This window comes from Aureimonas sp. AU22 (assembly GCF_001463745.1).
Classification (GTDB): domain Bacteria; phylum Pseudomonadota; class Alphaproteobacteria; order Rhizobiales; family Rhizobiaceae; genus Aureimonas.
Map to the genome: position 1 here is coordinate 112,954 of NZ_BBWJ01000043.1, position 55,991 is coordinate 168,944.

Sequence of the window (55,991 nt, forward strand, 5' to 3'; positions counted from 1 at the left end):
CGTCTTTCATACCGCCGCCCGCCGTGGGCGAGGATGATGGCCTGTCCGGGGCGCCCATCCTTCTCGACGCCGTTCGCAAGTCGAAGAAGAGCGAGCGGTAACGTCTCCTTCAGAGACGTTGCAGCCCATCGAAACCGTCACCATCTCAGGAAGCGGGATCCTCGCCCGCTTCCCATGGGCTATGGTTGATGGACACCAACATGACGTCACAAGCTTTGATCCGTCCCGCCTGGACGCCGGCCACGATCGCGCTGATGGTTCTGGGCTTCATCACGTACTGGCCGCTCGGCCTTGCGATGATCGCCTATATCCTCTGGGGCGACCGCCTCGAGGTCTTCCGCCGGGATGTCGGCCGTGCCACCGACAGCGTGGCGGCCACCTTCCGCCGCTCGGGCGCGCGCATGCCGTTCGCCGCCGAGCGCACCGGTAACGTTGCCTTCGATGACTGGCGCGAGGCCGAGTTGAAGCGCCTCGACGAGGAACGCGCCCGCCTACAGCAGATGAGCTCCGAGTTCGAAACCTATGCGCGCGAACTGCGCCGGGCAAAGGACCAGGAGGACTTCGACCGCTTCATGGCGAACCGCAAGCGCCGCGGTGACGTCGTGGACGCTGAGTATGTCGACGTCCGCTAAGGCATCCGTGCGTTGAAGCTTCGGGCCGCCGGCATTACGCCGGCGGCCTTTTTCGTGGCCGCGTTGCGGCGATCTGCCTGCTCGGCCTAAGAAGCGGCGGACGGGACGGGACGGACGCGGATCACCATGGGGGCAGGATTTCTGGAGCGGCTGACGGGGCGGGCGGCAAGGCCCGTGCTGCCCGAGACGCTGGTCCTCGCCGGCCGCCCGGTGCGCCTCGACGTGCGGGAACATCCGACCGCGCGGCGAATCGTGATGCGGCTGGCCCCCGGCGGCGGCGCGCTGCGCATCACCGTTCCCCGCCGCACGCCGGTGCGCACCGTCCTTGCCTTTCTGGAACGCCATCGGGGCTGGGCGGAGGAGCGGCTCCAAGGGGCGCCGGGGCGCATCGCGATCGTGCCCGGCATCCACCTTCCGCTGCGCGGCGAAACCTGGCGCCTCGTCCACGACCCCGCCGTTCGCGGCGTCCGCTTCGAGCGGCACGCGGACGAGCCGATCCTGCGCGTCGGCGGCGAGGCGCCGCACCTTGCCAGACGCGTGCGCGATCTCCTGAAACGCGAGGCGCGTGCCGATCTCCAGGCCGCCGTCGACCGCCATGCCGCCGCCGTCGGCCTCCTGCCGCGCTCGCTGACCCTGAAGGACACCGTGAGCCGCTGGGGCTCGTGCACGGCGGACCGCCGGCTTGCCTTCTCCTGGCGCATCGTCATGGCGCCGCCCGGCGTCCTCGACTATCTCGCCGCCCACGAAGTGGCGCATTTCCGCGAGATGAATCATGCACCGGCCTTCTGGGCGCTATGTCGCAGCCTGTGTCCGGAAACGGAGACCGGTCGGCGATGGTTGAAGGAGAAGGGGCCGGGGCTGCACGCCTACGACTTCGGTCCATGAACCGACGTCTGCCAACGCTTTACCCGGAGAGCTATCGGCGCGATAAGTCGTCCATGTCCGATCTCCTCATCCCCGAAGAGTTTTTGCAAGCGTGATCCGCCCGCATATCAAGATCTGCGGCCTCAAGACCGAAGGCCATATCGACACGGTGCTCGCGCGCGGCGGCTCGGAGGTCGGCTTCGTGCATTTCGAGCGCAGCCCGCGCCATCTGTCGGTCGAGGACATGATCCGCCTGCGCGCCCATGTCGGCGGCCGGGCGCTGGTGACCGTCGTCACCGTGGATGCCGACGACGAGGTGCTGAAGCGCCTGACGACGCGGGTGAGACCGGACGTCATTCAACTGCACGGTTCGGAAACCGCCGCACGCGTCGCCGAGGTGTCCGCCTTGACCGGGACCACCGTGATGAAGGCCATCCCGATTGCCGGCGCCGCCGACCTATCCGAGATCGAGCGCTTCCGGCCCGTCGCCGATCGCATCCTCCTCGATGCGCGCGCGCCCAAGGGATCGAACATTCCGGGCGGCAACGGCGTTTCCTTCGACTGGGGCCTTCTCGACGCGGTGGAGAACCGCGACTTCACGCTGTCGGGCGGCATCAACCCGGAGACGATCACGCAGGCCGTACGGCGCGTGGCACCGCGCGGCCTCGATGTGTCGTCGGGCGTCGAGCGCGAGCCCGGCGTCAAGGACGACGGCCTGATCCACCGCCTCTTCGACGCCTTCGAGGCGGCGATCGAGGCGGGCCCCCTCAACCAAGAAGACCGGAAGCGCAGGTTCGCATGACCGAGATACCGACCCCCAATTCGTTCCGCCTCGGGCCCGACGAGGATGGTCTGTTCGGCCAGTTCGGCGGTCGCTTCGTGGCCGAGACGCTGATGCCGATCATCCTCGACCTCGAGGAGGCCTATCGCACCGCCAAGGACGATCCGGCTTTCCGCGCGCAGCTCGGCGATCTTCAGACCCACTATACCGGCCGCCCGAGCCCGCTCTACTTCGCCGAGCGGCTGACCGAGCATTTCGGCGGCGCGCGGGTCTATCTCAAGCGCGAGGAGCTGAACCACACCGGTTCGCACAAGATCAACAACTGCCTCGGCCAGATCCTGCTCGCGCGCCGCATGGGCAAGACGCGCATCATCGCGGAAACGGGCGCCGGCCAGCATGGCGTGGCGACCGCCACCGTCTGCGCCCGCTTCGGCATGCCCTGCGTCGTCTTCATGGGCGCGACCGACGTCGAGCGCCAGAAGCCCAACGTGTTCCGAATGAAGCTCTTGGGCGCCGAGGTGCGGGCGGTGACCGCGGGAGCGGGGACGCTGAAGGACGCGATGAACGAGGCGCTGCGCGACTGGGTCACCAACGTCGCCGACACCTATTACCTCATCGGCACGGCAGCGGGCCCGCATCCCTATCCCGCCATGGTGCGCGACTTCCAGCAGGTGATCGGCGACGAGACGCGCCAGCAGATGCTGGACGAGACCGGCGCGCTGCCCGACGCGGTCGTCGCCTGCGTCGGCGGCGGCTCCAACGCCATCGGCATGTTCCGCGCCTTCCTCGACGATCCCACCGTCGCGATCTACGGGGCGGAGGCGGGCGGCCACGGCATCCACATCGAGAACGGCCATGCCGCCTCGATGAGCGGCGGACGGCCGGGCGTCCTCCACGGCAACCGCACCTATCTCCTGCAGGACGCGGCCGGCCAGATCATGGAGGGCCATTCGATCTCGGCCGGCCTCGACTATCCCGGCGTCGGCCCGGAGCATTCCTGGCTGCGCGACACGGGCCGCGTCTCCTACGTTCCGGTGACCGACGAGGAGGCGGTGGACGCCTTCCACCTTTGCACGCGCCTCGAGGGCATCATCCCGGCGCTGGAATCCGCACACGGCCTCGCCCATGTCGCCAAGCTCGCCCCCACGATGACGCGCGAGCAGTCCATCGTGCTTTGCCTGTCCGGTCGCGGCGACAAGGACGTCCACACGATCGCGGGGCGGATGGGGCTGGAACTCTAGATGCCGGCCGGCGCTCTCGACGTCACCGTCGCCTGTCCGGACGAGGCGACGGCGCGCGAGATCGCCGACTCGCTCCTCGGACGTCGGCTCGTCGCCTGCGCCCAGCTTTCCGCCCCGATCGAGAGTCGGTACCGCTGGAACGGCACGCTGGAGAGCGCGCGGGAGGTCGTCCTGGTGCTGAAGACCCATGACGGTCTCTTCGACGTCGTGGCGTCGGCGATCCGTGAGCTCCATCCCTACGAGGTGCCGGCCGTCACGGCTCAAGCCGTCCTGGCCGACGCGCCGACCTTGAGATGGATCGCGGACGCCTGTATCGCAGTTTCATGACGAACGGCCGGGATCACACCATGACCACACGCATCGAGACACGCTTCGAGGCGCTGAAGGCGCAAGGGCGTCCGGCGCTCGTCACCTTCGTCATGGCGGGCGACCCGGATGCGGGGACGACGCTGGAAGTCCTGCGCGCGCTGCCGGGCGCCGGCGCCGACGTGATCGAGCTCGGCATGCCGTTCTCCGATCCGATGGCCGACGGTCCCGCCATTCAGCGGGCCGGCCTGCGCGCTCTTCAGGGCGGCGAGACGCTGGCCAGCACCCTGGACACCGTGCGCGCCTTCCGGCGCGAGGACGCGGCGACGCCGATCATCCTCATGGGCTACTACAACCCGGTCTTCATCTACGGCGTCGAGCGCTTCGTCGCCGACGCGAAAGCCGCCGGTGTCGATGGGCTGATCGTGGTCGACCTGCCGCCCGAGATGGACCGGGAACTCTGCCTGCCGGCGATCGAGGGGGGCTTGAGCTTCATCCGCCTCGCAACGCCGACGACGGACGAGAAGCGCCTTCCGGCGGTTCTCGCGAACACGTCCGGCTTCGTCTACTACGTGTCGGTCAACGGCATTACCGGCTCGGCAGCGCCCGATACGGGTGCGGTCGCCGCCGCCGTCGCGCGCATCAAGGCCAAGACGCCGCTTCCGGTCTGCGTCGGCTTCGGCGTGCGCACCGCCGAACAGGCCGCCGCGATCGGCCGGCATGCCGACGGCGTCGTCGTCGGCTCGGCGCTGGTCGCCGCGATGGAAGACGCGCGCGAGGCGGGAACGCCCGCCATGGTCGAGGCCGTGTCCTCGCTGGTGCGCGAGCTTGCCGGCGGTCTTGCCCAAGCCCGACTTGCGGCCGCCTGAATCGGCTGCCACTTAAGCTTCAAAGGCCGGCGCGGCCGCTCAGCGTAGCGCCCCCGGCCGCTTCCGTTTCCGAAGGACCCGGCCCTTGAACTGGATCACCAACTACGTCCGCCCGAAGATCTCGAGCCTTCTCGGCCAGCAGCCGCGCGAGGTGCCGGAGAACCTGTGGATCAAGTGCCCGGAGACGGGCGAGATGGTGTTCCACAAGGATCTGGAAGCCAACCAGTTCGTGATCCCGTCCTCCGGCTTCCACATGCGCATCGGCGCGCGGGATCGGCTGACAAGCTTCTTCGACGGTGGCCTCTTCGAGGAGATCGGGCTGGAGAAGGTGCCGCTGGACCCTTTGAAGTTTCGCGACGAGCGCCGCTACGTCGACCGTCTGAAGGACTCGCGCACCAAGACCGGCATGGAGGATTCCGTCCTCGTCGCCTGCGGCGAGATCGAGGCGCTGCCGATCGTGGCGGCCGTTCAGGACTTCGCCTTCATGGGCGGCTCGCTCGGCATGGCGGCGGGCGAGGCGATCGTGACCGCCGCCGAGGTCGCGGTGGAGCGCGCCCGGCCCCTGGTGCTCTTCGCCTCCTCGGGCGGCGCGCGCATGCAGGAAGGCATCCTCTCCTTGATGCAGCTGCCGCGCACCACGGTGGCGGTCGACATGGTGAAGGAGGCGGGGCTTCCCTACATGGTCGTCCTCACCAACCCGACCACGGGCGGCGTCACCGCGTCCTACGCGATGCTCGGCGACGTTCATATCGCCGAGCCCGGTGCGCTGATCGGCTTTGCCGGCCCGCGCGTCATCGAGCAGACGATCCGCGAGAAGCTGCCCGAGGGCTTCCAGCGCTCCGAATACCTGATGGAGCACGGGATGGTGGACATGGTGGTCCACCGGCACGAGCTGAAGGGGACCATCGCGCGGCTCCTCAAGGTCCTGACCAAGGCGCCGCTGCCGGCCCTGCCGGCGCCGGTGGAGGCCGCGCCGGAGCCGGTTCCGGTCCCGGTCGCCTAAGCGCCGCGATGAGCGAGACGAGCCTTGCCGCGGCCGAGATCGCACGGCTTCTGGAGCATCTGCCGAAGGGCATCGACCTCGGGCTGGACCGCATCCGCCGCCTCCTGACGACGCTCGGCGAGCCGCAACGCAAGCTCCCGCCGGTGATCCACGTCGCCGGCACGAACGGCAAGGGCTCCACCGTCGCCTTCTCGCGCGCCATCCTGGAAGCGTCCGGCCGGGCCGTTCATGTCCACACCTCGCCCCATCTCGTGGATTGGCGCGAGCGCTACCGGCTGGCCGGGACGGGGGGCGGACGGGGCGCGCTCGTGGCCGACGATCTCCTCGCCGAGACCGTGCGCCGGGCCGCCCTCGCCAACGGGGACGACGCGGTGACCGTGTTCGAGCTCCTCACCGCTGTCGCCTTCCTGCTCTTTTCCGAGCATCCCGCCGACGCGGTGCTTCTGGAGGTCGGCCTCGGCGGGCGGTTCGACGCGACCAACGTCGTGGAACAGCCGGCGGTGACGGCCGTCACCAGCGTGTCTCTCGACCACCAGGCCTATCTCGGCGACCGGGTGGAGCTGATCGCGGCGGAAAAGGCCGGCATCTTCAAGCGGGGATCGCCCGTCGTGATCGGTCCCCAGACCGAGCCGACGGCCCTGGAGGTCCTGCGCGACAAGGCCGCGCGCACCGGTGCGCCCGTTCTCGTCCACGGTCAGGACTTCCACGCCATCAACGAGCGCGGACGCCTCGTCTACCAGGACGACCACGGTCTCCTCGACCTGCCCCTGCCGCGCCTTCCCGGCCGGCACCAGATCGGCAATGCCGCAACGGCTATCGCGGCGCTGCGAGCGGGCGGCTTCGCGCCGACGCAAGGCGCGATCGAGCGCGGCATCGCGTCCGCCGAATGGCCGGGACGCCTGCAGCGCATCACCTCCGGCCCGCTGGTGGCGCTGGCGCCGGACGGCGCCGAAATCTGGCTGGACGGCGGTCACAATCCCGGCGCCGGCGTCGTCATCGCCGAGGCCATGGCCGACATGGAGGAGCGCGTGCCGCGCCCCCTGGTGCTGATCACCGGCATGCTGAACACGAAGGAGCCGGGCGGCTTCTTCGAGGCCTTCGCCGGCATGGCGCGCCATGTCTTCACCGTGCCGATCCGCTCGTCCGATGCGGGCATCGATCCGGTGACGCTGGCGGATGCCGCGCTCGAGGCCGGGCTCGACGCGGAACCGGCGGCGGGCGTCTCGGCCGCCATCCGGCGCGTCGCCTCCCATTGGCAGGGCGGGCCCGCGCCACGCTTCCTGATCTGCGGCTCGCTGTATCTGGCTGGCGACGTCCTCGCAGAAAGCGACCTCGCCCCACGCTGAGACCATGAAAAAGCCCGCGACCGACGGACGGTCGCGGGCTTTTTCAGGTTTCGAGACGGGAAACGCTTAAGCCGCGTTCGAGTTGATCCAGGCGAGGATCTGGCTCTTGGCGGCGGCACCCACCTTCACCACCGGCTCCTGGCCGGGGTTGAACAGCATCAGGGTGGGGATCGAGCGCACGCCGAACTGGGCGGCGAGATCCGGGTTCTCGTCGATATTGACCTTCACGATCGCGACCTTGTCGGTCTCTTCGGAAATCTCCTCGAGGCTCGGCGCGATCATCTTGCAGGGACCGCACCATTCGGCCCAGAAGTCCACGACGACCGGCTTGCCGGCCTGCAGCACATCGGTCTGGAACGAGGAATTGTCGGTCTTCTTGGTGGCCATGGAACGCTCCGGTGCCGCAAGGCTCCGTGCGGACACCTCGCGCGATGGTTCGAGAAAGAGCCGGCGAAGCTAGAATCGCTCCGTGCGGGCTCCGGGTGCACCATAGGTAGAAGGGAGGAGCGGCCGGTTCAAGCGCCGCCCCCGCCGGCCGTGCTGCGCGCCGCCCGCTCGGCGAGGGCCTCGGTCATGGCGTCCTGCGTCACCTCGATCAGCCGCGGCCCCTCGCTGTAGAGGAGCGCGGCCCGGATCTGCCGGCCCTTGAAGAGCGGGCGCACCATTTCGGCGTAGAGCGCCAGCTGAAGGACATGGGCGGCGGGAACGCCCGACAGCGTTTCGGGAAACGGTCTGTTCGTCTTGTAGTCGAGGATGTGGACGGTCTCCGCCGTCACCGCCAGACGGTCGATCGCGCCGCTGACAGCATAGCGTCGTCCGCCAAGCTCGATCTCGCCGGCCACCGCGACCTCGGCGCGGTTGCCCGGCGCGAAGTAGGGGGCATAGGCGGGATCGGACAGGATGCCGAGCGCCTGGGCGGCGATCCCCATGGCGTCCTCCTCGCCCAGCGCCCGTCCTTCGCGAAGCGCATAGGCGTGGGCGGCCGCCTCGCGCTCGGCGGGATCCAGATCGGGCAGAGCCTGCAGAAGACGGTGGAGAAGAAGGCCGCGCCGGACGCCCGCGCCCGGCCGGGCGGTGGCGCCGAGAACCGGCGAAGACGACAGGGGGCCTGCCTCGTCCATCGCCGCGAGTTCGATCCGGCTTCCGCCCGAGGCCGTCGAGGGCTGGAGCGGACGGGGAGGCAGTTCCTCGGGATCGAGCTTCGACAGGTCGAGCGCCCGGAACACCGGTGCCTCCGGCGGCGGTGCGGGCGCGAGGGCCTCGCCTTCCGGCTCCGCACCGAGCCGCCAGCCCAGCGTTTCCCCGGTTGCCGCGTCCCGGATCTCGCGCCCATGGGGCTTCAAGGCGACTTCCACCCGTTGCAGCCAGGACGCTTCGTCGGGGCCGCGCACGCCGGAGAGACCGCAGACCACCAGCCGGTCGGCCGCGCGCGTGAGGCCGACATAGAGGAGGCGGCGGTATTCATCCTCCGCGCGCGCCCGCTCGGCCTCACGCAGGGCGCTGACTGCGCTCTCTCGCGCCGATGTGTCGGGGCACCAGAGGAAGCCCGGCGGCATGCCGGGGGGCAGGCCCGGCATGTCCGTCCATTCCATCAGCTTGGCGCCGTGCGAATGGCTGAACGGGGCGGAGCCGGGGTCGACCAGGAAGACGACCGGCGCTTCCAGCCCCTTGGAGGCGTGCGTCGTCATGATGCGGACCTCGCCGCGACCGTGCTCCATCTCCCGCTTGATCTCGGGGGGCGAGGCGGCGAGATCGGCAAGGAACGCCTCCAGCCCGCCGCGCCCGGCCTGCTCCTCGGCCAGCGCCAGATCGAGGAACGCGTCCACCACGTCGCCGGCGTCGCGACCGAGCCGGGCGACGAGCCGGGCGCGGCCCTCCTCGGGGCCGAGGATGCGGGCGAAGAAGGTGAACACGGTCTCGAAGCCCGCGCGGCGGCGCAGTTCCTCCAGCCGGTCGAAGGCTTTCGCCGCCTTCTCGCGGAGTTTCTCGCGCGCGGGCCCTGGGACGAAGTCCGGGATGCGCTCGGCCCCGCCGGGGCGGGCGAGGCGCCGGAGCGCAAAATAAAGCGCTTCCGGTTGCTTGGCACCGCGACGCGACAGGGCGAGCGCCATCAGCTCGTCGTCGGTGAAGCCGAAGAGGGGGCTCTTGAGGCATGCCGCCAGCGAAAGCTCGTCCTCGGTGTTGGAAACGGTGCGGCCGAGGGCCGCGAGATCGGCCACCGCGATATGGTCGGTGATCACGAGCCGGTCGGCCCCGGCGACGCGGATGCCGGCCTTGCGCAGCGCGGCACCCATGGCCGCGACGAAGCCGGAGCGCTTGCGCACGAGAATGAGGACGTCGCCGGCATCGAGCGGGCGTACCGTGCCCTTCACCCGGATCGGGCGGCCAAGCCATTCGCCGATGCGAGCGGCGATGCGGGCGGCCAGGCGATGGGCGGGCGAAGATTCGGGCTGAAGATCGACCGGCGTCAGCCAGTCCTCGTGCTGCGGCACGGTAGCGGGCGCGACCACCGGCCAGACCTCGATCAGGCCGGGATCGGCCGATCGCGTGGAAACGTGGACGGGCGGGCCTTCCTCCGACTGGAGGCCGCGCCGGTCGGCGGGGTCGGCGAAGACTTGATCGACGGCGCGGAGGATGTCGGGCACCGAGCGAAAGGACTGGTGCAGCTCGACGCGCGCGAAGGGACGCTCTCCTCCTTCCGCGAGCGAACGCAGGTACTCGCGCTCACGCGCGAACATTTCCGGCGAGGCGCCCTGGAACGAGTAGATCGACTGCTTCTCGTCGCCGACGGCGAACACTGTGCGCGGCCGGACGCTAGCCGAGGCGCCGGCGAAGAACTCCTCCACAAGCTGGCGCACGACCTGCCACTGGCGGGGGCTCGTGTCCTGCGCCTCGTCGACCAGTACGTGGTCGATGCCCTGGTCGAGTTTGAAATGCACCCAGGCCGAGGCTTCCGCCCGCAGGAGAAGATCGGCGGTGCGCACGATCAGGTCCTCGAAGTCGAGCCGACCCCGCCGCCGCTTGAGGCTCGCATAGTCCGCCTCCAGCTTCTCGGCGATCGTGAGCGCCGCGCCGCTGGCGCGCGCAAGCCGCAAGGTCGCCAGTCGCTCGCGCCGCTCCTCGAGAAACTCCGCCAGCGTTTCCAGGCGTTCCTCGAAGTCGGCGAAGGCGCCGGCAACCGCTTTGGTGGCGACGCTTGACGCCTTGTAGCGCCCGCCATCGGCCTTGAAGACGACGGAGCACAGGGCGGCAAAACGCGCGTCCGGCGTCTCGGCCCCGTCCACATCGGCGATCTTCGCCGCGAGCTTCGCGTCGGTCGCCTTGCCGCTCCGGGTGGCGGCCTCGGCGAGCGCCTCGCGGAAGCTCTCCTCGAAGCCCGGCGGATCGATCGCGGCTGCGAGCGCGTCGGCCTCCGTCTCGCCCGGCCTGAGGCCGAGCGCCCGGCGAAGGCGCTCCTCCGCCGCCTCGCGCCCCCCCGTCGCCTCCAGATGCCGGCGTAGCCGGTCGCGGCGCCCGACGATTTCCGAGAGCAGCGCGTCGAGGCCCCACTCGCCCGACATGGACAGGGCATCGGCGAAGGCGCGGGCGATCGCGGCGTCCTCCGCGTCCTGGCCGCCGGGGTCGTCGGGGCGAGTGCTCGCTCCCGAGATCAGAATGCGCCGGGCCTCGGCAAGGAGAAGGGCGCTTTCCGTCTCGTCCATCACCTCGAAATGGCCGGGAATGTTGGCTTCCAGCGGGAACTGGTGGAGCACCGCCTCGCAGAAGGCGTGGATGGTCTGGATCTTGAGGCCGCCCGGCGCTTCCAGCGCGCGCGCGAAGAGGCGGCGCGCCTCGGCGAGGCGCTCGCGCGACGGGCGGCGCCGATCCAGCGCCTCGATGGCCTTCGAGAGTGTCTCCTCGTCCGTCACCGCCCAGTGCGACAGGCGCCCGAAGACGCGCGTCTGCATCTCGGCCGCCGCTGCCTTGGTGTAGGTGAGGCACAGGATCTTCGATGGCTCGGCACCGGCCAGGAGCAGGCGCACGACGCGCTCGGTCAGGACGTGCGTCTTGCCGGATCCGGCGTTGGCCGCCACGAACACCGAGCGCGCGGGGTCGGAGGCGATGCGCTGCGCCTCGATCGTGGCGGGAAGGACCTCGCTCATTCCGCCGCCTCGTCGTCGCCCGCACCAGCGGCCGTCCATTCCCGCGCGCGGGCGAGATGGTCGTAGGGGCCGGAGAAATCGCCTGCCTGGAAGGGCCGCGCGCGCGACAGGTATCCCCGGTTCGGGTCGCGATAGGCCGACGCCAGGCCGCGGAAGGCGGCAAGGGCGGCGTCGGAGAGATCGTCCCCCGATTGCGGCTCGCCGGTCCGGCCGCCGTTGTGGGCAAGGCGCTCCTCGTAGAACTCGCGCTCGCGCAGGCGAACGTAGAGGAGGTCGCGGACGGAGGCGGCGGGTCCGAGCTTGTCGAAACCGCCGAGCTTGGCCATCGCCCCTTCCAGCGGCAATTGCGGGCTGAGCAGCGTGCGCGCCTGTTTCACGGAGGGGTTGGTGCCGGTCTTGTAGTCGATGATTTCCACCGAGCCGTCGCGCATCCGGTCGATGCGGTCGGCATAGCCATGGAAGCCGACGCCGAGCGCCGGAAGGTCGTAGCGCCCCTGAACCTCCGTCAGCCGCTCTGCCACACCCGGCGCGCGCTCGCGCTCCCACGCGATCATGTTGGTGGCCAGCGTCTCCATGCGCGGCCACCAGATGGCCTCGATCTCGGGCGGCAGGGCGGCGCGGTCGAACTCTTCGCGCGCGATGGCGAGCAACGCGTCGCGCGCTTCGGCGGCCGCGGGATCGCTTCCTTCGGCGACGAAGCGATGGAGGATGGCGTGGTAGAGATCGCCGCGTTCCGGCGCGCCCGGCGCGCGGATCATCTCGGGCAGCGGGTCGAGGCGGAGCACGCGCCGGGCGAAGACCGCATAAGGGTCGCGCACCAGCGTCTCCACCTCCGTGAACGAGTGGCGCACGGGGCGCGCCTCCAGCGGGGGGCGGGGGGCCGGGCGGGGGGCGGGGGCTTCCGCGGGCCGCTCGTCGAGGCGACGGGCGTGATGGAGATAGGTCTCGCCTCGCTGTCGCAGAGCCTTCGCCCCGTCCGGGCCCGCCAGCGTGAGGATGCGCTGGAGCCAGCGCGAGGGGATGGCCGGCGCGCCGCCCGCCCGGTGCGAGCGCCCCAGAAGCACGCGCCGGCAGCCGAGCGCCATCCAGATGTCGTGCGCCGCCAGTCCGATGCGCCGCTCCGGCGGATCGAGGTCGATCTCCGAACGCATGATCCGCGACAGGAACGCGTCGGATCGCGCGGTGCCGGGCCACGTGCCTTCGTTGAGGCCGCCGAGGATCATCACGTCGACGCTCTGCAACCGCGCTTCCAGCGCGCCCCAGACGAAGACGCGCTGCGAAAGGCCGCCGCGCGGGCGCACGTTGATCGAACGCATCAGTGCCAGCGCCACGTCGGGCAGCTCGGGCGCACGGAAGGCGAAGCCGGTCTCGGGCGCGGCCACCCAGCCGCGCAGCATGTCGCGCAGCGCAACGCCTGCTTCCTCCGAATACAGCGGCGTCGGGGTGCCGTCCTCATCGCTCGCCAGCGCTTCCAGGACGCGGGTCAGGCAGATGGCGTAGTCGGCCAGTTCCTGCTCGCCGCCGTCGCGCAGACCCGATAGCGGTCGGAGCGCCGCCTCCAGCCGTTCGGCGAGGCTTTGCGCCGCGTCGCGATCCTCCTCCGGCACAAGCCGGACCGGACGCGGTGCCCGGCCATCGACGGCCTCCGCCGCCGTTCGACGCTCTGCGAAGAGGGCGGCGAGTTTGGCCCCGTCGGCCACGCCACAACCGCCCCGCAGCGCGATCAGCTCGATCGTGCGCGCCGCCTCGCGCGCCCGTCCCGGCGACAGCCCGAGCCGGAGGAGGGGGTGCTTGAGGAGGGACAGAAGCGTGATCGGATCGCCCGGCTCGAGCGCCACCGAGAGCGCCAGGAGGCAGAAGGTGCCGGGCGCCGTCGCATGGAGCGGACGGCCGGCGGAATCGTTGGCGGCGACGCCGAAGCGCTCCAGCTCGGCCGAGACGCGTCGGGCGAGGTTGCGGTCGGGCGTCGTCAACGCCACCGTGGCGGCGGGGTCCGCGAGGGCGTCGCGGATCGCGACCGCGATCGCCAGGGCCTCCTCCCGCTCGTCCGCGGCCTCGATCAGTTCGAGCCCGTCCAGGGCCTCGCCGCCATGGCGACGGCTCGCCTCGGCCCAGACGTCCGTGGTCTCGGCCGGGCGCAGCGCGTCCGACAGGAATTTTTCTCGCGCCAAAAGGGGGTGGCCCTTGTCGGGGCACAGGAGTTCGATGCCGGCCCGCTCCACCAGGAGCCCTTGCAGGATGCGCTTCAGCGCATGCTGCGGGTGGCCGGGCGCCGCAATGGAGCGAGAGCGGTCGATCGCGTCGAAGCTCGGCGCGTCGAGATGGCAGTCGACCCCCGGCAGGATCACCGCCCCGTTGGGCAGGCCCGCGACCGCACGCAGGAAGCGCAGCGTCGACGGTGCCGTTGCGGTCGAGCCCGCCACGATGATCGGCCCTCGCGAGCCGCTTGTCGTCAGGCGCTTGGCCTCGGCATCGAACCAGCGCTTGCGCAGGGTCGCCCGGTCCTCCACGCCGCGGTCCGCAAGGATCGCCGGCCACTGCTCCGACAGGATCGACAGGAAGGTCAGCGTCAGCTGCCACCATTCGGCGAGGCGGTCGGGCGCCAGACCCGTCAGCTTGTGGAGGCCCGCCTCCTCCGTCACCACCTCGTCGAGGAAGACGCAAAGGTCCTCGGCCGAATACAGGGCATCGGCGGCTGAGGCCGGAAGCACGATCTCCTCGTCCGTCAGCACGCGCAACGCATGCCGGTTCAGGCCGTCCTTCCAGAAGCGCACGAGCCGTGCGAGGAGGAGATGGCGCTCCAGCGGGTCCATGGCCGGTGCGAGTGTCTCTTCGAGCCCCACGAAGGCCGCGCCCTCGTCGGCTTCGGCGAGCGTGCGGATCGAGGGCAGGATTGCCGAACCGCCCCCCATCGCTCGGGCGAACTCGCCCGCCAGCGAGCGCGCCGCGCGCCGTGTCGGCACCAGGATCGTCAGCCCGGCCAGCGCCAGCGGATCTGCGGTGAAGTCCTCGCCCGGCAGGAAGCGCCCGTCGAGGACGCCGCGCGCCAGCGTCGGCAAAAAGGGCAGGGCGGGGGCGATGGAGAAAACACGCGACGGCATCGCAGGCACCCTAGCCGAAGGGGATGGCGGGGTTCCACCCCGCACCCCGCCAGGGGAAATGATTTCCCCTGGACCCCTCCACTGTTGGGGGAGGCGCCAGGCCCACTGATCTACGCGCGCTCCGCTCGTGTCGCGCTGGCGGCAAACGCGGCTTCGGCCTCGGCGATGGCGCGGGGCGTGCCGACGGTGATCCAGAGGCCGTCGAGGCGCACGCCGAAGAGGCGCTCATTCTCGATCGAGCGGTCGAAGACGCGGTTGAGGGAGAAGGTCTCTTCGGGGAGGTCGCGGAAGAGATCGGGCTTCAGGATCGCGGCGCCGGCATAGATGAAGGGGCTCATGTCGCGCTCGGCGACGCGGCGCAGGCGGCCCTCGCGGTCCATGGTGAAGTCGCCGCGCCCTTCGTAGCCGGTGGCCTGACGCATTTCGGCGATCAGAAGCGAGATGTCGGCCTCGTCCGGGTTCCAGAGATCGGCGAGGAGGTCGAGGTTGTCGCGGTAGCCGTCGATCCAGAACGTGTCGGAATTGATGAGGTAGAACGGATCGTCACCGAGAAGCGGCAGGGCGCGCACGATGCCGCCGCCCGATTCCAGGAGCTTGTCGGTCTCGTCGGACACGAGCACGTCCATGTCGCGGCGCTTGCGCAGGTGCGCGCGCATCAGGTCGGCCATGTAGTGGACGTTGACGACGACGCGCTCGACGCCGTTGCGGGCGAGCGCGTCGAGCCCGTAGTCGATCAGCGCCTTGCCGCGGATTTCGACGAGGGGCTTCGGGATCGTCGAGGTGATGGGGCGCATGCGCTTGCCGAGGCCCGCGGCGAGGATCATCGCGGTCTTGGGCTTCTGCGAGCGGGGCGGGCGGGCAGCGATGGGACGGGCGTTCACGTCGGTCTCGTATCGGATGAGGCGTCTTCGTCGACGAGAATCTGCCACGCTTGGTAAAGACGTGCCAGTTCGTCGAGCGCCGGATGGGAAAGCGTTTTCGTGAGGTACGCTTTAATCCGCGGAATGTGACGCAGGTATTGCGGCTTGCCGTCCCGCGCCAGCAGACGCACGAAGATGCCGAGGATCTTGGTCTGGCGCTGTGCCGCCATGATCGCATAGGCGGCCGCGAAGCCGGCCTTGTCGAAGCCGGGATCGACGGATTGCCGGGCGCTCACGTAGGCCGTCCGCAGCCGCAGCTCCAGTTCGGGCCCGATGGTGACGCGGGGGTCGTGCGCCAGCGCGGCGACGTCGTAGGCGGACGGGCCGACCATGGCGTCCTGGAAATCGAGGAAGCCGATCCTTCGGATGCCGCTCTCGCCCGCGCGCCAGAGGAGGTTCGGCGCCTGGACGTCGCGCTGGACGACATGGCGCTCGGCGCTATCGAGGCGGGTGAACAGGCGCTCCCACACGGCCTCGAAACCGGCGCGCTCGGCGTCCGTCGCCGGCCGCCCGAAGACGTGCGGCACGTACCAGTCGAGAAGAAGGCTCGCCTCGATCCCCATGGCGGCATGGTCGAAGGGCGGCACCTCGTAGGAGCGGCCGTCCGGCAAGCGCAGGTTCGGATCGAACGGCGTCGCATGGAGATGGGCGAGCGCCAGCATCGCCGCCTCGTAGCGCTCGGGGATCGGCCGCCCATCGGCGTCGAGCACGCCGTCGCGGCCGAGATCCTCCATCAGCACGAAACCGCGGCGGGTGTCGAAGGCTTCGATGCGCGGCGTCACGAGGCCGCGCGCGCGCAAGGCCTCGGCCATCGCGACGAAAGGCACGGTGTTGCGAGCCGAGCGGGCGATCTCGGCGTAGGCGCGACCGTCACGCACCGGGGGGCCAAGCACGAGATCGGGTGAATCCATGAGGATCAGCGCTCGCCCGTCCTGCGCGGTCACGACTTCGTAGCGCCGCGCCGAGGCATCGCCCGGAAAGGGCACGCGTTCGGCATGACCCTGGCCGGCGGCGTCGAGAAAGGCCAGAAGCGCCAAAGGGCGCTCGATGCGCACGGCTGCCTCCGGCAGGGCCGCGATCGCGACGTGCCGCCCGCCGCCCGGCTTGTCGGCAAGCGTGAGATGCAGGTTGGCGGCCTCGAGGACCTCGGGCGCCTGTTCCGGCCATTCGGCCAGCACCACGCCGGTTTCCGCCGCCTCGTCGAACCCGAGCTCGACGAGCTCGTCCGGATCGGAAAGGCGGTAGAGGTCGAAATGGGTGACCCGGGGGCGCGCCGGATAGATCTGGACGAGCGTATAGGTGGGCGAAGGGACTTCGAGCGCCGGGTCTCCCGCCACCGCGCGGATCAGCGCGCGGGCCAGCGTCGTCTTGCCCGCGCCGAGTGGCCCCGAAAGAGCGACGACGTCCCCAGTTCCGAGGAGAGGCGCGAGGACTGCGGCCAGCCGCGTCGTCGCGGCCTCGTCGGGAAGTTCGAGGAAGAAGGTCCGCGTCTCAGGCGAGGCGCCGGCCGGTTCGGTCGTCATTCGGCGGCGAGGTCCTGGTCGTCACGGGCCAACGGAAAACGGCACAGGACCGTCGTGCCGCCCTTCGGGCCGGACTGGATCTCGACCCGTCCGCCATGCAGCTCGACGAAGGATCGCACGATCGAAAGGCCGAGGCCGGCACCCGACTGCCGTCCGCCCGACGGATTGGTCTCGAACCGCTCGAACAGGCGCGCGACCTCGTTCGGCGCGATGCCCGGTCCCCCGTCGGCGACGCTGAAGATCATCTCGCCGTTGGCGCGCACCGCCTTGAGGTTCACCACGGAGCCGGCCGGCGCGAAGTTTGCGGCGTTGGACAGGAGGTTGAACAGGATCTGCGTGACACGGTGCCCGTCGGCGCGGAAGGCCGACCCCGCGCGCGTGATGTCGATGTTGAGGATGATGTCGTTCTCGCGGAACCGGTCGCGCACCGCGTCCGCCGCATGGCCCACCGTCCCGGAGACGTCGACGTCGGTGAGGTCGAGATCCATGATGCCGGCGTCGATGGTCGCAAGGTCCAGGATGTCGTTGACGATGGTCAGGAGCGACGAGGTCGAGGTGCCGATGTAGTCGAGATATTCCGATTGCCGGTCGTTGAGCGGGCCGGTCTCGGCCGAGCGCAGGAGCGCCGAGAAGCCGATGATGTTGGTGAGCGGCGAGCGCAGCTCGTAGTTGACGTGCTGGACGAAGTCGCTCTTGAGGCGCGCGGCGTTCTCCAGCGCCTCGTTGCGCTCGCGCAGCATGCGCTCGGCCTCGCGCGCATCGGAAATGTCGGTGAAGGTCAGCATGGTCTGCCCGTTGGGCAGGGGGACGACGCCGTAGGCCTGCACGCGGCCGTCGGACAGTTCGATCTCGCCGCTTTCGGCCTCGCGCGCGCCCTCGTCGAAGGCCGTGACGGCATGGGCGAACGTCGCCCAGCTCGGCCCCGCCTCGCCCTGCACGGCGCGGATGGAGACGTCGGCGGTGGCCGCGAAGGAGCGGATATGGGGCTTGGCTTGGAGGAACTCGGCCGACAGGCCCCAGAGATCGGCGAAGATCGGGTTGGACAGGCGTAGGCGCCCGTCCTGGCCGAACACGGCAACGCCCTCGCGCAGGTAATCCAGCGTCTCGCCCTGCAGGCGGACGAGGGAGTTGAGCCGCGATTCGAGCGCCAGCTTCTCGGTCAGGTCCTCGAACACCCAGCTCGCGCCGCCACGGGGCTCGGGGCTGGCGAAGACGCGCAGGGTGCGCCCGTCGGTGAGATGCCAGAGGGCTTCCGTCGGCTGGGTCGCGCGGTGCGCGGCCAGGATGTCGGCCTTGACGTCGCGCAAGGGGCGGTCGTCCGGCAGGATCCCGCGCGAGCGGAGCTGGTCGAGGATCCCGATGTGGTCGGGCGCGGTCTCGAGATAGGTCGTCGACAGGTCGAAGAGGCGCGCGAAGGCGGCGTTGTGGTAGAGAAGCCGCGTCTTGTCGTCGAAGCGGGCGATGGCGGTGGTGAGCTGGTCGAGTGTCTCCGAGTGGGAGCGCACGGTCTCGTCGAGCTCGCGGCGGATCGCCTCCGCGTCGGAGATGTCCACACCGAGCCCCGCCGAGCCGAAGGGGCCCGAGGCGTCCACCACATGGAAGTTGCGGCGGTCGGCCTCGACCACGGCGCTCAGGCGGTCGGAGAAATGGCCGGCTTGACGGCGACTGGCCGCGATGCGGGCGCGGTCATGCTCGTTGAGGAACTCGACCTGGCTCGTCACGGCGCCGGTCACCCCGGAGGCGTCGACGGCCTTGGCATAGGCGTCGTTGACCCAGATCAGCCGCTCGTCCTCGTCGCGCACCCACATCGGCACCGGGGCGGCATCGAACAGGGCCTGCATCGTCTCGATCATGCCGTTGGTGCGCGCGTGCTCCACCTTCAGCGCGGCCAGTTCCTCGCGCAGGCCCGAAAGGGGCGTGAAGCGGACGGTCGCGAGCGCCCCGACGGTGCGCCCGCTCGCCTCGATCAGGCGCCCGTCCGGCCGCTCGATCTCCAGGCGGAAGGGCTCGGCCCGGCTGCGCAACTGCGCGACCGCCGCATCCAGGCGGCGCGCCTCGTCGGCATCCATCCAGGTGGAGAAGGCGAGGAAGGCGGCGGGATCGGCGGGAACGCCGAGGTTCTTGGGAAGGGTGCCGACGATGTCCGGGGCGCCAGGGCCGGCATAGACGACGAGGCGCTGGTGGTCGTCGGCGAGCAGCCCCGCCCGGCGATCCGCTTCGGTCAGCGCGTCGGCGAGCTCGGCGCGCAGACGCGTGTTCTCCTCGGCCGTCGCGGCCTGCTGGCGGATCAGCCAGACGGCGGTGATCATCGCCGCGCCGATCGTGAGGGCGACGAGCGCGAGATAGAGAAGCGGCTCGGCGGCCACCGGACCATCGGTCCCCTGCGCCTGCGCCGGCCCTCCCCCGAGGGCCAGACCCAGAAGAACGAGGCCCGCCGCGCGGGTCGGCGCGATGCACCCTAGACCCGTTCCGCAAGCTTTCATCGAGCGGATCCCCCGACCCACTCTCTGCACCGATTCGCGCGTCCGCATCGCGTCCTTTCAGCCGCCCCTCCGTGGAGGCGAGTGTCCCCGTAGCGCCCACCGCTCCCCAACGGCAGGCCAGGTGGAGAATCTAAACGGTGGATAACCGTCCGCAAAGCGTCGATCGGACACGATATGGAAAAAAGAAACGGCGCCGGGGGGCTTGCCTCCGGCGCCGTTTTGCTTTGGGCGCCCCTCCAGGAGGGCGCGGCCGTCAGTAGCGGTAGTGCTCGGCCTTGAACGGACCCTGCGGCGTCACGCCGATATAGGCGGCCTGGCTCTCCGACAGGGTCGAGAGCCTGGCGCCCAGCTTGTCGAGGTGAAGGCGCGCCACCTTCTCGTCGAGGTGCTTCGGCAGCACGTAGACCTGGTTCTGGTATTGCTCGCCCTTGGTGAAGAGCTCGATCTGCGCCAGCGTCTGGTTGGTGAAGGATGCCGACATCACGAAGGACGGATGGCCGGTCGCGTTGCCGAGGTTGAGGAGGCGGCCTTCGGAAAGCAGCAGCATGCGCTTGCCGTCCGGAAAGGTGATCATGTCCACCTGCGGCTTGATGTTGGTCCAGGTGAGGTTCTTGAGCGCGGCGACCTGGATCTCGTTGTCGAAGTGGCCGATGTTGCCGACGATGCACATGTCCTTGACGGTGCGCATGGTGTCGATCGTCACGACATCCTTGTTGCCGGTCGTCGTGATGATGATGTCGGCGGTGGGAGCGGCGTCCTCGAGCGTGACGACCTCGAACCCGTCCATCGCGGCCTGGAGTGCGCAGATCGGGTCGACCTCCGTCACCTTGACGCGGGCGCCCGCGCCCTGGAGCGAGGCGGCCGAGCCCTTGCCGACGTCGCCATAGCCGCAGACCACGGCGACCTTGCCGGCCATCATCACGTCGGTGGCGCGGCGGATGCCGTCGACCAGCGACTCCTTGCAGCCGTACTTGTTGTCGAACTTCGACTTCGTGACGCTATCGTTGACGTTGATCGCCGGGAAGGGAAGAAGCCCCTTCTTCTGGAGCTGGTACAGGCGGTTGACGCCCGTCGTGGTCTCTTCCGTCACGCCCTTGATGGCGTCGCGCTGGCGGGCGAAGAAGCCCGGCGTTGCCGCGAGGCGCTTCCTGATCTGCGCGAAGAGGACTTCCTCCTCCTCCGAGCCCGGGTTCGACAGCACGTCCTCGCCGGCCTCGGCGCGCGCGCCGGTGAGGATGTACATCGTGGCGTCGCCGCCGTCGTCGAGGATCATGTTGGAGGGCTCGCCATCCGACCACTGGAAGATCCGGTCGGTGTAGTCCCAGTACTCCTCGAGGCTCTCGCCCTTGACGGCGAAGACCGGGGTGCCGGTGGCCGCGATCGCAGCGGCCGCGTGGTCCTGCGTCGAGAAGATGTTGCAGGAGGCCCAGCGGACCTTGGCGCCGAGCGCCTGCAGCGTCTCGATCAGGACGGCGGTCTGGATGGTCATGTGGAGCGAGCCGGTGATGCGCGCGCCCCGAAGCGGCTGGTCGGCGCCGAACTCGGCGCGGCAGGCCATGAGGCCCGGCATCTCGGTCTCGGCGATGTCGAGTTCCTTGCGGCCCCAGTCGGCCAGCGAGAGATCCTTGACGACGAAATCACCATGCGTGGCGGACATGAGGCGGGCTCCTAGGCCTTGGTGCCGAAAACAAAGGCCCGCGCCGCAGGGGCGGCGTGGCGGACCGATCCGGCACTCCCTTAGCAGTCCAGGAGATATAAGGAAATCCTTATATGGTTATCCCGCCGCCCGTTCGGTCGGGCTCCTGCCCGCGACGGGGCGAACGGGTCGGGCTCAGCACTCCTCGCCGAACCGGTCGGCGACGAGATCGGCGATCGCGTCGACCGCTTGGCCCGCGTCGTGTCCTTCGGCCCGCACGTCGATGGTCGTGCCCTGTCCGGCGGCGAGCATCATCAGCCCCATGATCGACTGGCCGCCGACCGAGAGGCCTTCGCGCGAGATCGTGATCTCGCATTCGAACCGCTCGGCGAGCTGCACGAACTTGGCCGAGGCGCGGGCATGAAGGCCCTTGCGGTTGACGATGGTGAGCGTTCGCTCGACCGCCTCGTCCGACAACGGGCTCGGCATGGACGTATCGGTCGGCGAGGAGGAGGGTCCGGTCTTGTCCATGGCTCGGCCGACGAAATTCCGTGGTGCGAGGAGGGCTACTTGCCGCTGAGGATGCGGCTGGCGACGGCGATGTACTTGCGGCCGGCGTCCTGGGCGGCGACCAGCGCGTCGGCCATGGGCTTCTCGCCCCGGACACTCGCGAGCTTGATCAGCATCGGCAGGTTGACGCCTGCGAGCACGTCGATGTTCCCCTCGTCCATCACCGAGATGGCAAGGTTGGACGGCGTGCCGCCGAACATGTCGGTGAGGATGATGACCCCCTTGCCGCGCTCCGCGTCGCGCACCGCCTGGAGGATATCCAGCCGTCGCTGTTCCATGTCGTCGTCGGGCCCGATGCAGATCGTCTCGAACGCCTCCTGGCGACCGACCACATGCTCGACGGCAAGCTTGAATTCACGCGCGAGCTGGCCATGCGTCACCAGCACCAGACCAATCATACGTCGACCACTCCGGGCTCCGCCGTTTGTTTGAGCAATCGATTGTGCGCTTGCGGCCAGATTGCTGCAAGACGCAGCAAGTCACACCAGCCGGAATCTTTCCAGATCACGGCGAAAGCCTTGCGATGCCGGACCTTAGGCGTTTTCACGAACCTGAGATGGATCTGCTGCAATGCGGTATCAGGCCCGCTTGTCCGGGTCCCAGAAGGGCGCGGCGGCAGCCAGGGTCAGGAGAACGTCGGCACCGAAGGCGGGGTCGCGCTCAGCGAGGCGCACGGCGCGCACGCTCATTCCCGCGATCTCGATCCACGCCGTCGCCGGTGGCATCCGCTCGACCTCGCCGCGCGGCACGAGGTCCACGACGAGCTCCACGAACGTCTCCGGCACATGCCGTTCGGGCAGGATGCCGATGCCGCGCAGCTCGATCAGACCGGCGAGCGCTGCGGGAGCGTGCGCGCGCAGCCGATCGCCGTCCCGGGTCAGGAACACCTGGTCGTCCGCGACCAGCGCGGCGTCGACGCCCGCCGCCTCGGCCCGGCGCAGGACGCTGAGGGCGAGCGACGACTTGCCGCTGCCCGACGGGCCGCGCAGGAGGATGCCGCGACCGCGCAGGCGCAGAGCCGTTCCATGGACGTTGAACGGCCCGCTCACGTGTCTGCCGGAAGTTCGACGGTGAAGCGCGCGCCGGCGACGCCGCCCGGGGCGGCCGGATCGAGGATGTTCTCGGCCCTGAGCCGACCGCCATGCGCCTCGACGATCTGGCGCGAGATGGACAGGCCGAGACCGGAGTTCTGCCCGAAGGATTCCGGCCCGGGACGATCGGTGTAGAAGCGCTCGAAGATGCGCTCGATCTTCTCGGCCTGGATGCCCGGCCCGTTGTCCTCGATGGTCACCGTCGTGGCGCGCGGACGGCGCTGGAGGCGGACCGTGATCCGTCCGCCGTCCTCGGGCACGAAGGAGCGGGCGTTGTCGATGAGGTTGGTGAAGACCTGGCTGAGGCGCAGGTCGTGGCCCGCGACCTTGTAGGTCTTCCCCTGCGGGGGCGGCGCTACCGTGAGGTCGATCGCGATGTGCTGCTCGGGCTTCAGATGGCCGCGCGCTCCGTCCACCACCGATCCGACGAGGCCGGCGAGATCCACCTCGCCCGCCACCTCGCGCGCCAGTTCGGCGTCGAGGCGCGAGGCGTCGGCGATGTCCGTGATGAGCCGATCGAGGCGTTTCACGTCGTGCTGGATCACGGCGAGCAGGCGCTCGCGCGAGCTTTCGTTGCGCGCCAGCGGCAGGGTCTCGACCGCCGAGCGGAGCGAGGTGAGGGGGTTCTTCAACTCGTGGCTGACGTCGGCGGCAAAGCTCTCGATCGCGTCCATGCGCGCGTAGAGGGCATTGGTCATGTCGCGAATGGCCGAGGCGAGGTGACCGACCTCGTCGGCCCGGTCGCCGAAGTCCGGGATCTCCTCGCGCGCGGTGACGCCACGGCGCACGCGGATCGCGGCCGCCGAAAGGCGGCGCAGCGGGGACGCGATGGTGGAGGCGAGGAGCGCCGACAGGATCACCGTGACCATCGCGGCGACCGCGAAGGTGCGCACGATCGCCATGCGCTCGGCCTGGACGATCTTGTCGATGTCACCGCCTTGCGTCGACAGGAGAAGGACGCCGAGAACCGCTCGGAACCGCTGGATGGGAACGGCGACGGAAACGATCAGCTCGCCGTTCTCCGTCGATCGCACGAGGGCGCGGGGCCCGCCGGTCAGCGCGCTCATCACCTCGGGATAGGTCGAGCCGGAGCCGCCCGGCGTTTCCTTGTAGACCGGCAGGTCGCCGTGCCCGAGGAGCCGCCCCGTTTCGCGGCTGATCCAGGCGAAGATGCCGGTCTCCTCCTCGCCCTCCACCGGGGGGAGGTCGTATCGCAGGATCTGGCCACGCGAATAAAGGTGCCGCGAATCGAGGATCAGGTTGGCGTCGCGGTCGTAGAGACGGGCGCGCGTGCGCGTCGGCGAGATCAGCCGTCGCAGGAGCGGGGCGACGCGCTCGGGATTGATCGGGAAATCGAGCGATTCGGACTGGTCGGGATTGGGCTGCAGCGTCGCGCCCGCCTGGAGCTCCAGGAGGCGTTCGGGATCGACCGTGATAGAATCGGTCTCGACGGTCGCCGAGGAGGCGATGGCGCTCGCGATGATCTCGCCCTGGGTCAGGAGGCTCTCGACGCGCGCGTCGATCAGGCCGGCGCGGAACTGGTTGAGATACAGGATGCCGGAGACGAGGACGATTAGCGCGACGAGATTGAGAAAGACGATGCGGCGCGTCAGCGACGAGAAGACGGAATGACCGAGAACGCGTCGCAGGCGGACCAGCAGGCGGCGCACGATCGGCTTGCGCCGCCAGCGCGTGACGCGCCTGCGCGCTGCCGCGGCGCGTCCCACTTCGCTGGTGTCGGTCGCCGACAAAGGCCCCGGCCCGTCAGACTTCGCGGAAGCGATAGCCCACGCCGTAAAGCGTCTCGATCATGTCGAAGTCGTCGTCGATCGCTTTGAACTTCTTGCGCAAGCGCTTGATGTGGCTGTCGATCGTGCGATCGTCGACATAGACCTGCTCGTCGTAGGCCGCGTCCATCAGAGCGTCGCGGCTCTTCACGACGCCGGGCCGCTGCGCCAGCGAATGGAGGATGAGGAACTCGGTGACGGTCAGCGTCACCGGCTGGCCCATCCAGGTGCAGGTATGACGCTCCTGGTCCATCACGAGCTGGCCGCGCTCCAGGGACGATTCGGGCAGGGTGCCCGGCTTGCCCGCGGTCACCTCGCGCGGTGCCCCACGGCGCAGGATCGCGCGCACGCGCTCCACGAGGAGACGTTGAGAGAAGGGTTTGCGGATATAGTCGTCCGCGCCCATCTTCAGACCGAAGAGCTCGTCGATCTCCTCGTCCTTGGAAGTCAGGAAGATCACCGGCAGGTCGCTCTTCTGGCGAAGGCGGCGCAGGAGTTCCATTCCGTCCATGCGCGGCATCTTGATGTCGAAGATCGCCAGGTGCGGAGGGCGCGCCGACAGGCCCTCCAGCGCCGACGCACCGTCGGTGTAGGTCTCGACCCGGTAGCCTTCGTTCTCGAGCGCGATCGATACGGACGTCAGGATGTTGCGGTCGTCATCCACCAGCGCGATCGTGGGCATTGCGTTTCAACTCCTGTCCGGCGGGCAACGCACGCCTTCAAACCCCAGCGTCAAGCCGGAACGCTTGATGCCCGCCCCGTCACCGGCGCGGGCTCGATTCCCTTCTGGAAGGGAAATGTGGCGTTCGTGACGCTTTTGCAACGCCTTTCGCGTTTCGCGGCGCCTTCGGAGCCGGCGCCGAAGGGGTCAGAGATCGACCTTGACGTTCTCCGTCGTGTCGGGACGCGGCTTGTCGCCGACATAGGCCTTGGCGAATTCCCAGGCCTGCGTGATCTTGTTGGCCGTCACGTCCCAGATCTCGGCCTGGTCCGGACGAATGACGAGAACGGCGGTGTTGGGCCCGTCCTTGCCGCCCGGCATCCAGGCCTCGGCCTGCGGATCCCAGGCCTCGTCGATCCGGGCGCGATCGGTGGACAGGCTCGCGGTGCCCGACACCGCGACATACTCTTCCTTCTGCACGAAGGAGCAGGCGACCTGATCGTCCGCCGAGATCTCCTCGACCTTGTGAGAGTCGCGGTCGGTCACGAAGAGGATCTCGCCCCGCTCGCGCGAGATCTTGGGCGCCATCGGACGCGAGCGCAGCTTGCCCCCGTCGCGCGTCGTGACCATGCAGGTCTGGAAGTCGCCGATCATGTCCCAGAACTTCTCGGTTGCCGACTCGGCCATGTCTCGTCCTTTCGTGAAACCATTGCGCCGGGACAACGCAGCACCGCGCGAAAGGTGCCCGCCGAGCGCACGGACCGATGCGAGGATCTCAACGGCGCGACCGCCAAATTTATTTTGCTTGGGTTAATACGATTGAACCGGTGCATTGAACCGATTTAACCGGACGTTCGAATGGTCTAAATCGGTTTGCATAGACGAAAGGATGTATTTCTCGGAGTTTTGGATAGTTGCTGCCATGAAGGAGAGGCGATATTTGCTTGGCCATTCGGGGTGTCCCCGCCGGTCAAGGGAACAGAGACATGGAAGAGTACGGGCTCCGCAATCTTGAGCGCGGTATCGAGACGACCGGGCTCGCCAACCTGTCGTCCCTGCGCTGGAACCTCACCGAAGGCGAACTCGTCGAGACGGCCATCCGTCGCGGCGAAGGCAAGCTGACGGCCCATGGCGCCTTGGTGGTCACCACCGGCCAGCACACCGGCCGCAGCCCCCGGGACAAGTTCGTCGTGCGCGACGAGACGACCGAGAACCGCATCTGGTGGGACAACAACAAGCCGATGGCGCCGGACGCCTTCGATCGTCTCTACGCCGACTTCAAGGCCCATGCCGAGGGGCGCGACCTCTTCGTGCAGGATCTCGTGGGCGGCGCGGATGCGGGCAACGCCGTTCATGCGCGCGTCGTCACCGAGTTCGCCTGGCACTCGCTGTTCATCCGCAACCTTTTGATCCGCCCCGAGCGCGCCGAGCTGGAAGGCTTCGTGCCGGAGCTGACGATCATCGACCTGCCGTCCTTCAAGGCGGACCCGGAGCGTCACGGCTGTCGCACGGAAACGGTGATCGCCTGCGACTTGACCCGCAACATCATCCTGATCGGCGGCACGACCTATGCCGGCGAGATGAAGAAGTCGGTCTTCACCGTCCTCAACTACCGTCTGCCCGAAACGGGCGTCATGCCCATGCATTGCTCGGCCAACGTCGGGGCATCCGGCGATGCCGCCGTGTTCTTCGGCCTGTCGGGCACCGGCAAGACGACGCTCTCGGCCGACCCGACCCGCACCCTGATCGGCGACGACGAGCACGGCTGGGGCGAGAACGGCATCTTCAACTTCGAGGGCGGCTGCTACGCCAAGACGATCCGCCTCTCCGCCGAGGCAGAGCCGGAAATCTTCGCCACTACGCAGATGTTCGGCACCGTCCTGGAGAACGTCATCCTCGACGAGAGCCGCGTGCCGGACTTCGACGACGGGCGGCTCACCGAGAACACGCGTGCGGCCTATCCGCTGCACTTCATCCCGAACGCCAGCGACACGGGCCTTGGGAGCCATCCGAAGAACATCATCATGCTGACGGCGGACGCCTTCGGCGTGATGCCCCCGATCGCCAAGCTGACCCCCGAACAGGCGATGTACCACTTCCTGTCGGGCTACACGGCCAAGGTCGCGGGCACCGAGAAGGGCGTGACGGAGCCGGAAGCGACGTTCTCGACCTGCTTCGGCGCGCCGTTCATGCCGCGCCATCCGGCCGAGTACGGCAACCTCCTGCGCGACCTCATCGCGCGCCACGGCGTCGACTGCTGGCTGGTCTCCACCGGCTGGACGGGCGGCGCCTACGGCACCGGCCGGCGCATGCCGATCAAGGCGACGCGCGCGCTCCTGGCCGCCGCACTCGACGGTTCGCTGAAGGAGGCCGAGTTCCGCACCGATCCGAACTTCGGGTTCCAGGTGCCGGTCGCGGTGCCCGGCGTCGACGCCGCGATCCTCGACCCGCGCTCGACCTGGAGCGACCCGGCGGCCTACGACGCGCAGGCCAACAAGCTCGTCGGCATGTTCCGGGCGAACTTCGAAAAGTTCGAGGATCATGTCGATGCCGGCGTGATCGAGGCGTCGCCCGCCGTCGCGCTGGCCGCCGAATAACGATCCTGACCTCTGGGAGGAGGCTGGGGCTCGCGACCTTCGGGTTGCGGGCCCCTTTGGTTTGCGGCAACCACGGGGCGAAGGGCCGCGTCGCGGCCGGAACCGTACGAGGAGCCCGCGCCGTGGCGGAGCCAGCACCGACCAAGGGCCTGCCCGTCACCGCCCGGATCACCATTCCCGACGACGAGCTGACGGAAAGCTTCATCCGCTCGGCCGGTCCCGGCGGCCAGAACGTCAACAAGGTCGCGACCGCCGTCCAGCTGCGCTTCGTGGCAGCGGACTCGAGCGTCCTGACCGACGAGGTGAAGGCCCGCCTGCTGCGCCTCGCCGGCCAGCGCGCCACCAAGGCCGGCGAGGTCCTCATCGAGGCCTCGCGCCATCGCACGCAGGAGCGCAACCGCGAGGACGCGCGCGAGCGGCTCGTCGCCCTGGTGCGCGAGGCCCTGGTTCCGCCGCCACCGCCTCGCAAGAAGACGCGCCCGACGCGCGGCTCCGTCGAGCGGCGGCTCGAAGCCAAGAAGGGTCGCTCGAACGTCAAGCGGATGCGCGGGCGCGTGAGCGACTGAGAAAAGTTCGATCGCGCGCTTTTTCCCCGCATCCGCGCGCGCCGTGGCTTCGTAGCTGCCCTTGTCCCCCGATCACGCGGGGTGAACCAACAGGGGAAACGAACCCATGATCTCCAAGCTGTTCCGCAGTGCCGTCGTCGCCTCGCTTCTGGTCGGCTCGGCCGGTGTCGCGCTGGCGCAGGGCAAGAGCGTCGAGGTCGGCGGCGCACCGATGTATGCGTCGAAGACGATCGCCGAGAATGCCCCGAACGCCAAGAATCTGACGACGCTGGTTGCGGCCGTGAAGGCGGCGGGCCTTGTCAAGACGCTGGACGGGGCGGGCCCCTTCACCGTGTTCGCGCCGGACGACAAGGCGTTCGCCAAGCTGCCGAAGGGCACGGTCGAGACGCTGGTGAAGCCCGAGAACAAGGCGATGCTCACCAAGATCCTGACCTACCATGTGGTCCCGGCCAAGGCGACGGCCGAAGCCGCGATGAAGATGATCAAGGACGACGGCGGCAAGCATGTCGTCAAGACGGTCGAGGGTGAGAACCTCACGCTCGCCATGAAGGGCAAGAATCTGACGATCACCGACGCCAAGGGCAACGTGGCGACCGTGACGCAGGCCGACGTCATGCAGAAGAACGGCGTGGTGCACGTCATCGACACCGTTCTGATGCCCTGATCCATCCCCATGGATTGCGGACGGCCTCGCCTCCATATGGGAGCGAGGCCGTTCGTGTTCGTTCCATTCCCCCCGGGAGCCATGCCATGCATCGCAGACAGTTCCTTCTCGGCCTTGCGGTGTCGGGCCTCGCGCTGAAGGTCGGCGCCGCCCGCGCCGAGACCTATCCCTTCACCTTGAGCGATGCCGACTGGCGCGGTCGCCTGTCGTCCGACCAGTATGCCGTCCTGCGCCAGGAGGCGACGGAGCGGCCTTATTCGAGCCCGCTCAACGCGATCAAGACCAGCGGCCTCTTTCACTGCGCCGGCTGCGACAACGCGCTCTATTCCTCGGCGACGAAGTTTGATTCGGGAACGGGCTGGCCGAGCTTCTGGGCACCCGTCGCCGGCGCGATCGGCAGCCGCACCGACTACCTTCTGGTCTACCCACGCACCGAGGTCCACTGCGCCCGGTGCGGCGGCCATCTCGGCCATGTCTTCGATGACGGTCCCCCGCCCACCGGCAAGCGCCACTGCATCAACGGCGTCGCGCTGCAGTTCAAGCCGGGTCCGGTGACCTGAGAGGCGCAAGGCTTCGTCAATCTTTGCGGCGCTGAATGGTGGTCGGGCCGGAAGGGTCGCGCGCACATTGAACGGAGCCCTTCGGGTCGCCATATCTCGAACAGGTCGAGCGGGGTGCCGCACCAGGGCCCCGACCGACAAGTCGCTTGAGACAAGGGCTTGCCGTGACATGAACAGGATGACGCCGTTTTCCAGTCCGCTGCTCCTCGGTTTCGACGGGGTGGAGCGGATGCTCGAACGGATGGGGAAGGCCAGCGATGGCTATCCGCCGTTCAACATCGAGCGCATCCGCGTCGGAGGCGACGGATCGGGTGTCGAACCCGCCATCCGCATCACGCTTGCGGTCGCCGGCTTCCAGCCGGACGATCTGGAGATCACCACGGAAGACAATCAGCTGACCATCCGGGGCTCGCAGAGCGACCGGGAGGAGCGGGACTTCCTGCACCGGGGCATTGCCGCCCGCCAGTTTCAGAAGAGCTTTCTCTTCGCCGACGGCATGCGGATCCTCGGCGCTCAGCTGAAGAACGGTCTTCTGATGATCGATCTGGTCAAGCCCGAGCCCGAACGCGTGGTGAAAAAGATCGAGATCACCGTCGAGGATTGAAACCTCGGCCCCGATCTCCCGTTTGCCTCTACAGGAGACGCAACATGACCCGTACGAATTCGATCAACCCGGTTACAGAGTCCGACCTCGCTTCCATCGGCGAGGGGCATCTGGCCTATCTGCGCCGCATGTCGTCCGACGACATCCGCGCCCGTTTTCCGTCCGCGCAGTCGATCCGACCGGGCCTGAAGCTCTGGGCGCTGTTCTCGGCCGACGGCACGCCGCTGGCGGTGTCCGACGATCGCGGGTCGATCCTGGCGAGCGCCACCGAGAACGAGTTGCTGACGGTCAGCATTCACTGAACCGAAAGAACACCGTCGAGCGATCGAGGCCGGCCGGAACTCCGTTCCGGGCCGGCCTTTTCATGGCTCAGGCCGCGTGCGTGGGCGCTTTGCGCGTCATCAGGTGGTGAAGGGAGCTTGCATCGCGCGAAGCGCGCAACTCGTCCACCGTTCGCGGGTCGCGCAGGAGACGCGCGATCTTGGACAGGGCCTTGAGATGGTCCGCGCCCGAGCCCTCGGGCGCGATCAGCAGGAAGACGAGGTCCACCGGCTGATCGTCGAGCGATTCGAAATCGATGGGTTTGGCCAGACGTGCGAAGACGCCCTGGATGCGTGTCACACCGCCGAGCTTGCCGTGGGGAATGGCGATGCCGTGGCCGATGCCGGTGGAACCCAGCTTTTCGCGCGCGATCACGGTGTCGAAGATATCGCGCGCTTCCAGCCCGCTGAGGCTTGCGGCGCGCTCCGAGAGATCCTGCAGGACCTGCTTCTTGGAATGCGCCTTGAGGGAGGGAAGGATCGCTTCCTCCCGGATCAGATCGGACAGCTCCACGTCGTCAATGCCTTCCGCTCAACCGATGCGCGCAGCCGATCGGGCTGAGCGTGCCGGACAAACCTTGCGCGGCCCTCCCCGGGCACGCCGAAGGGCAACGGCCGGAGCGTGGACGCCCCGGCCGGTTTCCCGTGCGGCGGGTATCAGACCCTGGCACGCAATGTCGAGGGGTCGATCCAGCCGACATTTCCGTCCGGGCGCCGATAAACGATGTTGACCTCCTCCGTGGCGCCGTTCTTGAACACCACGACCGGCCCATCGCGGCGGTCGAGTTCCATCACCGCGCTGGCCACGCTCATCGTGCCCATCACGAGCGAGGTTTCTGCGATCACGGCCGGCGCGAAATCCTCGGGCACGTCGTCCGATTCGTCGGGAACCGCCGAGATGACGGTGTAGGCGATCTCGCGCGATCCCGCTGCGTTCGCCTTGTGATCCTTCAGACGGCGCTTGTAGCGGCGCAGGCGCTTTTCGATCTTTTCGGAGGCTTCGATGAAGCTCGACTCGGGGTCATGGGTATCGGCGGTGGCCTGAAAGTCGACCCCGCTGTCCAGATGGAGGGTGATATCGGCGCAGTAGCGCGCGCCCTCCTTGGACAGCACGGTGGCACCGGAGAAATTCCCGTCGAAGTACTTGGCGACCAAGTCGTTCAGCCGATCCTCGATTCGCGAGCGAAAGGCTTCGCCGACGTCCATGTGTCGGCCCGATACGCGAAGTCCCATTCGTGTCTCCTTCCATTCGTCCGGCGACTGGCCTTCGAAGGCGTGGTCGCCGTCTTATCGAAGACTTGGTGCGACCATTTCGTTCCGGCTCGCCGGGGGAATCATTCGACCCCAATTCGGCGGCCGGGCCAAGGTCCCCCATCGGGAAAAGGGAGACGGACCCGATCCCTTCGGCTCAACCGGCGAGACGGCGCGCCTTGAACTCGCGGCGGCGTTGCACGGACGAGGGGATGCCGAGCGCCTCCCGGTACTTGGCGACGGTGCGCCGGGCGAGCTCGACCCCGTCGCCTTGAAGCCGCGCGGCGATGTCGTCGTCGGACAGGACCCCGCCAGGACTCTCGGCCGCAACGAGGTTGCGGATGCGCAGTTTCACGCTTTCGGCCGAATGCGCCTCGCCGCCGTCGCTCGCCGCGATAGCGCCGGAGAAAAACGCCTTCATTTCCACCGTCCCGCGCGGCGTCGCCAGATACTTGCCGGCCGTCACGCGGCTGATCGTCGATTCGTGCATGCCGACAGCGCCGGCGACGTCCATCAGCGTCATCGGACGCAGGTGGCCCCCTCCATGCGCCAGGAATGCGCCCTGGCGCTTCACGATCTCGTCCGCCACCTTCAGGATCGTGCGTGCGCGCCCTTCCAGCGAGCGCTGCAGCCAACCGGCCGACTGGCGGCAATGCGCGAGGAAACTGCGCTCCTCGCCGTTCGCAGAGCCCGCCGGTACGCTCTCCAGGCGGATGCGCAGCCGCGGAAAGGCGTCCGGATTGAGGGCGACCTGCCAGCCGCCCGGTGCAGCGCGGTCCTGCGTCACCACCGCGTCGGGCACGACTGCGACCGGCGCATCGAGCGAGAAGGCGGAGCCAGGACGCGGGTCGAGGGCGCGGATCTCCGCCAGGATGTCGACGAGTTCCGCCTCGCTTTCGCCGGTGAGGCGCGACAGCGCGGCGAAGTCACGGCGCGCCAGGAGAGGCAGATTGGCCAGGACGCTGGTCATCACCGGGTCGAGCCGGTCGCGCCGCCGGAGCTGGATCGCGAGACACTCTTCGAGAGAGCGGGCGAAAAGGCCGGCGGGTTCGGCCTCGTCCTGCAGGCGGCGAAGCAGGGGCAGGAGATCGGGCGGGAGATCCGCATCGGCGAAGAGGAAGCCGGAGGCGTCGAGATCGGCCAGCCAGAGTTCGGCGAGACGGCGCTCGTCCTGGCTGCCGAAGACGTCCGCGATCTCGCGGAGAGCATGCGCATGGAGCGACGGCAGGCCGTCGCCGAGCCGCTCCTCCCAGGAGGACGCTTCCGCGCCGGATCCGCCGGGCCCTGCATAGGCGAGATCGAGGAGCCGCTCGGCCGCGTCCGGGTGCCGCTCGCCTTCGAGCCCCGTTCCGTCGGAAAACGCCGCGCCGTCGTCCTGTCGTCCGGACAGCGGCGAGGGATCGCCGGCGGCAGGCTCCGGCACCCGATCGGCGGGGGCCGGCACGGCGGGCTCCGCCGGCGCCACGAGTTCCAGAAGCGGGTTCCCCTCGGCCTCGCGCTGCAGGAAGGCGAGGAGTTCGACATGGTGGAACTGCAGGAGGCGGATCGACTGCAGGAGTTGGGGCGTCATCGCAAGCGACTGGCTCTGACGCACGTGGAGGTTCATCGACAAGTTCACGGCGATCCTCCTTCCCGGCACGCCCGGCCAAGCCTTGGGCATCCCTACGGAAGAAACTGGTCCGCATCTTGCTTGTCAAGGCGCCGCATTAGAGCGATGCGCGAATTGATCAATAGGTGAACTGCTCGCCGAGATAGATCCGCCGCACGTCCGGATTGTCGACGATGTCCTGCGGCGTGCCGTGCGTGAGGACCGCGCCGGCATGCATGATATAGGCCCGGTCGATGAGGCCGAGTGTCTCGCGCACATTGTGGTCGGTGATCAGGACGCCGATGCCGCGCCGGGTCAGGTGGCGCACGAGTTCCTGGATGTCGGCGACCGCGATCGGGTCGACGCCCGCGAAGGGCTCGTCGAGAAGCATGAAGGTCGGGCGAGAGGCGAGCGCTCTTGCGATCTCGCAGCGCCGCCGCTCGCCGCCCGACAGCGCGGTGGAGGGCTGCTTGCGCAGGTGCCCGATGTGGAACTCCTCGAGGAGCGCGGTGAGCTGGCGCTCGCGCTCCGCCTTCGACGGCTCGACCATCTCGAGCACGGCGCGGATGTTGTCTTCCACCGACAGGCCGCGGAAGATCGAGGCCTCCTGCGGCAGGTAGCCGATGCCGAGGCGCGCGCGCCGATACATGGGAACGCCCGTGATGTCGTGCCCGTCGAGCTCGATGCGCCCGCCGTCCACCGGCACGAGCCCGGTGATCATGTAGAAGCAGGTGGTCTTGCCCGCGCCGTTCGGCCCGAGGAGCCCGACGGCCTCGCCCCGCCGTACGGCGACGTCGACGCTGTCGACGACGCGGCGGCCGCGATAGGTCTTGGTGATGCCCCGCGCCACCAGCGTGCCGCTGGACGGGTGGGCGCGCGGCTCGCCGGGCATGGCGGTCGCGCGCGGGTCGTGCGTCGGGCGGATGGGAAGGGTGTCGAGCGGTGCGGCCACGAAACGTCCGGGGTCGGGGCGACCGGCGACCGGCCGGCCCGCCCGAGGAAGGAAGCGGGGAGAAGCTTAGTTGGTGCCCGGCGCCCCGCCGGCGCCCGGCGACAGGAGCATGCGCACCCGGCCGCCGCCGCCCGAGGCGCCGCCGCAATTGTTGCTCTGAAGCCGCGCGACGCCCGTATCCATCTGGATGCGCAGCACGCAGCCGGTCGCCACGTTCTTGCCCTGGCTGAGCACGACGTCGCCGGTGAGGAGAGCGACCTGCGTCTTCATGTCGAACTCGGCCTTGTTGGCGGTGGCGGTCTGATCGGCCGAGCGGATGGTCACCTTGCCGGTGGCTTCCAGGCGGCTGATGTCGCCCGAGCCGCCCGGCATGTTGGAGCGCTGGGCGGCCGGCTGGGCGCCGCCCTCCTGGTTGCGCACGTAGTAGACCAGCAGCTTCTCGGCGTTCATCGAGGTCTGGCCCTGGCGCACGCTGACGTCGCCGGAGAACGTTGCGAGCGACTGGCCGTCGTCGACGTCGAGCTGGTTCGATTCGATGGCGACGGGCTGGTCGCCCTGCACCTGGAGCCCGCCGAAGGAATTGCCGAAGCCTTGCGACTGTTCCTGCGCGCCGGCGACGCCGGTGAGGGACAGGGCGCCGAGGACGGCCAGCACGACGGGCAGGCGATGGGTCGATGTCATGGTCCGGGCTCGCTCGAGGGGGCGGCGCCCCCGTTGGAAAGGGACTGCGGAAGAAGGGTCAGCTTGACGCGGTTGCCGAAGGACAGCGTCTTGCCGCCGTCCGAGATGGATACGTTACCAGCTTCCAGGCGCTGGTCGGTGGTGGCGATCTCGACCGGCCCCGTGCCGGTCAGCGTGCCGCCCTCGAGCGCGACGTCGGCGCTGCGCATGCGGATGCGGATGCCGCTGGTCGTGTCCACGGAGATTTGATCGTAGAGACGCAGGACGTTGGTGCGCGTGTCGAAGCGCCCCTTGGCGGCGACGAGCTCGGCCGTCGTCCCCGCGTCCACCGTCAGGTTGGCGCGCACGCCCTCCAGATCGATGCCCGTGCCGCCGAGCGCCTGGATCGCGCGATCGGCGACCATGGAGAAGGGACGGTCGTTGCCGTCGACGCCCGACATGCGCGGATCGCGCATCACCAGGCGTCCGTCCTCGATCGAGGTCGAGGCGAAGGCGATGTCGGCGGGAAGGCTGCGCGCGAGCCACGTCGCGACGACGCCCGCCAGGACGATGGCGGTGGCGATCAGCGGCAGGCCGAACTTCAGCCAGCGGACGCGGCGCGAGTGGGTGCGTGCACGATTGAACGCGTCCGCCGGCCGCTCGGCAGCGTTGCCGATGGCCAGTTCGTCGCGCGTGGTGATCGCTTGGCCGTCCTGCCTGTTGGGTGCGTCGAGAATGAATGCGGCTCCGAAACGATTCGCATGGAAATGCGGGGCGGCGCCGGCTGGGGCGCTCCGTCCGCTTCCCTTATGCGGGATATAGGGTTTTTACATGGTAAAGCCACGGCGCGCGAGGGCCTGCCGAGCCGAGCCTGCAAGGGGATTGTCCGCCCGCTTGGCAAGCCGGCCCGCCCGGTCTATCGCTCGCCCCGAACTTCGAGGACAGGCGGGCAGGCATGGACGCGCAAGGCATCATCGACCGTCGGCGGCTGCGCCGCAAACTGTCCTTCTGGCGCGTGGCGGCATTGCTCGTGGTGGCGCTCTGCCTCGTCCTGGCGGCGCTGGCTGCCGGCTGGCGTCCGGGTGCCGCGCTCGGGCCGACGATCGCCCGCGTCGAGGTAACCGGCCTCATCACCGAGGATCGCGAGATGCTCGACCTCCTCGACGATCTCGCCGAGGACGACGCCGTGAAAGCCGTGATCGTCAGGGTGAACTCGCCGGGCGGCACGACCGTCGGCGGCGAGACGCTGTTCCATGCCGTGCGGCGCCTGGCCGAAGCCAAGCCGGTCGCGGCCGAGGTCGGTCAGCTCGCCGCTTCCGCCGGCTATATGGTCGCCATGGCGACGGACCGCGTCGTGGCGCACCATTCCTCGATCGTCGGCTCGATCGGCGTCCTGTTCCAGTACGTGGACGCTTCCGTGCTTCTCGGACGCATCGGGGTCGACGTCGCGGCCGTGAAGTCCTCGCCGCTGAAGGCGGAACCCTCGCCCTTCGACCCCGCGCCGCCGGAAGCGCGCGAGATGATCGGGCGGCTGGTCGACAGCTCCTACGGCTGGTTCAAGCGGCTGGTCACCGAGCGACGCGGCTTCACGCCGGATCAGACCGATGCGCTGTCGGACGGCTCCGTGTTCACGGGCGAGCAGGGCCTCGAGAATCGACTGGTCGATGCGCTGGGCGGCGAGGCCGAGATCCGGCGGTGGCTGGAAGAGGAGCGTGGTGTGCCGAAGGGGCTCGAGATCGTCGAGCGCGAGCCGAAGCGCGAGGGGACCTGGGGCCTGGGAGCCGCCACGCACGCCCTGGCGACCAACCTCCTCGGCTTCGATCCGGCCGCGGCCGGGCTCGCGCAGGCGGTCGCCGGTGCGGCCGGTCACCTTGACGGGATGGTGTCGCTCTGGCAGCCTCCGGCGCACTGAGGACGGGCACGGTCATTCCGTTCATCCAATTGAAATAACAGGTCTTTCGGATTCGCGTCATGAGCGGCGCGAGCCTGGAAGGCCTCAAGGGTTGCGCTTCGGGGAACCATACCGTGATCAAGTCCGAACTCGTGCAGATCATCGCCGGCCGCAATCCGCATCTCTACCAGCGGGACGTCGAGACCATCGTCAACGCGATCTTCGACGAGATCACCCAGGCGCTGTGCGACGGCAACCGGGTCGAGCTACGCGGCTTCGGCGCCTTCTCCGTCAAGAACCGTCCCCCGCGTGCCGGGCGCAACCCGCGCACCGGCGAGGCGGTGGAGGTTGAAGAGAAGTGGGTGCCGTTCTTCAAGACCGGCAAGGAACTGCGCGAGCGCCTCAACGACGCCTGAAGCGGCGCCCGCCGATTGACGAGGGCCGGGCCCTCCATACCTAGTTCCGATGCCTGAGGACGTCAGGCGTCCGGCCGGGAGGCTTTCGCCGCCTCGCGCCTCATCAGACGGACAGACCATGATCTCGAAGATCCTCACTTTCCTCGTGCTCGGACCGCTGGCGATCCTGCTCGTGGTGTTCTGCGTCGCCAACCGGGCGCCGGTGCCGGTGTCGCTCGACCCGATCGGCACCTTGCCGCAGTTCGTCTACGAGGTGCCGCTCTTCGTTCTCCTGATCGGGGCCGTGATTTTGGGCCTGCTGCTCGGCGGCTTCGGCACCTGGATCACCCAGCGCCACTACCGGGCGAGGGCGGCGCGCCGCCGCAACGAGGTGGAGAACCTGCGCCACGAGGTCGAGGTCTCCAACGAGCGCCTGCGTCGGCTGCGCGAGGAGCAGATCCGCACGAGCGCAGGGCCGGCGATCGGCACCTCCGGCGAGACGCGCCCGGCTCTCGCGGGTCCTGCCGCGGCCTGATCGGCGCGCCGGCTTCTCAAGGGTCGGCGGAGTGCGTTCCGCCGCTCTGCGCCGCAAGGTTCTCGAAGAACCGTTCGGCGAGCCTCCGCGCCGAGGTCTCTACCAGCCGACCGCCGAACCGCGCGATCCCGCCGCCGAGGTCGGCGTCCAGCCTGTAGGTCAGCACCGTCTCGGACCCGTCCTCGCGTAAGTGCACGTCGGCGCGGCCCTTGGCGAAGCCCGCAAGGCCGCCCTTGCCCTCGCCGAGCATCACGTAACTTTCCGGGGCGACGATGTCGACAAGCCGGATCTGCCCCGCGAAGGTCGCCTTCACCACGCCGAACGCGATCGCGATCGTGGTCGCCATCACGTTCTCGCCGACGGGCTCGATGTCGCGGCATCCGGGAATGCAGGCCCGCAGCGCCGCCGGATCGTTCAGCATCGCCCAGACCGTTTCGCGCGGTGCCGGCAGGCGGTATTCGCCCCTGATTTCCATGCCTTGTCCTTCTCCATCGGACCGGCGTCCGGCCCGTCCGGGAGAATGGGAAGGGCGACCCGCCTTGCCAAGCGGCTGCGGTTTGCCGTCCGCCCCCGCGATACGCTATGGACCCGCTCATGAGGAACGACAGAACCAAGGGGCCGGGGCGGCCCGAGCGACGCGAGCGCTCTGCAGGACGGGCCGGCCAGACGCCCGACGCGGCGAGGCGCCCATCATCGGCGACCCCGGCGAACGAGCCCGCCCCCGTGCGGCGCGACAGCGTCGAGGAGATCGCGCGCGAGAACCGACGTGACCGCCCGGCCGTGGAATGGCCGGAAGGGCTGCGCCCCCGTTTCGCCGCGCCGGTGATCCTCGAGGTCGAGCCCGGGCCCGACTACGCGCTTCTGGATTCCGGCGACGGGGAGAAACTGGAGCGTTACGGCCCCCTCGTGATCCGCCGCCCGGAGAACCAGGCGATCTGGCCGCGGCGCCTCGCGCCCTCGCGCTGGGACGGTGCCGACGCGATCTTCACCGGCGACACGGACGAGGAGGGTGCCGGCCGCTGGCGCTTCCCGCGCGAGGCGCTCGGCGAGACCTGGCCGATGCGCGAGGACGGGCTCTCGTATCTCGGTCGCTTCACCTCGTTCCGCCATGTCGGCGTGTTTCCCGAGCAGACCGTCCACTGGCGCTTCATGACCGAGGCGATCGCGCGCGAACGCGCGCAGTCGGGACGGCCCGTGCGTGTCCTCAACCTCTTCGGCTACACCGGCCTCGCCTCGCTGCTCGCCGCGCGTGCCGGCGCCGAGGTGACCCATGTCGACGCCTCCAAGCGCGCCATCGGCTGGGCGCGCGAGAACGCGGAACTCGCCGGCCTTGTCGACCGGCCGATCCGTTGGATCTGCGAGGACGCCGTGCGCTATGCCGAGCGCGAGGCGCGGCGCGGCTCGACCTACGACATCATTCTTCTCGATCCTCCGAAGTTCGGACGCGGCCCCAAGGGCGAGGTCTGGCAGCTCTTCGAGGATCTGCCGCATCTTCTCGTCCTCATGCGCCGGCTCCTGTCGGACAGGCCGCTCGCGCTCGTGCTCACCGCCTATTCCATCCGCTCGTCCTTCTATTCGCTCGCCGCTCTGATGGGCGAGGCGATGCGGGGCTCGGGCGGCACGGTGGAATCGGGCGAACTCGTCATCCGGGAGGAGGGCGAGGACGCCCGCCACCTGTCCACCTCGCTCTTTTCCAGATGGGTGTCCGCTTGACCGACCGCGAAACCCCCCGCCGCCCCGCGACCGCCGCGCCCGGCCGGGTGAAGGAGGTGACGAGCGTCTCCAACCCGATCGTCAAGGACATCCGCAACCTCGCTCTGAAGAAGCATCGCGAGGAAACCGGGCTGTTCCTGGCCGAAGGTCTGAAGCTCGTGATCGACGCGCTGGACGCGGGGTGGACCCTCGACACGCTGATCGCCGCCAAGTCGCAGCTGCACTCCGACCTCCTCGCCAAGACCGCGGCGCGCACGGTGGCGTCCGGCGCCGACGTCCTGGAAGCGAGCGACAAGGTCCTGGCCGCGATCTCGCGCCGCGACAACCCGCAGAGCGCCATCGGCGTGTTCCGCCAGAAGACGCAGCGCATCGACCGGATCGATCTCGGCCGCGACGGGCTCCTCGTGGTGCTCGACCGGGTGCGCGATCCCGGCAATCTCGGCACAATCCTGCGCACCGCCGATGCGGCGGGTGCCAAGGGCGTCGTGCTGGTCGGCGAGAGCGTCGATCCGTTCTCGCTGGAAGCCGTCCGCGCTACCATGGGCTCGATCTTCGCCGTGCCGGTCGCGCGGGTCGACGAGGCGGGCTTCCTCGCCTTCCGGAAGGGCTTTCCCGGCCTCGTGGTCGGCACGCACATGCGCGGGGACACCGATTTCCGGAAGCCGGCCTATGGGGAGAAGCCGACGCTTCTTCTCATGGGCAACGAGCAGGCCGGCCTCACCGACGCCTTGGCACAGGCGTGCGATGCGCTCGTGCGCATTCCGCAGGTCGGACGGGCCGACAGTCTGAACCTTGCCGTCGCCACCGGGCTGATGATCTTCGAGGCGCGGCGCGCGAGCCTGACGCTCTGATGGCCCGCCTCCTGTCCGCCCTCTCCGTCGTCGCCTTGGCTGTCGCCCTCGACCAGGCGATCAAGCACCTCGTCGTCGGCACCATGCAGCTCGGCGAGGCGATCGAGGTCCTGCCGTTCCTCGCCATCTTCCATGCGCGGAACGAGGGCATCGCCTTCTCGCTGCTCGACGGCTTTCATGGCCTCGGTCTCGCGGCGATCTCCTTGATCGTCCTCGGCTTCGTCGGCTGGCTGTGGTGGAACACGCCCGCCGACCGACGGTTGACGCAATTCGGCTTCGCGATCATCGTCGGCGGGGCCATCGGCAACCTGATCGACCGCGTCTCCCTCGGCTATGTCGTGGACTACATCCTGTTCCACACGCCGGTCTGGAGCTTCGCGGTCTTCAATCTCGCCGACGCCTTCATCTCGGTCGGTGCCGCGCTGATCCTTCTCGACGAATTCGTGGGGCATCGAAGGAAGCGGACCGAAGCCGGCCGGGAACCCGCAGACAGTTGACGCTTTCGTGAAAGCGGCGGAAACAGGAGGCCGACGGCGCTGACGGAAGAGATCCGAGGCTGGATCGTTCGTCACGAAACCGTCGCCCCCGTCCGCTAATCGGACGCGGACGAGACGCTCCGATCGTCCCGAGGAGACGCAATGATGGGATTTGTCGCCACCTTGAGTCCGCTCACCGCCCGAACGGGCGAGCCCCTGACCAAGCGCATGCTGTCGCTGATCCCGTCCGCGCCGCGCGGCTTCACCGCGCCGCTCGATCCGCGCGCGCCCATCCTCGGGCGGCTCGGCGGCCTCGAGGTGCGCCTGGCGCGCACCAAGGCCGAGATCCGCGCCGCGCAGGGACTGCGCTACAACGTCTTCTACGAGGAGATGAGCGCCAAGCCGTCGCCACTTCAGAAGGTGACCCGGCGCGACGCGGACGGCTTCGACCGGTTCTGCGACCATCTCCTCGTGTTCGATCGCGCCAAGGCGGGCGAGGGCACGGCGCAGATCGTCGGCACCTATCGCCTCCTGCGCCAGAGCGCGGCCGGTCGCTCGCCCGGCTTCTACACGGCGGGCGAGTTCGAGATCGACCGGCTCGTCGCACGCCATCCCGGGCTGCGCTTCCTGGAACTCGGCCGCTCCTGCGTGCTTCCCGACTATCGCGGCAAGCGAACGGTGGAGCTGCTCTGGCAGGGCATCTGGGCCTATGTCATCCAGCACCGCATCGACGTCCTGTTCGGCTGCGCCTCGCTTGCCGGCACGGATCTGACGAAGCTTTCCGATGCGCTCGCGCTCCTGCGCGACAGCGCGCCCGCGCCCACGGAATGGCGCGTCCGCGCGCTCGAAGGGCGCCGCGCGGCCCTGGCGGCCGATGCGGTCTGTGCCGACCCCAAGCGCGCGCTCGGTGCGCTACCGCCGCTCCTGAAGGGCTACCTGCGCATCGGCGGCTACGTCGGCGAGGATGCGGTGGTGGACCACCAGTTCGGCACGACCGACGTTCTCGTGGTGCTTCCGGTGTCGCGGATCAACCCGCGCTACGTCAGCCACTACGGCGCCGACGCCGGTCGCTTCGCCGCCTGAGGCGAGCCGGCGTTTCGCAGGTCGGGCGGGTGGCCGCGAGGCCTCCCGTCCGGTCGGGAGCCGTCACTGATCGACGCGCACCACGGAGCGCGTGCGCATGTCCACCAGGACCGGCCGCCCGTCGAAATAGAAGTAGCCGAAGTCCTTGTTGCCCTCGACCTGCGCAAGCGTCACCGCCTGCGGCACCGAGGCGCCGAGGCTGGGGGCGACGTTCATGCGCGCATCCGCCTGCGGATGGTCCACCGCGTACTGGTAGACATCGACGCGCTCCTGCTGCTCCTGCGCCACCGCGGAACCCGCAGCGCCCGCCAGAAGCAGCGCCAGGAGCACCGCACCCGAATTCCTGCCGATCATCGACATCCTGTTGATCACCGTCACCGCCTATTCCCGGATCCGCGGCCCCCGAGGGGCGCGGATCGAGCAAATCTCGTCGTTCGCCGTCCTGTCGCATTCGCCTTCGGCGAAATCATGGACGCTCGTTGCATACCAGTTTCGCATGCCGACGTTGAATGCCCGATGAACGCTGTGTGTTCCCCGGTGAATCCTGGGGACGATGACCGGCCCGGCGCTTCCGCGCGGACCCCCGCCCCGCTATCCATGCCCCATGCTGGAGATCCTGCGACCCGACCGCGAGCCGCGACAGGCCCCTGACGCCGGAGCCGGCGCGGCAGGCGACGCCGCCCCGACGCCGATGATGGCGCAGTTCCTGGAGATCAAGGAGCGTCACGCCGACTGCCTCCTGTTCTACCGGATGGGCGACTTCTACGAGCTCTTCTTCGACGACGCGGTGGAGGCCTCGGCGGCGCTCGGCATCACACTCACCCGGCGCGGCAAGCACCTGGGCGCCGACATCCCGATGGCCGGCGTCCCGGTCGTTTCCTCCGACGACTACCTCCAGAAGCTGATCGGGCTCGGCTACCGGGTGGCGGTCTGCGAGCAGGTCGAAGATCCGGCCGAGGCGAGGAAGCGCGGGGCGAAGTCGGTGGTGCGGCGCGACGTCGTGCGCCTCGTCACACCCGGCACGATCACCGAGGAAACGCTGCTCGAACCCGGCCGGCCGAACTACCTGATGTGCGTCTCGCGCGTCGGCGGAGCCGCGGGTTCCTACGCGATCGCCTGGACCGACCTGTCCACGGGACTGTTCCGCATCGCGCCGAGCGGAGCCGATCAGATCGCCGCCGACGTCCTTGCGATGGAGCCTTCCGAGGTGGTGATCGCCGACACCTTGGCCGGCGACGAGGCGCTCGGGCCCCTGATGTCGCGCCTCGGCCGCCGCCTGCGCTTCGAGCCGTCCGTGCTCTTCGACGGCGCGACCGCCGCGGAGCGCCTCTGCCGGTTCTTCGGCGTGTCGACGCTGGATGCTTTCGGTGCCTTCGGCCGGGCGGAGCTGTCGGCCGGCGCGGCGCTTCTCGCCTATCTCGCGCGCACGCAGCTGAAGGCGCATCCTCCGCTCTCGGCCCCGCGCCGCGTCGAGGCGGGGTCGTACCTGCGTATCGATCCGGCGACGCGCGCGAGCCTCGAGCTGACGCGCACGGTCTCGGGCAAGCGCCAGGGATCGCTTCTCGCCGCGATCGACCGATGCCTGACGGGCGCGGGCGCGCGGCTTCTGGGAGCCCGCCTCGCCCTGCCGCTGACCGACGCCGCAGCGATCCACGCGCGCCAGGACAGCGTCGCGCTTCTCGCGGGCGCGGGAACTTTGCGCAAGCGCCTGCGCGAGGGGCTGAAGGGCCTGCCGGACATCGACCGGGCCCTGTCGCGCCTTGGCCTCGACCGGGGCGGTCCGCGCGATCTCGGCGCCCTGGCGGAGGGCCTGCGCCGCGCCGACGCGATCGCGGCCGAACTGGCGGGTTCCGACCTCGATGCGGAGCTTGCGGAAGCGCTGCAGGCGCTCGCGGCGGCGCCCCGCGATCTCGCCGTGCGCCTGTCCGAGACGCTGGCCGACGATCTGCCTCTGCAGCGCCGCGACGGTGGTTTCGTGCGGGCGGGCGCGAGCACCGAACTCGACGAGACGCGCGGGCTTCGCGATCATTCGCGCCGGGTCGTCGCCGAGCTTCAGGCCCGCTACGCCGGCGAGACCGGCATCCGCTCCCTCAAGGTCAAGCACAACAACGTTCTCGGCTACTTCGTCGAGGTGCCGGAAGCGCAGGGACCCGCGCTGTTGGCGGGCGGCGCGTTCCATCACCGGCAGACGCTCGCGTCCGCGACGCGCTTCTCCACGCCGGAACTCGCCGACCTCGAGGCCCGCATCACGGAGGCGGGCGCCAGGGCGCTGGCGATCGAGCTCGGCCTCTTTGCGGAACTGCGCGAGGCGGTGCTGGCGGAGATCGACGCGATCCGGCGCTTGAGCGATGCGCTCGCCGCGATCGACGTTTCGGCCGGTCTTGCCGAACTCGCGGTCGCAAGCGACTGGGTGCGCCCGGTCGTCGACGGCTCGCTCGCCTTCTTCGTGGAATGCGGGCGCCATCCGGTGGTCGAGGCGGCGCTGAAGGCGGCGGGCGGCCAGAGCTTCGTCGCCAACGACTGCGACCTATCCCCGCCGAACGGCGTCTCGGGCAAGGCCGGGAGTGCGGGCGCGATCTGGCTCATCACCGGCCCGAACATGGGCGGCAAGTCGACGTTCCTCCGCCAGAACGCGCTGATCGCGGTGCTAGCGCAAATCGGCGCCTTCGTGCCGGCGTCGAGCGCGCGTATCGGCGTGGTGGACCGCCTCTTCAGCCGCGTCGGCGCCTCCGACGACCTCGCCGAAGGGCGCTCCACCTTCATGGTCGAGATGGTCGAGACCGCGGCGATCCTCAACCAGGCGACCGAGCGGACGCTGGTGGTGCTGGACGAGATCGGGCGCGGCACCTCGACCTATGACGGCCTGTCGATCGCGTTTGCCGCCGTCGAGCACCTGCACGAGGTGAACCGCGCCAGAGCGCTCTTCGCCACGCACTTCCACGAGATGACGGCGCTCGCCGGGCGGTTGAAGCGCCTGCGCAACGCCACGGTGCGGGTGAAGGAATGGGAAGGGGAGGTGATCTTCCTCCACGAGGTGACGGCGGGCGTCGCGGACCGCTCCTATGGCGTGCAGGTCGCGCGCCTCGCCGGACTGCCGCCGGCCGTGGTGGAGCGGGCGCGGCAGATCCTCGCCGAGCTGGAACGCGCCGCCCAGGGCGAGAAGCGCACCGCCTTCCTGGACGATCTGCCGCTCTTCTCGCAGGCGGCCAAAGCCCTGCCGCCCGCCACATCCCCCGCACTCGACGCGTTGAAGGCGATCGATCCCGACGCCCTATCGCCGCGCGAGGCGCTGGAGGCGCTCTACCGCCTCAAAGGGCTCGCGACGGCGAAGTCCTGACCCGTTGGCCGGGTGTTTGCATGGCCATGTTTTGAGGCACCCGCCTGGGGAACGGCCCCGGCGCTGACGACTTCCTTCGCTGAAGCGGGCCGCATCCGGCGCGGCCGCATGAAGGAGCCATCGCCCATGTCGAACTTTCCTCCCCAGCACCAGACCGAGGAGCCCGGCCGAGAGCACGAGATGACGCCGCGGCCCGACTACGAGCCGCGCTTCCCAGGTTCCGGGCGTTTGGCAGGCAAGGCCGCGATCATCACGGGCGGTGACTCCGGCATCGGCCGCGCCTCCGCCGTTCTCTTCGCACGCGAAGGGGCCGACGTCGCGATCGTCTATCTGGAAGAGGACAGGGACGCCGAGGAGACGAAGGCGGCGATCGAGAAGGAGGGCCGCCGGGCGCTGCTGATCCGGGGCGACGTGCGCTCCAAGGCCTTCTGCAAGCAAGCGGTCGACAAGGCCGCCGCCGAGTTCGGCCGGCTCGACATCCTCGTCAACAACGCCGCCCATCAGGCGGAGGCGGAGGATGTCAGGGACATCTCCGAGGAGCAGCTCGCCAAGACCTTCGAGACCAACATCTACGCCTACTTCTACATGACGCAGGCGGCGCTCGATCACCTGAAGCCGGGCTCGGCCATCGTCAACGTGACGTCGGTCAACTCCTACAAGGGCAACGACACCCTGATCGACTATTCCTCGACGAAGGGTGCGATCACCGCCTTCACGCGGTCGATGGCCTCCAACCTCGTGGAGAAGGGCATCCGCGTGAACGGCGTCGCGCCGGGCCCGATCTGGACGCCCTTCATCCCCATGTCGATGGACGCGGAGAAGGTCGCAAGCTTCGGAAGCCAGGTGCCGATGAAGCGGGCGGGCCAGCCCAACGAGGTGGCCTCGGCGCTACTGTTCCTGGCGTCCGAGGACGGCTCCTACTTCACCGGACAGGTGATGCACCCGAACGGGGGAACGATCGTCGGAGCCTGACCCAGCGCGCGCCGGGCAACCCCTGTCCGGCGCAACCTTTTGTCAGGCGCGCGCGCCCATGCTAGAGCGCCGCCGCCGGCCGGGTGGGTTTTGATGGACCCGTCCGCCGGCGGCGGCTCCGAGCCGGCATGAGGCAGTCCGATGAGCGTTTCCCAGAAATCCGGCATCCGTTTCGCCGCGCGTCACCCGACGGACGGCGAGGACCTGCGCCTCTCCGAGATCGTCGATCCGCACGCGCTGCGCGCCTCGCTCTGGGCTCTCGTTCCCTCCGAAAGGCCCGGCGCCTGCGCAACGCCGGAGGTGCGCGCTAAGGTCCTCGCGGTCCTCAAGGCGGCCAACGCGGCAGGGCGCAAGGCGGCCGAGGCGATGCTGTTTGAGGATGGCGGCGGGCTTCTGTGCGCGGCACGGATCTCGGCGCTCCAGGACGAACTGATCCGCGCGATCTACGATTTCGCCCTTCAGCACCGCTTCGCCGCACCCAACCTGTCGGCGGGCGAGCGCATGGCGATCCTCGCCGTCGGCGGCTACGGCCGAGGCACGCTGGCGCCCGGCTCCGACATCGATCTCCTGTTCCTCCTGCCCTACAAGCAGACCGCGCTCGGCGAGCAGGTCGCCGAGTACCTCCTCTATCTCCTGTGGGATCTCGGGCTGAAGGTCGGTCACGCCACGCGGTCCGTCGAGGAAAGCGTGCGCCTCTCGGAAACCGACTTCACCATCCGCACCGCGATCCTGGAGCGTCGCCTCGTCTGCGGCGACGCAGAACTCTTCACTGAGCTCGGCCGGCGCTTCGACGCCGAGGTGGTGGAAGGCACGGGTCGCGCCTTCATCGCCGCCAAGCTCGCCGAGCGCGATGCGCGCCACGCCAAGGGCGGCGATACCCGCTATCTCGTCGAGCCCAACGTCAAGGAGGGCAAGGGAGGTCTGCGTGACCTCCACACCCTGTTCTGGATCGCCAAGGACCATTACCGCGTCGACACACGCGACGCGCTCGTGGCGGCCGGTGTGTTCTCGCGCCGCGAGGGGCAGATCTTCGGCAAGGCCGAGGACTTCCTCTGGGCCGTGCGCTGCCACATGCATTTCCTCACCGGCAAGGCCGAGGAGCGCCTGTCGTTCGACATCCAGCCGGAGATCGCGGCGCGCCTCGGCTACACGTCCCATCCCGGCCTCACCGACGTCGAGCGCTTCATGAAGCACTATTTCCTGATCGCCAAGGACGTCGGCGACCTCACCGGCATTTTCTGCGCGGCCCTCGAGGAGGAGAAGGCCAAGGACGTGCCGGGCCTGCGCGGCTTCGTGCAGAGCCTTCGCCGGCGCTCGCGCGCTATTCCGGGAACGCTGTCCTTCCTCGTCGACAACGGTCGCATCACGGTGGCCGACCGGCAGGTCTTCGCGAAGGATCCGGTCAACCTCCTGCGCATCTTCAAGCTCGCCGCCGTCCACCGCCTGGAATACCACCCGGACGCCCTGAAGCTCATCCGTCGCTCGCTGCGCCTCATCGACAACGACCTGCGCAACAACCGGGAAGCCAACTCCCTTTTGATCGACGTCCTGACCGACCGCGAGGATCCCGCCTTCCATCTGCGCCGGATGAACGAGGCCGGGGTGCTCGGCCGCTTCGTGCCCGATTTCGGCAAGATCGTCGCGATGATGCAGTTCAACATGTACCACCACTACACGGTGGACGAGCATCTCCTGCGCTCGATCGCCGAGCTGACGAAGCTCGAGCGCGGCAATCTCGGCGGCGAACTGCCGGTCACGAGCGGGTTCATCTCGACCATCCGCGACCGCGTGCCGCTCTATGTCGCTCTCCTGATCCACGACATCGCCAAGGGCCGGCCGGAGGACCATTCGATCGCGGGCGCCGAGATCGCCGAAGAGCTGTGCCCGCGCCTCGGGCTCGACGCCGGCGAGACCGAGCTCGTCGCCTGGCTGGTGCGCGACCACCTCGTGATGTCGATGGTGGCGCAGCAGCGCGACCTCAACGACCGCAAGACGATCCGCGATTTCGCCGCGCGCGTGCAGACGCTGGACCGGCTGAAGCTCCTCACCATCCTCACCGTCTGCGACATCCGCGCCGTCGGGCCGGGCGTCTGGAACGGCTGGAAGGGCCAGCTCATCCGCACGCTTTACGCCGAGACCGAGCCGATGCTCACGGGCGGCTACTCGGAGTCCTCGCGCTCGCAGCGCACGGAAGCCGCCAAGGCCGAACTGCGCGCGCGTCTGTCCACCTGGGACGCCGCCGAGCGCGATGCGGCGGTGGACCAACACTACCAGAACTACTTCCTCTCCGTTCCCCTGGAAGAGCAGGCGCGACAGGCCGAGTTCGTGCGCGCGTCCGACGCGGCGGGGCGGAGCTTCGCCACCATGGCGCACACCGACCGCTTCCGGGGCGTGACGGAGATCACCGTCCTGGCCGCCGACCATCCGCGCCTCCTGTCGTTGATCGCGGGTGGCTGCGCCTCGGCGGGCGCCAACATCGCCGATGCGCAGATCTTCACCATGACGGACGGGCGGGCGCTCGACATCGTGACGCTGAACCGCGAGTTCGCCGAAGACGCCGACGAGTTGCGCCGGGCCGAGCGGATCGCGCGCACCATCGAGAGCCTGCTCAACGGGCGCGAAGCCATGCCGGCCCTCATCGCGCGCCGCCGTGCCCCGCGCACCAGCCCCTCCTTCGCCTTTCCGCCGCGGATCGACATCCACAACGAATTGTCCAACCGGCTCACCGTCCTCGAGGTCGAGGGGCTCGACCGCCCGGGTCTCCTTGCCGACCTCACCGGGGCGATCTCGGACCTTTCGCTCGACATCCGCTCGGCCCACATCTCCACCTACGGCGAGAAGGTGGTGGACGTCTTCTACGTCACCGACCTCCTCGGCATGAAGGTGACGGGCGAGGGGCGCGGCGAGCGCATCCGCCGCCGGCTTCTCGCCGTCTTCGAGGACCCGGACGGCGAACTGTCCTCGCCCTCCGTCAAACCCACCCCGGTCGCCTTCGGATTCGTCAGTTGAGCCTTCTCAAGAAGTTCGCCACCGTCGGCGGCGCGACGCTGGTCAGCCGCGTCTTCGGTTTCACCCGCGAGATGATGATGGCCTCCGCGCTCGGCATCGGGCCGGTGGCGGACGCCTTCAACCTCGCCTTCCGCTTCCCCAACCTGTTCCGCCGGCTCTTCGCGGAAGGGGCGTTCAACGCCGCGTTCATCCCGCTCTTCGCGCGCTCGCTGGAGGAAGAGGGCGAGGCGGGGGCCCGGCGGTTCGCGTCCGAGATCTTCGCGACCCTCTTCGTGGTCCTGACCGGCCTCACCGTCGTCGCCATGCTCTTCATGCCGGCGCTGGTGAAGACCATCATCGCGCCGGGCCTTGCCGCCTGCATCGACGACCCGGAAACGCTGAGGCAGCAGCTGTCCTGCGAGGACCGCTTCGCGATCACCGTCGCCTTCTCGCGGATCATGTTCCCCTATCTCGCCTGCATGTCGCTCCTGGCGATGGTGTCGGGCATCCTCAACGCCTTCCGCCGCTTCTTCGCGGCGGCCGCCGCCCCGACGCTTCTCAACTTCATCCTGATCGGCGTCCTCGCCTGGGCATGGTGGCGGGGGGCGGACCAGCGAACGATCGGCTTCCTGATGAGCTGGGGCGTGCTGGCCGCCGGCATCGGCCAGCTCGCGATGGTGACGATCGCCATGCGCTTGGCCGGCTTCTCGGTCTCGCTCGGGCGTCCGCGCTGGACGCCGGGGCTGAAGCGCCTGCTGGTGCTCGCCGGCCCCGCGGCGCTGATCGGCGGCATCACGCAGATCAACCTCTTCGTCGGGCAGGCGATCGCCTCCTACCAGCCGGGCGCTGTATCCATCCTCACCTATGCCGACCGGCCCTACCAGCTGCCGCTCGGCATGGTGGGCGTGGCGATCGGCGTCGTGCTCCTGCCCGAGCTCGCGCGTGCCCTGAAGGCTGGGCGGCTGGAGGAAGCGCAGCACACGCAGAACCGCTCGCTCGAGTTCGCCCTGTTCCTCACCGTGCCCGCCGCCGTCGCGCTCTTCGTGATGCCGGAGCCCATCATCCGCCTCATCTACGAACGCGGCGCCTTCGGGCCGGAGACCACGGAAAAGGTCGCGGCCGTCCTCGGCCTCTATGCGCTGGGGCTGCCCGCCTTCGTGCTGATCAAGGTGTTCTCGCCCGGCTATTTCGCGCGCGAGAACACCAAGACCCCGATGATCATCACCGGCATCTCGGCGCTGGCCAACACGGCGCTCTCGGTGCTGCTCTTCTGGTCCTTCGCCGAACGCGGCATCGCGATGGCGACGACGCTGGCCGGATGGATCAACGCCCTTCTCCTGTTCGAAGGGCTGCGGCGGCAGGGACTCTGGCACCTCGACGGCAAGCTCGTGCGCCGCGTCCTCCTCGTCCTCGTGTCGGCGGGTCTGATGGGCGGGGCGCTGCTTGTCATGCTGCAAGCGCTGGAGCGCTGGATGGGCGCCGACCCCAACGTTATCCACCAGTCGCTCGCCGTTCTCCTGCTCGCCGGCGTCGCGATGCTGATCTATTTCGCGCTGGCCTTCGCCACGGGGGCGGCGGACCGGTCGCTCGTCATGAAGCTCGTGCGGCGGAAGCGGGCGGCCGGGTGAGGCCGCCCGGTTCCCGTCTTCAGTCGCGCAGTTCGGCCGGTACCGTGCCGCCGTTGGCCGCCAGCTTGGTCATCACCTGCCGGTGGAGCCAGGTGTTCATCGCGGCCGAGTCGTTATGGTCCCCGCTGTAGCCGAGTTCCTTCGCCAGCTCCTGGCGAGCCGAGAGGCTGGAATCGAGATCGAGGAGCTTCAGGAGATCGACGATCGAGTGGCGCCAGTTCAGCGTCTGGCCGGCACCTTTCGCCTTGCCGTCGAGGATCGCGGCGACGTCCACCGAACCGGTCGGCGCGGAAGCGGGAATGCTCGATGCACCGGGTACGCTGCCGACTGGGCTCGACGTTCCCGCCGTTGCCGGGGATGCGACCTCCGAGGTTCCGGGCGCTCCGCTGGCGGGCGCCGTGATCTGCGGGCTCGGTGTCGGGGCGTTGCCGGCCGGCGCCGCGGTTCCGCCGATGTTCGTGGAGGCCGGCGTCGAGGCCGGTCCCGTGCCGGCCTGCGGCGCGGCTTCCGCGGCGGGGGTCTCGGCGTGGGCCGAGCCGAAGATCTTGGACTTGATCCGGTCGAAGAAGCTCATGAGCGGTCTCCTCTCTCCTGTGCCACCGCAAGGGGGCGCGGCGGGTGTGGATCGAAGACGCAAGGCTCGCGCTGTTTGTTCCCCATCCCGCCGGCCCGACTTGCGGCCCGTCCCCCGCTTCGCCATAAGCGCGCGACCGGCGCCCCTCGCCGGCATGCCCTTCGGAGCTGTCCCATGGCCGCGTTCCAGCCGCTCGTGTTCTCCGGCGTCCAGCCGACCGGAAACCTTCATCTCGGCAACTATCTCGGCGCCATCCGCCGCTGGGTGGCCCTGCAGGACGAGCACCCCTGCCTGTTCTGCGTGGTGGATCTGCATGCCATCACCGTGTGGCAGGAACCGGTCGAGCTCGAGCGCTCCATCCGCGAGGTCGCAGCCGCCTTCATCGCCAGCGGCATCGACGCGGGGAAGCACATCCTCTTCAACCAGAGCCGGGTCCCCGAGCATGCCGAGCTCGCCTGGATCTTCAACTGCGTCGCGCGCCTCGGCTGGATGGAGCGCATGACCCAGTTCAAGGAAAAGGCCGGCAAGGACCGCGAGCGCGCCTCGCTCGGCCTCTTCGCCTATCCCAGCCTCATGGCCGCCGACATCCTCGCCTATCGCGCGACGCTGGTGCCCGTGGGCGAGGACCAGAAGCAGCATCTCGAACTCACGCGCGACATCGCCGCCAAGTTCAACCACGACTTCCAGGACCGCATCGCCGAGAAGGGGCTCGGCCATCCCATTGCGATGGGCGACGAGACCGTGCAGGGCTTCTTCCCACTCACCGACCCCTTGATCGAGGGGCCGGCGACGCGCGTCATGAGCCTCAAGGACGGCTCGAAGAAGATGTCGAAGTCGGACCCGTCCGACCTCAGCCGGATCAACCTCACCGACGACGCCGAAACGATCGCCCGAAAGATCCGCAAGGCCAAGACCGACCCCGACGCGCTGCCGTCCGAGACCGCGGGCCTTCCCGGGCGGCCCGAGGCCGACAATCTCGTCGGCATCTTCGCCGCGCTCGACAATCGCACCAAGGCCGACGTCCTGTCCGAATACGGCGGCAGGCCCTTCTCCGAGTTCAAGCCGGCGCTCGCGGACCTCGCCGTCGAGAAGCTCGCCCCCATCGCCGCCGAGATGCGCCGCATCCTCGACGATCCCGCCGAGATCGACCGCACCCTCAAGGACGGCGCCGAACGCGCCCGCGCGATCGCCAGCCGCACGCTCGCCGACGTCAAGTCCATCGTCGGGCTGCTGAACGGCTGAGGGCAGGGGCGGGGCGGCAGCCCCACCTGCCATCCCGCCCGCTTGCCGCTCCGGCGGCGGGCTGGCATGGTCCGGCCATGGTATCGAAGCGACTCGGGCGGGGCGAAGGCGGCCGCCGCAAATTTCTGGCCGTCATCGACGAAACGCCCGAATGCGGCCGTGCGGCCGCCTACGCGGCTCGGCGTGCCAAGGCGTCGGGCGGCGCGGTGGTGTTCCTCTACGTGATCGACGGGGCCGATTTCCAGCAGTGGCTGGGGGTGGGCGACATCATGCGCGCGGAGGCCATGGAGGAGGCCGAGACGCGCATGGCGCGGGTCACGGACGAGATCCGCGAGACCGTCGGCCTCGAGCCCGAGACGCTGGTGCGCGAGGGCAAGACGGTGGCGGAGATCCGCACCCTCATCGAGGCCGACCGCGAGATCGCCATCCTGGTCCTGGCGGCGAGCGATGCGGCGGAGGGGCCGGGGCCGCTGGTCTCGGCCGTCGCGGGCTCGGGCTCGGCCTTCCCGATCCCCGTCACGATCGTGCCGGCGACCCTCAGCGACGAGGACATCGAAAGCCTCTGCTGAGGCCTGCGGTTCGCTCCGCAAGGCTCCTCACGAAGAGCGGATCGGCCTCGCGCGGCATGAACGCCGCGGCGTGCCTGCGACGTCAGGGAGCGGGCTCGGCGCGGCGTCCGGCGTCCGCCAGCAGCGCCACCACGAGGTCGGTCTGCGACACGATGCCGACGAGCCGCCCGTCCGGCCCGCAGACGGGCAGATGATGGATGCCGAGTGCCGACATTTCCGGCACGACGTCGGCGATCGGATCCTCCGGCCGTATGGTCTTCACCGGCGACGTCATGATGTCGGCGACGCGCGCGCCGGGCGCCCGGCCGCCCCGCATCGCAAACCGCACCCGCTCGCGCGTGCCGAGGCGCGGGCCGTGTCCGTCCCATGCCGCTTTGTCGAGGAGGTCGGTCTGGGTCAGGATGCCGACGACGCGCGCGCCGTCGTCGGTCACCGGCAGCGCCTTGATGTGGTGGCGGCGCAAGGTCTCGAACGCCTCGCGGAACGAGGCGTCGGACGAGATGGCGACGACGTCGCGCGACATGATCTCGGATGTGCGCGTCGCTCGTGCCCGGCGCGCGAACGAATGCAGTTCCGCGCGGTGCAGGAGCGCTTCGAGGTCGGCACGAGAGATGTCGAGAAGCTGGTCGGATTCGGCGAGCGCGGCGTCGAGGTCGTCCGGCGAGAAGCCGACGCGCTCGGCCGCCGGCGGGTCCTGCGTCGCGTGGGGATGGGCCGGCCGGGGAGGCCGGTGCGGATAGGGGCGGCCCGTCAGGTTGTTGAAGAGGAGCGCCGCCAGAAGCAGGAGGGCCGAGTTCGCCCCGACCGGCCAGAGCGCGAAGCCGTAGCCAAGATCCCAGACCGCCGGGCCGCCGAGGACCGCGGTGAGCGCCACCGCGCCGCTCGGCGGATGCAGGCAACGCAGAAGAAGCATCACGAGGATGGCAGTCGCGCCTGCGACCGCCGCCCCGAGAAGCGGATCGGGCACCAGCCGCTGCACCGTGACGCCGACGAGCGCGGCGACCACGTTGCCGCCGAGGATCGACCAGGGCTGGGCAAGTGGGCTGGCGGGCACGGCGAAGAGGAGCACGGTGGACGCGCCCATCGGTGCGACGAGGATCGGCAGGGCGGAGCCCGGTCCGACCGCCGCGCGGCAGACGAACGCGGTGACGAGAAGCCCGATCAGGGCCCCCACTGTCACGCGCAGCCGCTCCCGCCAGCTGACGGCCGGCAGATCGGGCAGGAGGCGGCGAAGAAACGAGGGCATCGGGCGACGCGTCCTTGCGAGGCGATGGGCGAGCCGTCCCATCGCGCGAAGGAAGGCCGGGCGCAAGCCGCGGGTTGGCGCGAACGCTGCGTCGCCGGGCGTCTTGCTTGCGATGCAGGCTCGCTGCGCTTATCTCATGCAGACGATTTTCCCCCGCTCCCGCGAGGCCCGCCGATGTTCATCCAGACCGAATCCACCCCCAATCCGCAGACGCTGAAGTTCCTGCCCGGCCGGGTCGTCCTCGAAAACGGCACGGCGGAATTCCTCGATGCGGCGGATGCGGCCGCGCGCTCCAAGCTCGCCGCCAAGCTGATGGGCATCGAGGGCGTGCGCAGCGTCTTCTTCGGCTACGACTTCGTCACCGTCACCAAGGACGACACGGGCTGGCAGCACCTGAAGCCGGCGATCCTCGCCGGCCTGATGGAGCATTTCCTGTCGGGCGAGCCGGTCATGGCGGCCGGCGCCGCCGGCGGGGGCCAGGCCGACGATTCTGGCGAGGAGTTCTTCGAGCCGGGCGACGAGACCGTCGTCTCGACGATCAAGGAGCTCCTGGAAACGCGAGTGCGCCCCGCGGTGGCCCAGGATGGCGGCGACATCACCTTCCGGGGTTTCCGCGACGGCGTCGTCTTCCTCAACATGCGCGGCTCCTGCGCCGGCTGCCCGTCCTCCACCGCGACCCTGAAGCACGGCATCGAAAACCTCCTGCGCCACTTCGTGCCGGAGGTCGAGGCCGTGGAAGCGATGGAAGCGGCCTGACCGGGGCAGCGTTCGCGATGGGCGGCGGGCTTCTTCTGGCGATGGACACGGCGGGCGAGCGCTGCTCGGCGGCCGTTCTTCGCCTGGACGACGGGGCGTTCCTGTCGGTCGTCGATCCGGTGATCGGGCGCGGCCATGCCGAGGTGCTGATGGGCACGGTGGCCGAGGCGATGCGGGCGGCCGGTGCCGCCTGGAGCGATGTGGGCAAGCTCGGCGTGGGCATCGGGCCGGGCTCGTTCACCGGCATTCGCGTGGCGGTGGCCGCCGCGCGCGGCTTCGAGCTTTCCCTGGACGTCCCGAGCGTCGGCGTGACCACGCTGGAGGCGCAGGCCGAGCCGTTTTGGTCGGAAGGGCCCGTGCTCGCCGTCCACGATGCCAAGCGTGGCGAGGTCTATGCCGCCCTCTTCGGCATCGGTGGCGCGGTGCTGGTCGAGCCGCAGGCGATGGCGCCCGACGCGCTGCCCGCCCTGGCAGCACGAGCGCCCGGCGCGCTCCGGCTCGTGGGTTCCGGTTCGGCGATCGTTGCCGACGCGATGGGGTTCGATGCGGGGCGTATCGCGGGCAGCGAGGGCTGTGCGCCAATTCGCGCGCTCGCTCGCATCGCCGCCGGTCGCGCCGTCTCGGCGCCGCCGCTTCCGCTCTACCTGAGAGGGGCGGACGCCAAGGCACAGGTGCCGTCCGGCTTGCGCGGCGCACGCGGGATAGGCACCGTTAATCCTTGAGGCCGATAGTCGTCGCAGGCCGGTCGTTCCGGTTCGGGGCGCGATCCTTGGGAGGAGGAGCAGGGCATGTACTGGTATCTGCCATGGGCTTGGACCCTGTCCTTCTGGGAAGGCATCGTCGCGCCGGCCGATCATGTGGCCGAGCCGCTCGTGCCCGACGACGTCGAATGGGCGGCCGCGCTTCATAGCCAGGCCTTCTCGCAGCCCTGGTCGGGCGACGAGTTCGCCGCGCTCCTGTCTCAAGCCGGAACCTTCGGCTATGTCGTGCGCCGCACCGGACAGGTCCGCCCGGTCG

Annotated in this window: 54 protein-coding genes (2 of these 54 only partly in view); 31 read left to right on the top strand and 23 right to left on the bottom strand. The window is 69.3% G+C overall.

Features of this window, described 5'->3' with window-relative positions:
* From AUL34_RS15135 to AUL34_RS15175, 9 genes are all read left to right on the top strand, one after another.
* Positions 1-101, top strand: the final stretch of a protein-coding gene (locus AUL34_RS15135; RefSeq protein WP_082653410.1) for a polyhydroxyalkanoate depolymerase. The gene continues 1,423 nt to the left of window position 1, outside the view; the window shows 101 of its 1,524 coding nt (coding positions 1,424-1,524); the start codon falls outside the window, past its left edge; its stop codon occupies positions 99-101.
* Between the two features lie 99 nt (positions 102-200).
* On the top strand, positions 201-632 hold the full coding sequence (locus AUL34_RS15140; RefSeq protein ID WP_061935403.1) for a DUF2852 domain-containing protein: 432 nt from the start codon (positions 201-203) through the stop codon (positions 630-632).
* 126 nt (positions 633-758) lie between these two features.
* Complete coding sequence (locus AUL34_RS15145) at positions 759-1,517, top strand: M48 family metallopeptidase (RefSeq protein WP_061935249.1); 759 nt, start codon at positions 759-761, stop codon at positions 1,515-1,517.
* A 91-nt stretch (positions 1,518-1,608) separates the two neighbouring features.
* The gene (locus AUL34_RS15150; RefSeq protein WP_061935251.1) at positions 1,609-2,298 is read left to right on the top strand and encodes a phosphoribosylanthranilate isomerase; all 690 of its coding nucleotides are present in this window, start codon (positions 1,609-1,611) and stop codon (positions 2,296-2,298) included.
* Positions 2,295-3,518, top strand: a complete 1,224-nt coding sequence (trpB, locus tag AUL34_RS15155; protein ID WP_061935253.1) for a tryptophan synthase subunit beta — start codon at positions 2,295-2,297, stop codon at positions 3,516-3,518. The genes AUL34_RS15150 and trpB overlap by 4 nt, the downstream gene beginning before the upstream one ends.
* A complete protein-coding gene (cutA, locus tag AUL34_RS15160; RefSeq protein WP_061935255.1) occupies positions 3,519-3,845 on the top strand; it encodes a divalent-cation tolerance protein CutA in 327 nt (108 codons plus the stop codon).
* A gap of 20 nt (positions 3,846-3,865) precedes the next feature.
* Positions 3,866-4,693 (top strand): tryptophan synthase subunit alpha, encoded by an 828-nt coding sequence (gene trpA / locus AUL34_RS15165; RefSeq protein ID WP_061935405.1) that lies wholly within the window; start codon positions 3,866-3,868, stop codon positions 4,691-4,693.
* An 85-nt stretch (positions 4,694-4,778) separates the two neighbouring features.
* On the top strand, positions 4,779-5,696 hold the full coding sequence (accD, locus tag AUL34_RS15170) for an acetyl-CoA carboxylase, carboxyltransferase subunit beta (protein ID WP_061935256.1): 918 nt from the start codon (positions 4,779-4,781) through the stop codon (positions 5,694-5,696).
* A gap of 8 nt (positions 5,697-5,704) precedes the next feature.
* On the top strand, positions 5,705-7,042 hold the full coding sequence (locus tag AUL34_RS15175; protein WP_061935258.1) for a folylpolyglutamate synthase/dihydrofolate synthase family protein: 1,338 nt from the start codon (positions 5,705-5,707) through the stop codon (positions 7,040-7,042).
* 66 nt (positions 7,043-7,108) lie between these two features.
* Here AUL34_RS15175 and trxA read toward each other — a convergent pair whose 3' ends face one another.
* From trxA to AUL34_RS15240, 13 genes are all read right to left on the bottom strand, one after another.
* The gene (gene trxA, locus AUL34_RS15180; protein WP_274532658.1) at positions 7,109-7,465 is read right to left on the bottom strand and encodes a thioredoxin; all 357 of its coding nucleotides are present in this window, start codon (positions 7,463-7,465) and stop codon (positions 7,109-7,111) included.
* A gap of 92 nt (positions 7,466-7,557) precedes the next feature.
* A complete protein-coding gene (gene addA / locus AUL34_RS15185; protein WP_061935261.1) occupies positions 7,558-11,184 on the bottom strand; it encodes a double-strand break repair helicase AddA in 3,627 nt (1,208 codons plus the stop codon).
* A complete protein-coding gene (addB, locus tag AUL34_RS15190; protein WP_061935263.1) occupies positions 11,181-14,285 on the bottom strand; it encodes a double-strand break repair protein AddB in 3,105 nt (1,034 codons plus the stop codon). The genes addA and addB overlap by 4 nt, the downstream gene beginning before the upstream one ends.
* 110 nt (positions 14,286-14,395) lie before the next feature.
* Positions 14,396-15,109 carry a nucleotidyltransferase family protein gene (locus AUL34_RS15195; RefSeq protein ID WP_061935408.1) on the bottom strand — a complete coding sequence of 238 codons (714 nt, stop codon included), beginning with the start codon at positions 15,107-15,109 and terminating at the stop codon, positions 14,396-14,398.
* 53 nt (positions 15,110-15,162) lie between these two features.
* A complete protein-coding gene (gene tsaE / locus AUL34_RS15200) occupies positions 15,163-16,728 on the bottom strand; it encodes a tRNA (adenosine(37)-N6)-threonylcarbamoyltransferase complex ATPase subunit type 1 TsaE (RefSeq protein WP_061935265.1) in 1,566 nt (521 codons plus the stop codon).
* A complete protein-coding gene (locus tag AUL34_RS15205; RefSeq protein WP_082653411.1) occupies positions 16,725-19,211 on the bottom strand; it encodes a PAS-domain containing protein in 2,487 nt (828 codons plus the stop codon). Before AUL34_RS15205 ends, tsaE begins: the two co-directional genes overlap by 4 nt.
* Before the next feature lie 253 nt (positions 19,212-19,464).
* The gene (gene ahcY / locus AUL34_RS15210) at positions 19,465-20,868 is read right to left on the bottom strand and encodes an adenosylhomocysteinase (RefSeq protein WP_061935267.1); all 1,404 of its coding nucleotides are present in this window, start codon (positions 20,866-20,868) and stop codon (positions 19,465-19,467) included.
* 174 nt (positions 20,869-21,042) lie between these two features.
* The gene (locus tag AUL34_RS15215; RefSeq protein WP_192845768.1) at positions 21,043-21,378 is read right to left on the bottom strand and encodes an HPr family phosphocarrier protein; all 336 of its coding nucleotides are present in this window, start codon (positions 21,376-21,378) and stop codon (positions 21,043-21,045) included.
* A gap of 35 nt (positions 21,379-21,413) precedes the next feature.
* Positions 21,414-21,815, bottom strand: a complete 402-nt coding sequence (locus AUL34_RS15220; RefSeq protein ID WP_061935269.1) for a PTS sugar transporter subunit IIA — start codon at positions 21,813-21,815, stop codon at positions 21,414-21,416.
* A gap of 180 nt (positions 21,816-21,995) precedes the next feature.
* On the bottom strand, positions 21,996-22,466 hold the full coding sequence (locus AUL34_RS15225; protein ID WP_061935271.1) for an HPr kinase/phosphorylase: 471 nt from the start codon (positions 22,464-22,466) through the stop codon (positions 21,996-21,998).
* Positions 22,463-24,259: a stimulus-sensing domain-containing protein gene (locus tag AUL34_RS15230; protein ID WP_370539049.1), complete on the bottom strand. Its 1,797-nt coding sequence runs from the start codon at positions 24,257-24,259 to the stop codon at positions 22,463-22,465. The genes AUL34_RS15225 and AUL34_RS15230 overlap by 4 nt, the downstream gene beginning before the upstream one ends.
* A gap of 13 nt (positions 24,260-24,272) precedes the next feature.
* Positions 24,273-24,977, bottom strand: a complete 705-nt coding sequence (locus AUL34_RS15235) for a response regulator transcription factor (RefSeq protein ID WP_061935273.1) — start codon at positions 24,975-24,977, stop codon at positions 24,273-24,275.
* A 186-nt stretch (positions 24,978-25,163) separates the two neighbouring features.
* A complete protein-coding gene (locus AUL34_RS15240; protein WP_061935275.1) occupies positions 25,164-25,643 on the bottom strand; it encodes a pyridoxamine 5'-phosphate oxidase family protein in 480 nt (159 codons plus the stop codon).
* A 299-nt stretch (positions 25,644-25,942) separates the two neighbouring features.
* On the opposite strand from AUL34_RS15240, the gene AUL34_RS15245 reads away from it, so the two are divergent.
* The 6 genes from AUL34_RS15245 (at position 25,943) to AUL34_RS15270 (ending at position 30,249) form a co-directional block, all read left to right on the top strand.
* Positions 25,943-27,553, top strand: a complete 1,611-nt coding sequence (locus tag AUL34_RS15245) for a phosphoenolpyruvate carboxykinase (RefSeq protein ID WP_061935277.1) — start codon at positions 25,943-25,945, stop codon at positions 27,551-27,553.
* Positions 27,554-27,675: 122 nt separating this feature from the next.
* Entirely contained in the window at positions 27,676-28,119 is a 444-nt protein-coding gene (arfB, locus tag AUL34_RS15250) for an alternative ribosome rescue aminoacyl-tRNA hydrolase ArfB (RefSeq protein ID WP_061935280.1), read from the top strand.
* Between the two features lie 106 nt (positions 28,120-28,225).
* Positions 28,226-28,783 (top strand): fasciclin domain-containing protein, encoded by a 558-nt coding sequence (locus tag AUL34_RS15255; protein WP_061935282.1) that lies wholly within the window; start codon positions 28,226-28,228, stop codon positions 28,781-28,783.
* 86 nt (positions 28,784-28,869) lie between these two features.
* Positions 28,870-29,343, top strand: coding sequence for a peptide-methionine (R)-S-oxide reductase MsrB (gene msrB, locus AUL34_RS15260; RefSeq protein ID WP_061935283.1), 474 nt, complete (start codon positions 28,870-28,872; stop codon positions 29,341-29,343).
* A 169-nt stretch (positions 29,344-29,512) separates the two neighbouring features.
* Positions 29,513-29,947, top strand: coding sequence for an Hsp20 family protein (locus tag AUL34_RS15265; RefSeq protein ID WP_061935285.1), 435 nt, complete (start codon positions 29,513-29,515; stop codon positions 29,945-29,947).
* Positions 29,948-29,991: 44 nt separating this feature from the next.
* Positions 29,992-30,249: a DUF1150 family protein gene (locus AUL34_RS15270; protein ID WP_061935288.1), complete on the top strand. Its 258-nt coding sequence runs from the start codon at positions 29,992-29,994 to the stop codon at positions 30,247-30,249.
* Between the two features lie 67 nt (positions 30,250-30,316).
* On the opposite strand, the gene ptsN is transcribed toward AUL34_RS15270, so the two are convergent.
* The 6 genes from ptsN to AUL34_RS15300 all read right to left on the bottom strand — a co-directional run bounded on the left by ptsN (position 30,317) and on the right by AUL34_RS15300 (position 35,194).
* Positions 30,317-30,781, bottom strand: a complete 465-nt coding sequence (gene ptsN / locus AUL34_RS15275) for a PTS IIA-like nitrogen regulatory protein PtsN (protein WP_061935291.1) — start codon at positions 30,779-30,781, stop codon at positions 30,317-30,319.
* A 143-nt stretch (positions 30,782-30,924) separates the two neighbouring features.
* Positions 30,925-31,500 carry a ribosome hibernation-promoting factor, HPF/YfiA family gene (hpf, locus tag AUL34_RS15280; protein WP_061935294.1) on the bottom strand — a complete coding sequence of 192 codons (576 nt, stop codon included), beginning with the start codon at positions 31,498-31,500 and terminating at the stop codon, positions 30,925-30,927.
* A gap of 175 nt (positions 31,501-31,675) precedes the next feature.
* Positions 31,676-33,136, bottom strand: a complete 1,461-nt coding sequence (gene rpoN, locus AUL34_RS15285; protein WP_061935296.1) for an RNA polymerase factor sigma-54 — start codon at positions 33,134-33,136, stop codon at positions 31,676-31,678.
* 109 nt (positions 33,137-33,245) lie between these two features.
* The gene (gene lptB / locus AUL34_RS15290) at positions 33,246-33,998 is read right to left on the bottom strand and encodes an LPS export ABC transporter ATP-binding protein (RefSeq protein ID WP_244492599.1); all 753 of its coding nucleotides are present in this window, start codon (positions 33,996-33,998) and stop codon (positions 33,246-33,248) included.
* Positions 33,999-34,124: 126 nt separating this feature from the next.
* Entirely contained in the window at positions 34,125-34,739 is a 615-nt protein-coding gene (locus AUL34_RS15295) for an LptA/OstA family protein (RefSeq protein WP_061935302.1), read from the bottom strand.
* Positions 34,736-35,194: a hypothetical protein gene (locus AUL34_RS15300; protein WP_061935305.1), complete on the bottom strand. Its 459-nt coding sequence runs from the start codon at positions 35,192-35,194 to the stop codon at positions 34,736-34,738. Before AUL34_RS15300 ends, AUL34_RS15295 begins: the two co-directional genes overlap by 4 nt.
* A 479-nt stretch (positions 35,195-35,673) precedes the next feature.
* On the opposite strand from AUL34_RS15300, the gene sppA reads away from it, so the two are divergent.
* The 3 genes from sppA to AUL34_RS15315 all read left to right on the top strand — a co-directional run bounded on the left by sppA (position 35,674) and on the right by AUL34_RS15315 (position 37,539).
* Positions 35,674-36,630 carry a signal peptide peptidase SppA gene (gene sppA, locus AUL34_RS15305; RefSeq protein ID WP_061935308.1) on the top strand — a complete coding sequence of 319 codons (957 nt, stop codon included), beginning with the start codon at positions 35,674-35,676 and terminating at the stop codon, positions 36,628-36,630.
* 59 nt (positions 36,631-36,689) lie between these two features.
* Positions 36,690-37,025, top strand: coding sequence for an integration host factor subunit beta (locus AUL34_RS15310; RefSeq protein ID WP_061935310.1), 336 nt, complete (start codon positions 36,690-36,692; stop codon positions 37,023-37,025).
* A gap of 118 nt (positions 37,026-37,143) precedes the next feature.
* Positions 37,144-37,539 carry a lipopolysaccharide assembly protein LapA domain-containing protein gene (locus AUL34_RS15315; RefSeq protein ID WP_061935313.1) on the top strand — a complete coding sequence of 132 codons (396 nt, stop codon included), beginning with the start codon at positions 37,144-37,146 and terminating at the stop codon, positions 37,537-37,539.
* Positions 37,540-37,555: 16 nt separating this feature from the next.
* On the opposite strand, the gene AUL34_RS15320 is transcribed toward AUL34_RS15315, so the two are convergent.
* Positions 37,556-38,014, bottom strand: a complete 459-nt coding sequence (locus AUL34_RS15320) for a CoxG family protein (protein ID WP_061935316.1) — start codon at positions 38,012-38,014, stop codon at positions 37,556-37,558.
* Between the two features lie 119 nt (positions 38,015-38,133).
* On the opposite strand from AUL34_RS15320, the gene AUL34_RS15325 reads away from it, so the two are divergent.
* The 4 genes from AUL34_RS15325 (at position 38,134) to AUL34_RS15340 (ending at position 41,662) form a co-directional block, all read left to right on the top strand.
* On the top strand, positions 38,134-39,252 hold the full coding sequence (locus AUL34_RS15325; RefSeq protein ID WP_082653421.1) for a class I SAM-dependent methyltransferase: 1,119 nt from the start codon (positions 38,134-38,136) through the stop codon (positions 39,250-39,252).
* Entirely contained in the window at positions 39,237-40,103 is an 867-nt protein-coding gene (locus AUL34_RS15330) for an RNA methyltransferase (protein WP_061935322.1), read from the top strand. The genes AUL34_RS15325 and AUL34_RS15330 overlap by 16 nt, the downstream gene beginning before the upstream one ends.
* The gene (gene lspA, locus AUL34_RS15335; protein WP_061935325.1) at positions 40,103-40,600 is read left to right on the top strand and encodes a signal peptidase II; all 498 of its coding nucleotides are present in this window, start codon (positions 40,103-40,105) and stop codon (positions 40,598-40,600) included. The genes AUL34_RS15330 and lspA overlap by 1 nt, the downstream gene beginning before the upstream one ends.
* A 144-nt stretch (positions 40,601-40,744) precedes the next feature.
* Positions 40,745-41,662, top strand: a complete 918-nt coding sequence (locus AUL34_RS15340) for a GNAT family N-acyltransferase (protein WP_061935420.1) — start codon at positions 40,745-40,747, stop codon at positions 41,660-41,662.
* 63 nt (positions 41,663-41,725) lie between these two features.
* Here AUL34_RS15340 and AUL34_RS15345 read toward each other — a convergent pair whose 3' ends face one another.
* The gene (locus AUL34_RS15345; RefSeq protein WP_192845769.1) at positions 41,726-42,016 is read right to left on the bottom strand and encodes a DUF1236 domain-containing protein; all 291 of its coding nucleotides are present in this window, start codon (positions 42,014-42,016) and stop codon (positions 41,726-41,728) included.
* Positions 42,017-42,266: 250 nt separating this feature from the next.
* Between AUL34_RS15345 and mutS the strand changes: the two genes are divergently transcribed.
* The 4 genes from mutS (at position 42,267) to murJ (ending at position 50,587) form a co-directional block, all read left to right on the top strand.
* Complete coding sequence (mutS, locus tag AUL34_RS15350) at positions 42,267-44,999, top strand: DNA mismatch repair protein MutS (protein WP_061935331.1); 2,733 nt, start codon at positions 42,267-42,269, stop codon at positions 44,997-44,999.
* Between the two features lie 108 nt (positions 45,000-45,107).
* Positions 45,108-45,971 carry an SDR family oxidoreductase gene (locus tag AUL34_RS15355; RefSeq protein WP_061935334.1) on the top strand — a complete coding sequence of 288 codons (864 nt, stop codon included), beginning with the start codon at positions 45,108-45,110 and terminating at the stop codon, positions 45,969-45,971.
* Between the two features lie 141 nt (positions 45,972-46,112).
* Positions 46,113-48,980: a [protein-PII] uridylyltransferase gene (locus AUL34_RS15360; protein ID WP_061935337.1), complete on the top strand. Its 2,868-nt coding sequence runs from the start codon at positions 46,113-46,115 to the stop codon at positions 48,978-48,980.
* A complete protein-coding gene (murJ, locus tag AUL34_RS15365) occupies positions 48,977-50,587 on the top strand; it encodes a murein biosynthesis integral membrane protein MurJ (RefSeq protein ID WP_061935339.1) in 1,611 nt (536 codons plus the stop codon). The genes AUL34_RS15360 and murJ overlap by 4 nt, the downstream gene beginning before the upstream one ends.
* Before the next feature lie 19 nt (positions 50,588-50,606).
* On the opposite strand, the gene AUL34_RS15370 is transcribed toward murJ, so the two are convergent.
* Positions 50,607-51,161, bottom strand: coding sequence for a DUF3597 domain-containing protein (locus AUL34_RS15370; RefSeq protein WP_061935342.1), 555 nt, complete (start codon positions 51,159-51,161; stop codon positions 50,607-50,609).
* A gap of 174 nt (positions 51,162-51,335) precedes the next feature.
* On the opposite strand from AUL34_RS15370, the gene trpS reads away from it, so the two are divergent.
* Positions 51,336-52,403, top strand: coding sequence for a tryptophan--tRNA ligase (trpS, locus tag AUL34_RS15375; protein ID WP_061935345.1), 1,068 nt, complete (start codon positions 51,336-51,338; stop codon positions 52,401-52,403).
* 77 nt (positions 52,404-52,480) lie between these two features.
* A complete protein-coding gene (locus AUL34_RS15380; RefSeq protein WP_061935348.1) occupies positions 52,481-52,972 on the top strand; it encodes a universal stress protein in 492 nt (163 codons plus the stop codon).
* A gap of 82 nt (positions 52,973-53,054) precedes the next feature.
* Here AUL34_RS15380 and AUL34_RS15385 read toward each other — a convergent pair whose 3' ends face one another.
* Positions 53,055-54,218, bottom strand: coding sequence for an HPP family protein (locus tag AUL34_RS15385; protein ID WP_061935351.1), 1,164 nt, complete (start codon positions 54,216-54,218; stop codon positions 53,055-53,057).
* Between the two features lie 174 nt (positions 54,219-54,392).
* Here AUL34_RS15385 and AUL34_RS15390 point away from each other — a divergent pair, with 174 nt between their 5' ends.
* The 3 genes from AUL34_RS15390 to AUL34_RS15400 form a co-directional block, all read left to right on the top strand.
* Entirely contained in the window at positions 54,393-54,974 is a 582-nt protein-coding gene (locus AUL34_RS15390) for a NifU family protein (RefSeq protein WP_061935355.1), read from the top strand.
* Between the two features lie 17 nt (positions 54,975-54,991).
* The gene (gene tsaB / locus AUL34_RS15395) at positions 54,992-55,696 is read left to right on the top strand and encodes a tRNA (adenosine(37)-N6)-threonylcarbamoyltransferase complex dimerization subunit type 1 TsaB (protein ID WP_061935358.1); all 705 of its coding nucleotides are present in this window, start codon (positions 54,992-54,994) and stop codon (positions 55,694-55,696) included.
* A gap of 66 nt (positions 55,697-55,762) precedes the next feature.
* Positions 55,763-55,991, top strand: the 5' portion of a protein-coding gene (locus AUL34_RS15400) for a GNAT family N-acetyltransferase (protein WP_082653413.1). Its footprint extends 296 nt past the window's final position; the window shows 229 of its 525 coding nt (coding positions 1-229); its start codon is at positions 55,763-55,765; its stop codon lies off the right edge, out of view.

Excerpts from the sequence above, each read along its gene's own strand:
- lspA (WP_061935325.1), top strand. The coding sequence starts at position 40,103 with ATGGCCCGCCTCCTGTCCGCCCTCTCCGTCGTCGCCTTGGCTGTCGCC.
- tsaB (WP_061935358.1), top strand. The coding sequence starts at position 54,992 with ATGGGCGGCGGGCTTCTTCTGGCGATGGACACGGCGGGCGAGCGCTGC.
- AUL34_RS15265 (WP_061935285.1), top strand. The coding sequence starts at position 29,513 with ATGAACAGGATGACGCCGTTTTCCAGTCCGCTGCTCCTCGGTTTCGAC.
- trpS (WP_061935345.1), top strand. The coding sequence starts at position 51,336 with ATGGCCGCGTTCCAGCCGCTCGTGTTCTCCGGCGTCCAGCCGACCGGA.
- AUL34_RS15195 (WP_061935408.1), bottom strand. The coding sequence starts at position 15,109 with ATGATCCTCGCCGCGGGCCTCGGCAAGCGCATGCGCCCCATCACCTCG.
- ahcY (WP_061935267.1), bottom strand. The coding sequence starts at position 20,868 with ATGTCCGCCACGCATGGTGATTTCGTCGTCAAGGATCTCTCGCTGGCC.
- AUL34_RS15255 (WP_061935282.1), top strand. The coding sequence starts at position 28,226 with ATGATCTCCAAGCTGTTCCGCAGTGCCGTCGTCGCCTCGCTTCTGGTC.
- lptB (WP_244492599.1), bottom strand. The coding sequence starts at position 33,998 with ATGCCCGGCGAGCCGCGCGCCCACCCGTCCAGCGGCACGCTGGTGGCG.
- msrB (WP_061935283.1), top strand. The coding sequence starts at position 28,870 with ATGCATCGCAGACAGTTCCTTCTCGGCCTTGCGGTGTCGGGCCTCGCG.
- AUL34_RS15215 (WP_192845768.1), bottom strand. The coding sequence starts at position 21,378 with ATGGACAAGACCGGACCCTCCTCCTCGCCGACCGATACGTCCATGCCG.
- tsaE (WP_061935265.1), bottom strand. The coding sequence starts at position 16,728 with ATGACGACCGAACCGGCCGGCGCCTCGCCTGAGACGCGGACCTTCTTC.
- AUL34_RS15385 (WP_061935351.1), bottom strand. The coding sequence starts at position 54,218 with ATGCCCTCGTTTCTTCGCCGCCTCCTGCCCGATCTGCCGGCCGTCAGC.
- AUL34_RS15380 (WP_061935348.1), top strand. The coding sequence starts at position 52,481 with ATGGTATCGAAGCGACTCGGGCGGGGCGAAGGCGGCCGCCGCAAATTT.
- AUL34_RS15240 (WP_061935275.1), bottom strand. The coding sequence starts at position 25,643 with ATGGCCGAGTCGGCAACCGAGAAGTTCTGGGACATGATCGGCGACTTC.
- AUL34_RS15145 (WP_061935249.1), top strand. The coding sequence starts at position 759 with ATGGGGGCAGGATTTCTGGAGCGGCTGACGGGGCGGGCGGCAAGGCCC.
- AUL34_RS15355 (WP_061935334.1), top strand. The coding sequence starts at position 45,108 with ATGAAGGAGCCATCGCCCATGTCGAACTTTCCTCCCCAGCACCAGACC.
- AUL34_RS15340 (WP_061935420.1), top strand. The coding sequence starts at position 40,745 with ATGGGATTTGTCGCCACCTTGAGTCCGCTCACCGCCCGAACGGGCGAG.
- AUL34_RS15205 (WP_082653411.1), bottom strand. The coding sequence starts at position 19,211 with ATGAAAGCTTGCGGAACGGGTCTAGGGTGCATCGCGCCGACCCGCGCG.
- AUL34_RS15345 (WP_192845769.1), bottom strand. The coding sequence starts at position 42,016 with ATGATCGGCAGGAATTCGGGTGCGGTGCTCCTGGCGCTGCTTCTGGCG.
- AUL34_RS15360 (WP_061935337.1), top strand. The coding sequence starts at position 46,113 with ATGAGCGTTTCCCAGAAATCCGGCATCCGTTTCGCCGCGCGTCACCCG.
- AUL34_RS15370 (WP_061935342.1), bottom strand. The coding sequence starts at position 51,161 with ATGAGCTTCTTCGACCGGATCAAGTCCAAGATCTTCGGCTCGGCCCAC.
- AUL34_RS15390 (WP_061935355.1), top strand. The coding sequence starts at position 54,393 with ATGTTCATCCAGACCGAATCCACCCCCAATCCGCAGACGCTGAAGTTC.
- addA (WP_061935261.1), bottom strand. The coding sequence starts at position 11,184 with ATGAGCGAGGTCCTTCCCGCCACGATCGAGGCGCAGCGCATCGCCTCC.
- AUL34_RS15270 (WP_061935288.1), top strand. The coding sequence starts at position 29,992 with ATGACCCGTACGAATTCGATCAACCCGGTTACAGAGTCCGACCTCGCT.
- mutS (WP_061935331.1), top strand. The coding sequence starts at position 42,267 with ATGCTGGAGATCCTGCGACCCGACCGCGAGCCGCGACAGGCCCCTGAC.
- AUL34_RS15245 (WP_061935277.1), top strand. The coding sequence starts at position 25,943 with ATGGAAGAGTACGGGCTCCGCAATCTTGAGCGCGGTATCGAGACGACC.
- AUL34_RS15220 (WP_061935269.1), bottom strand. The coding sequence starts at position 21,815 with ATGATTGGTCTGGTGCTGGTGACGCATGGCCAGCTCGCGCGTGAATTC.
- hpf (WP_061935294.1), bottom strand. The coding sequence starts at position 31,500 with ATGGGACTTCGCGTATCGGGCCGACACATGGACGTCGGCGAAGCCTTT.
- AUL34_RS15320 (WP_061935316.1), bottom strand. The coding sequence starts at position 38,014 with ATGGAAATCAGGGGCGAATACCGCCTGCCGGCACCGCGCGAAACGGTC.
- AUL34_RS15175 (WP_061935258.1), top strand. The coding sequence starts at position 5,705 with ATGAGCGAGACGAGCCTTGCCGCGGCCGAGATCGCACGGCTTCTGGAG.
- addB (WP_061935263.1), bottom strand. The coding sequence starts at position 14,285 with ATGCCGTCGCGTGTTTTCTCCATCGCCCCCGCCCTGCCCTTTTTGCCG.
- AUL34_RS15295 (WP_061935302.1), bottom strand. The coding sequence starts at position 34,739 with ATGACATCGACCCATCGCCTGCCCGTCGTGCTGGCCGTCCTCGGCGCC.
- AUL34_RS15330 (WP_061935322.1), top strand. The coding sequence starts at position 39,237 with ATGGGTGTCCGCTTGACCGACCGCGAAACCCCCCGCCGCCCCGCGACC.
- AUL34_RS15310 (WP_061935310.1), top strand. The coding sequence starts at position 36,690 with ATGAGCGGCGCGAGCCTGGAAGGCCTCAAGGGTTGCGCTTCGGGGAAC.
- sppA (WP_061935308.1), top strand. The coding sequence starts at position 35,674 with ATGGACGCGCAAGGCATCATCGACCGTCGGCGGCTGCGCCGCAAACTG.
- AUL34_RS15300 (WP_061935305.1), bottom strand. The coding sequence starts at position 35,194 with ATGCGCGATCCGCGCATGTCGGGCGTCGACGGCAACGACCGTCCCTTC.
- AUL34_RS15325 (WP_082653421.1), top strand. The coding sequence starts at position 38,134 with ATGAGGAACGACAGAACCAAGGGGCCGGGGCGGCCCGAGCGACGCGAG.
- cutA (WP_061935255.1), top strand. The coding sequence starts at position 3,519 with ATGCCGGCCGGCGCTCTCGACGTCACCGTCGCCTGTCCGGACGAGGCG.
- AUL34_RS15315 (WP_061935313.1), top strand. The coding sequence starts at position 37,144 with ATGATCTCGAAGATCCTCACTTTCCTCGTGCTCGGACCGCTGGCGATC.
- trpB (WP_061935253.1), top strand. The coding sequence starts at position 2,295 with ATGACCGAGATACCGACCCCCAATTCGTTCCGCCTCGGGCCCGACGAG.
- AUL34_RS15235 (WP_061935273.1), bottom strand. The coding sequence starts at position 24,977 with ATGCCCACGATCGCGCTGGTGGATGACGACCGCAACATCCTGACGTCC.
- trpA (WP_061935405.1), top strand. The coding sequence starts at position 3,866 with ATGACCACACGCATCGAGACACGCTTCGAGGCGCTGAAGGCGCAAGGG.
- AUL34_RS15140 (WP_061935403.1), top strand. The coding sequence starts at position 201 with ATGACGTCACAAGCTTTGATCCGTCCCGCCTGGACGCCGGCCACGATC.